At 31.7% G+C, this 43414-nt stretch carries 41 protein-coding genes, 2 tRNA genes and 2 pseudogenes; 29 read left to right on the top strand and 16 right to left on the bottom strand.

What is annotated here, in order from left to right; all coding sequences use genetic code 11:
* Positions 1–383 precede the first annotated feature (383 nt).
* From yjbH to CD032_RS02165, 3 genes are all read right to left on the bottom strand, one after another.
* A complete protein-coding gene (gene yjbH, locus CD032_RS02175) occupies positions 384–1172 on the bottom strand; it encodes a protease adaptor protein YjbH (RefSeq protein WP_019469066.1) in 789 nt (262 codons plus the stop codon).
* 16 nt (positions 1173–1188) lie between these two features.
* Complete coding sequence (locus tag CD032_RS02170) at positions 1189–1560, bottom strand: globin domain-containing protein (protein WP_040030141.1); 372 nt, start codon at positions 1558–1560, stop codon at positions 1189–1191.
* An 87-nt stretch (positions 1561–1647) separates the two neighbouring features.
* A complete protein-coding gene (locus CD032_RS02165; RefSeq protein ID WP_019469068.1) occupies positions 1648–2232 on the bottom strand; it encodes a CYTH domain-containing protein in 585 nt (194 codons plus the stop codon).
* Positions 2233–2421: 189 nt separating this feature from the next.
* Between CD032_RS02165 and CD032_RS02160 the strand changes: the two genes are divergently transcribed.
* The 7 genes from CD032_RS02160 (at position 2422) to fabI (ending at position 9424) form a co-directional block, all read left to right on the top strand.
* Positions 2422–2769 (top strand): UPF0738 family protein, encoded by a 348-nt coding sequence (locus CD032_RS02160; RefSeq protein ID WP_019469069.1) that lies wholly within the window; start codon positions 2422–2424, stop codon positions 2767–2769.
* Between the two features lie 16 nt (positions 2770–2785).
* Positions 2786–3421, top strand: coding sequence for a GTP diphosphokinase (gene yjbM, locus CD032_RS02155; protein ID WP_019469070.1), 636 nt, complete (start codon positions 2786–2788; stop codon positions 3419–3421).
* Between the two features lie 11 nt (positions 3422–3432).
* On the top strand, positions 3433–4242 hold the full coding sequence (locus tag CD032_RS02150; RefSeq protein ID WP_019469071.1) for an NAD kinase: 810 nt from the start codon (positions 3433–3435) through the stop codon (positions 4240–4242).
* Positions 4242–5096 carry an RluA family pseudouridine synthase gene (locus tag CD032_RS02145; RefSeq protein ID WP_019469072.1) on the top strand — a complete coding sequence of 285 codons (855 nt, stop codon included), beginning with the start codon at positions 4242–4244 and terminating at the stop codon, positions 5094–5096. Before CD032_RS02150 ends, CD032_RS02145 begins: the two co-directional genes overlap by 1 nt.
* Positions 5097–5179: 83 nt before the next feature.
* Positions 5180–6508, top strand: a complete 1329-nt coding sequence (mgtE, locus tag CD032_RS02140; protein ID WP_404757684.1) for a magnesium transporter — start codon at positions 5180–5182, stop codon at positions 6506–6508.
* An 8-nt stretch (positions 6509–6516) separates the two neighbouring features.
* Entirely contained in the window at positions 6517–8355 is a 1839-nt protein-coding gene (locus tag CD032_RS02135; RefSeq protein ID WP_019469074.1) for a monovalent cation:proton antiporter family protein, read from the top strand.
* Positions 8356–8653: 298 nt separating this feature from the next.
* On the top strand, positions 8654–9424 hold the full coding sequence (gene fabI, locus CD032_RS02130) for an enoyl-ACP reductase FabI (protein WP_019469075.1): 771 nt from the start codon (positions 8654–8656) through the stop codon (positions 9422–9424).
* 96 nt (positions 9425–9520) lie between these two features.
* Here fabI and cozEa read toward each other — a convergent pair whose 3' ends face one another.
* The gene (gene cozEa, locus CD032_RS02125) at positions 9521–10606 is read right to left on the bottom strand and encodes a lipoteichoic acid biosynthesis protein CozEa (protein WP_019469076.1); all 1086 of its coding nucleotides are present in this window, start codon (positions 10604–10606) and stop codon (positions 9521–9523) included.
* 338 nt (positions 10607–10944) lie between these two features.
* Here cozEa and CD032_RS02120 point away from each other — a divergent pair, with 338 nt between their 5' ends.
* The 3 genes from CD032_RS02120 to CD032_RS02110 all read left to right on the top strand — a co-directional run bounded on the left by CD032_RS02120 (position 10945) and on the right by CD032_RS02110 (position 13956).
* Positions 10945–12516 (top strand): alanine/glycine:cation symporter family protein, encoded by a 1572-nt coding sequence (locus CD032_RS02120; protein WP_064263874.1) that lies wholly within the window; start codon positions 10945–10947, stop codon positions 12514–12516.
* A gap of 98 nt (positions 12517–12614) precedes the next feature.
* Entirely contained in the window at positions 12615–13361 is a 747-nt protein-coding gene (locus tag CD032_RS02115; protein ID WP_019469078.1) for an esterase family protein, read from the top strand.
* A gap of 85 nt (positions 13362–13446) precedes the next feature.
* Positions 13447–13956, top strand: a complete 510-nt coding sequence (locus CD032_RS02110) for a YjcG family protein (protein WP_019469079.1) — start codon at positions 13447–13449, stop codon at positions 13954–13956.
* A gap of 128 nt (positions 13957–14084) precedes the next feature.
* Here CD032_RS02110 and ltaA read toward each other — a convergent pair whose 3' ends face one another.
* Both ltaA and CD032_RS02100 read right to left on the bottom strand, forming a co-directional pair.
* Positions 14085–15287 (bottom strand): lipoteichoic acid biosynthesis MFS flippase LtaA, encoded by a 1203-nt coding sequence (ltaA, locus tag CD032_RS02105; RefSeq protein ID WP_172459309.1) that lies wholly within the window; start codon positions 15285–15287, stop codon positions 14085–14087.
* A complete protein-coding gene (locus CD032_RS02100; protein ID WP_103211138.1) occupies positions 15265–16440 on the bottom strand; it encodes a diglucosyl diacylglycerol synthase in 1176 nt (391 codons plus the stop codon). Before CD032_RS02100 ends, ltaA begins: the two co-directional genes overlap by 23 nt.
* A gap of 430 nt (positions 16441–16870) precedes the next feature.
* Here CD032_RS02100 and CD032_RS02095 point away from each other — a divergent pair, with 430 nt between their 5' ends.
* The 7 genes from CD032_RS02095 (at position 16871) to CD032_RS02065 (ending at position 26325) form a co-directional block, all read left to right on the top strand.
* Positions 16871–18355, top strand: a complete 1485-nt coding sequence (locus CD032_RS02095) for a UDP-N-acetylmuramoyl-L-alanyl-D-glutamate--L-lysine ligase (RefSeq protein ID WP_026034787.1) — start codon at positions 16871–16873, stop codon at positions 18353–18355.
* Entirely contained in the window at positions 18345–18584 is a 240-nt protein-coding gene (locus CD032_RS02090; RefSeq protein ID WP_019469083.1) for a YueH family protein, read from the top strand. Before CD032_RS02095 ends, CD032_RS02090 begins: the two co-directional genes overlap by 11 nt.
* A 12-nt stretch (positions 18585–18596) precedes the next feature.
* Complete coding sequence (locus CD032_RS02085) at positions 18597–20159, top strand: peptide chain release factor 3 (protein ID WP_019469084.1); 1563 nt, start codon at positions 18597–18599, stop codon at positions 20157–20159.
* Positions 20160–20525: 366 nt separating this feature from the next.
* The gene (locus CD032_RS02080) at positions 20526–21323 is read left to right on the top strand and encodes a TerC family protein (protein ID WP_019469085.1); all 798 of its coding nucleotides are present in this window, start codon (positions 20526–20528) and stop codon (positions 21321–21323) included.
* 189 nt (positions 21324–21512) lie between these two features.
* The gene (locus CD032_RS02075; RefSeq protein WP_019469086.1) at positions 21513–23255 is read left to right on the top strand and encodes a S1C family serine protease; all 1743 of its coding nucleotides are present in this window, start codon (positions 21513–21515) and stop codon (positions 23253–23255) included.
* An 18-nt stretch (positions 23256–23273) separates the two neighbouring features.
* Positions 23274–24632: a TrkH family potassium uptake protein gene (locus tag CD032_RS02070; protein WP_019469087.1), complete on the top strand. Its 1359-nt coding sequence runs from the start codon at positions 23274–23276 to the stop codon at positions 24630–24632.
* Between the two features lie 184 nt (positions 24633–24816).
* Positions 24817–26325 (top strand): bifunctional metallophosphatase/5'-nucleotidase, encoded by a 1509-nt coding sequence (locus CD032_RS02065; RefSeq protein ID WP_019469088.1) that lies wholly within the window; start codon positions 24817–24819, stop codon positions 26323–26325.
* 207 nt (positions 26326–26532) lie between these two features.
* Here the strand turns inward: CD032_RS02065 and CD032_RS02060 are convergent, their stop codons facing one another.
* Both CD032_RS02060 and CD032_RS02055 read right to left on the bottom strand, forming a co-directional pair.
* A complete protein-coding gene (locus CD032_RS02060; RefSeq protein ID WP_019469089.1) occupies positions 26533–27135 on the bottom strand; it encodes a CPBP family glutamic-type intramembrane protease in 603 nt (200 codons plus the stop codon).
* A 5-nt stretch (positions 27136–27140) separates the two neighbouring features.
* Complete coding sequence (locus CD032_RS02055; protein WP_002508073.1) at positions 27141–27326, bottom strand: YkvS family protein; 186 nt, start codon at positions 27324–27326, stop codon at positions 27141–27143.
* A gap of 197 nt (positions 27327–27523) precedes the next feature.
* Between CD032_RS02055 and lplA the strand changes: the two genes are divergently transcribed.
* Positions 27524–28513 (top strand): lipoate--protein ligase, encoded by a 990-nt coding sequence (gene lplA / locus CD032_RS02050; protein WP_019469090.1) that lies wholly within the window; start codon positions 27524–27526, stop codon positions 28511–28513.
* Between the two features lie 78 nt (positions 28514–28591).
* Here lplA and CD032_RS02045 read toward each other — a convergent pair whose 3' ends face one another.
* Positions 28592–28810, bottom strand: a complete 219-nt coding sequence (locus tag CD032_RS02045; protein ID WP_019469091.1) for an IDEAL domain-containing protein — start codon at positions 28808–28810, stop codon at positions 28592–28594.
* 251 nt (positions 28811–29061) lie between these two features.
* Here CD032_RS02045 and CD032_RS02040 point away from each other — a divergent pair, with 251 nt between their 5' ends.
* The 3 genes from CD032_RS02040 to CD032_RS02030 all read left to right on the top strand — a co-directional run bounded on the left by CD032_RS02040 (position 29062) and on the right by CD032_RS02030 (position 29944).
* The gene (locus tag CD032_RS02040; RefSeq protein ID WP_103211137.1) at positions 29062–29625 is read left to right on the top strand and encodes a competence protein ComK; all 564 of its coding nucleotides are present in this window, start codon (positions 29062–29064) and stop codon (positions 29623–29625) included.
* Between the two features lie 153 nt (positions 29626–29778).
* Positions 29779–29853 (top strand) — tRNA-Asn (locus CD032_RS02035).
* Positions 29854–29855: 2 nt separating this feature from the next.
* Positions 29856–29944, top strand: a tRNA-Ser gene (locus tag CD032_RS02030).
* An 82-nt stretch (positions 29945–30026) separates the two neighbouring features.
* Here CD032_RS02030 and CD032_RS02025 read toward each other — a convergent pair.
* Both CD032_RS02025 and CD032_RS02020 read right to left on the bottom strand, forming a co-directional pair.
* Positions 30027–30303: pseudogene (locus CD032_RS02025) on the bottom strand (tyrosine-type recombinase/integrase); the annotation flags it as partial.
* An 835-nt stretch (positions 30304–31138) separates the two neighbouring features.
* A complete protein-coding gene (locus CD032_RS02020; protein WP_064264429.1) occupies positions 31139–31495 on the bottom strand; it encodes a magnetosome magnetite crystal formation protein family in 357 nt (118 codons plus the stop codon).
* 81 nt (positions 31496–31576) lie between these two features.
* Between CD032_RS02020 and CD032_RS13230 the strand changes: the two are divergent.
* A pseudogene (locus CD032_RS13230) lies at positions 31577–31765 on the top strand (nucleoside triphosphate pyrophosphohydrolase family protein); the annotation flags it as partial.
* A gap of 329 nt (positions 31766–32094) precedes the next feature.
* Here the strand turns inward: CD032_RS13230 and CD032_RS13225 are convergent.
* Both CD032_RS13225 and CD032_RS02015 read right to left on the bottom strand, forming a co-directional pair.
* Entirely contained in the window at positions 32095–32184 is a 90-nt protein-coding gene (locus tag CD032_RS13225; protein WP_019469096.1) for an SAR1012 family small protein, read from the bottom strand.
* Between the two features lie 106 nt (positions 32185–32290).
* Entirely contained in the window at positions 32291–32503 is a 213-nt protein-coding gene (locus CD032_RS02015) for a TM2 domain-containing protein (RefSeq protein ID WP_019469097.1), read from the bottom strand.
* Positions 32504–32679: 176 nt separating this feature from the next.
* Here CD032_RS02015 and CD032_RS02010 point away from each other — a divergent pair, with 176 nt between their 5' ends.
* A complete protein-coding gene (locus CD032_RS02010) occupies positions 32680–33231 on the top strand; it encodes a GNAT family N-acetyltransferase (RefSeq protein WP_040030134.1) in 552 nt (183 codons plus the stop codon).
* An 88-nt stretch (positions 33232–33319) separates the two neighbouring features.
* Here CD032_RS02010 and CD032_RS02005 read toward each other — a convergent pair whose 3' ends face one another.
* Entirely contained in the window at positions 33320–34258 is a 939-nt protein-coding gene (locus tag CD032_RS02005) for a 1,4-dihydroxy-2-naphthoate polyprenyltransferase (RefSeq protein ID WP_019469099.1), read from the bottom strand.
* Positions 34259–34448: 190 nt separating this feature from the next.
* Between CD032_RS02005 and CD032_RS02000 the strand changes: the two genes are divergently transcribed.
* The 5 genes from CD032_RS02000 (at position 34449) to CD032_RS01980 (ending at position 39954) form a co-directional block, all read left to right on the top strand.
* Positions 34449–35801, top strand: coding sequence for an isochorismate synthase (locus CD032_RS02000; RefSeq protein ID WP_103211136.1), 1353 nt, complete (start codon positions 34449–34451; stop codon positions 35799–35801).
* A complete protein-coding gene (gene menD, locus CD032_RS01995) occupies positions 35794–37476 on the top strand; it encodes a 2-succinyl-5-enolpyruvyl-6-hydroxy-3-cyclohexene-1-carboxylic-acid synthase (protein ID WP_040030132.1) in 1683 nt (560 codons plus the stop codon). The genes CD032_RS02000 and menD overlap by 8 nt, the downstream gene beginning before the upstream one ends.
* Positions 37463–38272: a 2-succinyl-6-hydroxy-2,4-cyclohexadiene-1-carboxylate synthase gene (gene menH, locus CD032_RS01990; RefSeq protein ID WP_019469102.1), complete on the top strand. Its 810-nt coding sequence runs from the start codon at positions 37463–37465 to the stop codon at positions 38270–38272. Before menD ends, menH begins: the two co-directional genes overlap by 14 nt.
* Positions 38265–39083 carry a 1,4-dihydroxy-2-naphthoyl-CoA synthase gene (gene menB, locus CD032_RS01985; protein ID WP_019469103.1) on the top strand — a complete coding sequence of 273 codons (819 nt, stop codon included), beginning with the start codon at positions 38265–38267 and terminating at the stop codon, positions 39081–39083. The genes menH and menB overlap by 8 nt, the downstream gene beginning before the upstream one ends.
* 433 nt (positions 39084–39516) lie before the next feature.
* The gene (locus CD032_RS01980; protein WP_019469104.1) at positions 39517–39954 is read left to right on the top strand and encodes a MarR family winged helix-turn-helix transcriptional regulator; all 438 of its coding nucleotides are present in this window, start codon (positions 39517–39519) and stop codon (positions 39952–39954) included.
* Between the two features lie 399 nt (positions 39955–40353).
* On the opposite strand, the gene CD032_RS01975 is transcribed toward CD032_RS01980, so the two are convergent.
* Both CD032_RS01975 and CD032_RS01970 read right to left on the bottom strand, forming a co-directional pair.
* A complete protein-coding gene (locus CD032_RS01975; RefSeq protein WP_103211135.1) occupies positions 40354–41514 on the bottom strand; it encodes an aminotransferase class I/II-fold pyridoxal phosphate-dependent enzyme in 1161 nt (386 codons plus the stop codon).
* A 120-nt stretch (positions 41515–41634) separates the two neighbouring features.
* Positions 41635–42639, bottom strand: a complete 1005-nt coding sequence (locus CD032_RS01970; protein ID WP_103211134.1) for an acyltransferase family protein — start codon at positions 42637–42639, stop codon at positions 41635–41637.
* Between the two features lie 204 nt (positions 42640–42843).
* Here CD032_RS01970 and CD032_RS01965 point away from each other — a divergent pair, with 204 nt between their 5' ends.
* The gene (locus CD032_RS01965; protein ID WP_019469107.1) at positions 42844–43266 is read left to right on the top strand and encodes a MarR family transcriptional regulator; all 423 of its coding nucleotides are present in this window, start codon (positions 42844–42846) and stop codon (positions 43264–43266) included.
* Positions 43267–43414 lie beyond the last annotated feature (148 nt).

Here is a 43414-nt window from a genome sequence, read left to right as displayed (position 1 = left end):
CCATAAACATTTTGTTTTTTTCACTGTCTACTTGACAGGGTGCAGTTCATTATGGATTATTCCTTTGTCCAATGTTTCTTGGGAGTGAAAAGTATCTTTTTTTACAATTTCTTCGATTATTTGTTTCATTGGTTTTAGATAAAATAGTCTCTGAGTTAGTAACGTTTTTAATGTGATATTGGCAGTGATTTGGGTCGATTCCTGGGGGAAGAGCACTAGCTGAAGATTACAGGCTACAGCAATGCCTGCGGAAAACGTGCACAAAAAAACTGCCAACAAAGTAGGAGACTTTGTCGACAGTCCTTTTTAACAATTAAAACACATGCTGCAGTATCTGTTTCAAATAAAATGAAACTTATATTGTTGTGAATACTAGCAACGTTTCAAACTTTTGACTTCCAAAATTTTCCTTCTGGTGAGCTAAGTTTTTCTATTTTTTGCTGTAATGCTAATTTTTTCAGTTCTTTATTCAATAATTTTTCAGGCCATTCATAAATAGTCAGCAACTCTTCTTTGGTTACTAATTGTTGTTGGTAAATGTAAGTTTCTAAACTTGGTGGAAGTTCTTTTTCAATTGGTGAACCAATAAGTTCATTTATGATATACGTATAGATATGATAAGGGTATAAGCCTTCAACCTTTAAACCTTCTTCATGTATATCTTCGTTAAAGAATACAAGGGAAGGAGCCTCTTCAATTTCCATTTCTCGAGCTATATGCAGGTCAACTTGTAAGCTTTCTTTTAACGAACTTTTATGTAAGTCTTCTTTAAAGACTTCATAATCAAGTCCAGCATTACTAATACAATTATTGACCATCTCTTCAGTTATAATATCTCGTTTTGGTATTATCTCATTTTGTACAAGATGTATAAAACGCTCAGCCCGTAATCGACCTTGGAGTTCAGCAGCTTTATAGGCAAGTGCGATATTATCTAAATTCGATGTACTTTGAGCTTGGCATTTTGTTAATACTCGTAAGGAAGGATTTAAAATATGTCTAATACTAATATATTGTTTATACTCAAGTCGTAATTTTGAAAGTATCGCAGACAATTTAAAGCACTCTTTACTGAATGGATCGAAAAAGGAATAAATTTCAATCTTACTCAAAGGTGAAAGATTTGCATCTTCACGACTATTAGCATTTATTAATTTTAATTCTTCAGCCATGTTTTTTCACCTACAATTAATTTTCGGAATTAACCATGTGATTCGCTGTTAAGCGTAATCGTTCATATAAATAATCCCCGACGCCCGCAGGAAAATCTGCTTGTTGAATAGCTTTATACATATTTTCAAGCCATGCGTCACGTTCGTGCGTTGTTATTACAAATTCTAAATGTCTTTTTTTTAACATAGGATGACCATGTTCTTCTGTATACAGTTGAGGACCGCCTAAAAATTGTGTTAAGAACTGTTTTTGTTTTCTGCTTGTTTCTTCAAAATCTCCAGGAAACAAATAATTGATTCTATCATCACGTTGTACCATATAATAAAAATGGTCAATCATTTTAAATAAGGCGTCTTGTCCGATAACCTCGTAAGGTGTTTGTGTCATAGTATCACCATATCCTATTAATATATTACTAATATAACATGAATTTTTACATTTGGAAGTAATTCGACTTCTTAATATTGTGCCCAATTAACTGTCGCTTAATTTGTGTTTGCGATTGAAAAATCTTTGAACTTTATTGTTTGGAATTTCGTGATTGATATTGAATTGATTAAGGATTGATTTGAATTGAATTAACCCTTCATTATACTCATTCACTTCATATTCAAGTTCGAAATCTTCAAAATCCAGATACTGATTTTTGTCCAAGACAAGTAAATTACCATGAATTTCTGTTTCTATACGTTCGGTAGTCAAAGCTCCTAATACGATTAAATCATCGACATCTACATCCATTTTTAAGAGTTGATTTAAAATATCTTGGGGTAGGTCCTGACTTTTGATAAGCATGTTTAATTTTGGCTCAACCTTTGTGTCGAAATTATATTCCATCAAGCCGATTTCAGCTGGTACTTTTAATGTCATTTCGTAAGTATCATCTTTAATACGAATTCTCAAAGCTGAATGATGTGATTTTAAATCGAAATTTGGTGTATCGATGTAATAATTTGTTTGACTAAATGGTTTTGTATCTAAAAAATAAGTGTCGTATATTGCTTGGTAATGGTCTTTAGACAATAGCTGTTTAAATTCAATTTCATTATTAGTTGCCACGGGTTACACTCCTTAAATACTTATGATAGTTCATTTTAAAGTACTTGCAAGTTAATTTAAATTAGATTGCATTATACGCTAAAAATTATTATATTTACGTTAAGCCATTGGATGACATGATAATAGACATGTAACGTGTTATGTACGTCATAATTATGTTAAAATGATGAAGAATAAGGAGGAACAAGCATGCGTATTTATGTGAATGAAATTAAAGTAACAGAAGATAGTTTAAATTGTTATACAGAACAATCTACAGAAGGTTTACAAGAAGCAGGACAAATGCTTGTTGATAGTGATAATTATAGTTTTGCATATATATTAGATGACGGCCAGTCGTATTCATATTTGATTTTTGTTCAAGAAACCTGGTCTATGTTACATGAGAATAAAAATAAGAAGATTATCATTAACGATCAATTAGAACTAAAACAATTCGACAGAGAGTTTAATTATATATTAGAAAATATTCAAGGTAATTCAAACTATGGTAAGGAGTTTGTTTCTGTTGTGGAAGATACTTTCGAATTAGAGTGAAGCGGAGTGAAGCACAATGAATCAATGGGATCAGTTTTTATCTCCATATAGACAAGCAGTTGATGAATTAAAAGTTAAATTAAAAGGGCTTAGAAAACAATATGACGTAGAAGATAATGCTTCACCAATTGAATTTGTGACGGGTCGTGTTAAACCTATGACTAGCATTATTGATAAAGCGAATAAAAGACAAATTTCATTTGATCGATTACATGAAGAAATGTACGATATCGCGGGTTTGAGATTAATGTGTCAATTCGTAGATGATATCGATATTGTGGTGAATCTCTTGAGACAACGTCAAGATTTTAAAGTAGTAGAAGAACGCGATTATATCAGCAATACAAAGCAAAGTGGATATCGTTCATATCATGTTATTATTGAATATCCAATCGAAACACTTGAAGGTGAAAAATCAATTTTAGCTGAAATCCAAATCAGGACATTAGCGATGAATTTTTGGGCAACAATCGAACACACATTGCGTTATAAATATGACGGAGATTACCCACCCGAAATCCAGCACCGACTAGAACGTGCGGCTGAAGCAGCGTTTTTACTTGATGAAGAAATGTCAGAAATTAAAGAAGAAATACAAGAAGCCCAAAAATATTATTCCAAAAAACGTGCTAAAAAGCATGATAATGACTAGGAGGTGTAATCATGCGCTATACAATTTTATCTAAAGGTGATTCAAAGTCTAACGCTTTAAAGCATAAGATGATTAATCACATGAAAGATTTTGAAATGGTTGAAGATACGGAAAATCCTGAAATAGTCATATCAGTTGGTGGAGATGGTACATTATTACAGGCTTTCCATCAGTATAGCCATATGTTATCACGGTGTGCATTTGTAGGGATACATACAGGACATTTAGGTTTTTATGCAGATTGGTTGCCCCATGAAGTGGAAAAATTAATTATTGAAATTAATAATTCAGAATTCCAAGTTATAGAATATCCACTATTAGAAATCATTGTACGTTATAACGATAATGGATATGAGACGAGATACCTGGCATTAAATGAAGCGACAATGAAAACTGAAAATGGCTCTACACTTGTTGTAGATGTGAATATAAGAGGAAACCAATTCGAACGTTTTAGAGGAGATGGCCTGTGTGTTTCAACACCATCAGGTTCCACTGCTTATAATAAGGCGTTAGGTGGCGCATTGATACATCCTTCTTTGGAAGCAATGCAAATTGCAGAAATCGCTTCTATTAATAATAGAGTGTTCAGAACGGTTGGTTCTCCATTGGTATTGCCTAAACACCACACATGTCTGATTACACCAGTGAATCATGATAAGATTTTAACAACCATAGACCATGTTAGTATAAAACATAAGAATGTTAATGCAATCCAATTTAGAGTGGCAAATGAAAAAATTAGATTTGCTAGATTTAGACCTTTTCCATTTTGGAAAAGGGTACATGATTCCTTTATTTCAAGTGGAGACGACGAATAATGCAATTTAATTATACAATTAGAAACCCTCAAATGCTAAGAACCTTTTTACAGGAACAAGGGTATTCTAAAAATACAATTAGCGCCATTAAGCATAATGGCGCTTTAATTGTTAATGGACAAACAGAAACTGTGCGCAAACAATTACAGAAAGACGATAAAGTGGAGGTACATTTAGCTCAAGAAACAGCAAGCCACAATTTGATCCCATTTGAGAAAACTTTAAATATTTTATATGAAGATGAATATTTATTAATTGTTTCCAAAGAAGCTTATCAAAATTGTGCACCATCAAGGGAACACAAACATTTTAGTTTAGCTGAACAAATTCTTGGTTATTTTAAACAATCACGACAAAACATAGTTCCACATATTGTCACTAGGATTGATCGAAATACTTCAGGTATTGTTGTGGTTGCAAAACATGGTTTTCTACATCATCTTATGGCAAACATACACATTGATAAAACGTATTTATGCGTATGCTTTGGTGAAATGAAAGCACATGGAATTATAGATGCACCTATTGCCAGAGATCCTGCTAGTATTATTACAAGACAAGTCAATCCACATGGCAAACAAGCAATAACTAAATATAGGCGTTTAGACTATATCAGTAATTACAGTTTATGTGAAATTACTTTATTAACTGGTCGAACACATCAAATCCGTGTTCATTTTCAGCATATAGGACATCCTATTGTAGGTGATGATTTATATGGAGGCGGACACTCGTGCTATAAACATCAGTTATTACGATGTTTTAAAATATCTTTTATGCATCCAATCTATGATAAAAAAATTGAAATACAGGATAGATATGATGCAATAGAAAATATATTTAATATGATATAATTTGAGTAACTATGGAGGTGGGACTTTTGGCAAATGAAAAAGATCAAATCGTTTTAGAAGATGAGCAAGTATATGACCAAGAAATGTTAGATAAACTACTTCATGAAAATCATATAGATGAATTTAGAGAAGAATTCTTAGCGATGCACACATATGAACAAAGTGAATACTTTGAAGACAGCGATGAAGATATTAGACAAAAAATGTTTGAAGTATTGTCCCCTGAAGAAGTAGCGGATTTCTTCGAACAATTAGAAATTGATGAAGAAGAGTATGAAGCGCTATTCGATACTATGGATGCTACATATGCTAGCAAAGTATTAGAAAATATGTCATATGATAATGCAGTTGACATTATGAATCAATTATCTAAGCAGAAAATTGTTAGCTTGCTAACACTAATGAACCGTGAAGATGCAAAAGAAATTAAAGCATTACTACATTACGAAGAAGATACCGCCGGTGGTATCATGACAACGGAATATATTTCTTTAAAATCAACAATGCCTGTAAAAGAAGCATTAATGCAAGTTAAAGAACAAGCGCCAGATGCTGAGACAATTTATGTCATATTTGCTGTAAATGAGCATAAACAATTAGCTGGGGTTTTATCACTAAGAGATTTAATCGTAGCAGAAAATGATGCTTATATAGAAGACATAATGAGTGAACGTGTGATTAGTGCTAACGCTGCTGATGACCAAGAAGACGTAGCGCAAAAAATGCGTGATTATGATTTTATCGCTATGCCAGTTGTCGATTATCAAGACCATTTATTAGGTATTATAACAATCGATGATATTTTAGATGTTATGGATGAAGAAGCGAGCGAGGACTACTCTCGTTTAGCCGGGGTATCTGATGTTGATGCAACAAATGATTCGGTCATTAAAACTGCTAAGAAACGTTTGCCATGGCTAATCATTTTAACGTTTTTAGGAATGATTACAGCGACGATACTTGGCTCATTTGAGGATACATTAGCACAGGTATCGTTGTTGGCAGCGTTTATTCCAATTATCAGTGGTATGTCTGGTAACTCTGGCACACAATCACTTGCCGTATCAGTACGAAATATTTCAACTGGTGAAATTGATGAACAAAGTAATTTTAAAGTCGCATTAAGAGAAGCGGGCAGCGGCTTTTTAAGTGGTTTGATTTGTGCTATATTGTTATTTATTATTATACTGGTTCTTTACGGACAGCCAATTTTAGCTACGATCGTAGCGAGCAGTTTAACGATTGCTATGACAGTAGGTACGTTAGTGGGATCAATGATTCCATTAGTTATGAATAAATTAAATATTGACCCTGCAGTTGCAAGTGGTCCATTTATAACTACGATCAATGATATTGTGAGTATGTTGATTTACTTTGGATTAGCAACTTCATTCATGTCTTACTTATTATAGGGGGTTACATGGAATTTTTATCACTTGTTGTCGTTGTAATGGCAGCATTCCTTACACCGATACTAATCAATAGATTACGAATTACATTCTTACCTGTTGTTGTAGCAGAAATACTAATGGGTATTCTCATAGGACACTCTTTTTTAAACATAGTAGAGCGTGATGCTATGTTAAATATTTTGTCTACATTAGGCTTTATCTTCTTAATGTTTTTAAGTGGTTTAGAAATTGATTTTAAAGCATTTAAAAAAGATAAAGGATCGTCTGAAGATAAGGATAAAAGTAAAGAACCAGGTCACCTGCAATTAGCACTTACTGTATTTTTATTTATTATGATAATTTCAATTGTATTTGCTTATGCATTTAAGTGGTTTGGCTTAATTGATGATGTCTTATTAATGATTATTATCATTTCTACTATTTCATTAGGTGTTGTTGTTCCAACACTAAAAGAAATGAATATTATGCGTACTACAATCGGACAATTCATATTATTAGTAGCTGTATTAGCTGACCTAGTAACAATGATATTGTTAACTGCATATGGAACACTACATGCTTCAGGTGGTGCATCACTTTGGTTAATAGGTAGTTTAGTAGTATTTGCGCTTGTTTTTTATTTACTAGGAGGCATATTTAAGAAAGCACAATTTTTACAGAAATTGATGGATGGTACCACACAGATAGGTATACGTGCTGTATTTGCACTCATCATTATGCTGGTTGCCTTAGCAGAAGGCGTTGGTGCAGAAAATATTCTAGGCGCTTTCCTAGCAGGTGTGATTGTTTCTTTATTAGGCCCAGATGAGGATATGGTGGAGAAATTAGATTCTTTTGGTTATGGTTTCTTTATACCGATATTCTTTATCATGGTTGGTGTAGATTTAAATATACCAATGTTAATAAAAGAACCATCGTTATTACTTATTATTCCATTTTTAATACTCGCATTTGTAGTATCCAAGTTAATACCAGTGTTTTACGTACGTCGATGGTTTGATATGAAAACGACGATATCTTCAGCATTCCTGTTGACCTCTACTTTATCATTGGTCATTGCTTCTGCAAAAATTGCTGAAAAACTTGGAACAATATCATCGGAAATATCAGGTATTTTAATTTTAAGTGCAGTCATAACATGTGTCTTTGTACCTATCATATTTAAAAAGATGTTCCCAATGCCAGATGAGGCTACAAGACAAATTGAAGTGAGTTTAATAGGAAAAAATCAATTAACCATTCCAATTGCTCAGAATTTAACATCACAACTTTATCAAGTTTCACTTTATTATAGAAATGATTTAAGTGATAAACGTAAATTATCAGATGCGATTTCAATGATTGAAATTGCAGATTACGAAGAACCGTTATTAGATCGACTAGGTTTATTTGAAAGAGATATCGTTGTTTGTTCTACAAATGATGACGATATTAATAGAAAAGTGGCGTTAATGGCTAAAAGGCATGGTGTTAATCGAGTTATTTGTAGATTAGAGGCGAGTACTGGTGATGAAGGTCTACAAAGTGAAGGTATTGAAGTATTTAGTGGTTTTATGAGTAATAAGATACTCTTGAAAGGTTTAATAGAAACGCCAAATATGCTAAATCTTTTAAGTAATGTGGAAACATCGTTGTATGAAATTGCAATGTTAAATCATAAATATGATCAAATTCAATTACGTAATTTCCCGTTTGATGGTGATATTATATTTGTGAGAATCATTCGAAATAATGAATCAATCGTACCTCATGGTGATACTCAATTACGCTATAAAGACCGTGTCATTGTAACGGGTTCTAAAGAATATGTTGATGAATTAAAACGTGAATTAGAGTTTTATTATTAACTTTAATGTCTGGGATATGATTTATATCTCAGACTGTTGTAGAAATAGGCAGTAAATGAGTTTATGAAAGCTGTTTTGAGTTGTTAATATTTATTGAGTGAAGTATTGGTAAACATTTTAACTTGAAAACATATAAAAAATGATAAATTCGCGTATAGAATATAATATGAATTGTTTAAACAATGAAACCAATGTTAAAATAAAGTTTGTTAGAATTGGCATAGAGCAAAGTGATAGGAATACGATTATAACATCTCGAACCAGTTTAAAATGAAAATTTAAAAAAGGAGTTATTTTCATGTTAAATTTAGAAAATAAAACATTCGTCATAATGGGTATTGCTAATAAACGTAGTATCGGTTTTGGTGTGGCAAAAGTATTAGACAAATTAGGTGCAAATTTAGTTTTTACATATCGTAAAGAGCGTAGTAAAAAAGAAATGGAAAAACTTGTAGAACAATTAGATCAACAAACAATTAGAATGTATCAAATAGATGTACAAAAAGACGAAGATGTTATCAATGGTTTCGCAAAAATTGGAGAAGAAGTAGGTAACATTGACGGTGTTTATCATTCGATTGCTTTTGCTAATATGGAAGATTTAAGAGGGCGTTTTTCAGATACATCTCGTGATGGTTTCCTACTGGCGCAAGATATTAGTTCATATTCATTGACAATTGTTGCTAGAGAAGCAAAAAAAATTATGCCTGAAGGTGGTAGTATCGTTGCTACAACTTATTTAGGTGGCGAATATGCTGTACAAAACTACAATGTAATGGGCGTAGCTAAAGCTAGTTTAGAAGCAAATGTACGTTATTTAGCATTAGATTTAGGTGAAGATAATATCCGTGTCAATGCGATTTCAGCTGGTCCAATTCGTACACTGAGCGCTAAAGGTGTTGGTGGTTTTAACACAATCATGAAAGAAATTGAAGAACGTGCACCATTAAAACGTAATGTTGACCAAGAAGAAGTAGGTAAAACTGCAGCATACTTATTGAGTGATTTATCAAGTGGTGTTACAGGTGAAAACATCCATGTAGACAGTGGTTATCATATCGTTAAATAATTTATGATTTAAAACATAATTGAAGATTTATATATTAAAAAAGACTATTCGTTTCTGTCATTGAAACGAATAGTCTTTTTGTTTTATAACGTTATTTTATTCTTTGACATCACTATTTGCTTTAGCGATGATAGCTTGTCTATATCGAAAGACATTTCTGACAACTGTTTTAATTACAGCATATAACGGAACAGCTACTAAAATTAAACCGAAACCACCAAGGTTACCTGCGGCTAATATCACCACAATAATTGTTAAAGGATGAATATTAAGTGATTTACCCATTACGTTAGGTGTGATTACATTACCTTCTAATTGTTGTGCAATGAGCGTGATAATACATACCCATATAAATGTTGAAGGACTTTGTATAATTGCAATGACTGCAGCAGGTGCAAACGCCATCCAAGGACCTAAGAACGGTATCATATTTGCAACACAAGCAAACATAACGAGCAATAGTGTGTAGTTAAGACCTACAATTGAATAACCAATGTATAAGATTATTCCAAGAATAATACTTACTGTTACTTGGCCTTGAATATAAGATTTAACAGTATCATTTAAATCTTTTAATAATTCTACAGTGAAAACTTTTCTATCTCCTTTAAACAATCTTGCAATAAAAGGGATGAAACGCTCATGATCTTTTAACATATAGATTAAAAAGAATGGAACCATTATCAATAAGAAAAGGGTTGAAATAAATGATGTTAAGTATCCTAATGAGTTAGACAGAATATCAGCAGTACTATCGCTAATAGATTGTACCATTTTATTAATTCTATCAGTTACATCATTTGGCAATCTTTCCATTTGATCTAGTGCAAAATTGATGATGTTCTGCACTTCATGTTGTAATGCAGGTATTTGGTGTATTAAGTTTTCAATTTGTTCTGCAATTAATGGAGCTAACACACCAATAACAATACTAATAATAATAATTAAGCCTATAAAGATTATAGTAATGCTCCCCCAACGTGGCACATGATTCTTTTCAAGTATTTTTTGAAAAGGCAAACAAATATAAAATAAAAAGCCACTTAATAATAATGGCAACAATACTGATTGAAGGATAATAATAAATGGTGTGAAAATACTATGTACTTCCATAATCAGTTTGATTAGTAAAAACAGGATTAATAAAGCGATACCTGTTCTAAACCATACTTTGTTAAGCATAGAACGGTTCCTCCTATAAAACTTTATTTTAATTTATAATTCAGTATATCTTAAAAAAAGATAGAACAAAAGATAAATTTGTGAAACTTTGTACTTAATGCGCATGTGAAGATTGATTGCAATTTCAAAGTAATAACAAAGTGAAATCAGTAATACGTAGTGCATTATAAGATAATATAAATATTAAATACATTAATGCTATTTATATAAAAAATTCATAACGAAATATATAATTTGTGAAAATAATAACTTATATAATACGTTGCGCGGAACATAACATATGTGTATAATATTAAAAAATATCATTTTCTTTAATGGTATAACAAGGGGGATACGTTATGATAGAAGGTTTTTTAAATTGGCTCTATGACATAGTATGGAGCAAACCATTAGTTTATGGTTTGTTAATCACTGGTATATTATTTTCACTGTTTATGAAATTTTTCCAAGTGAGACACTTTAAAGAAATGATTCGACTTATGTTTCAAGGGGAAAAGTCGCCAACGGGTATTTCAAGTTTTCAAGCAATTGCATTATCGTTAGCAGGTCGTGTAGGTACTGGTAATATTGTAGGGGTATCAACAGCGATATTTATTGGTGGCCCGGGAGCCGTTTTTTGGATGTGGGCAACAGCATTTTTAGGAGCGAGTAGTGCGTTTATAGAATCGACACTAGGTCAGATATATAAACGTGAAGAAAAGGGACAATATAGAGGTGGACCAGCATTTTATATTGAATATGGCATAAAGGGGAGACTGGGTAAAATATATGGCTTGATCTTTGCGATCGTCACTGTGATTTCAGTCGGATTGTTATTACCAGGTGTTCAATCAAATGCTATATCTAGTTCTATGAAAAATGCATTTCAATTAAATCCATGGATTGTAGCCATATTTTTAGCAATTATTATCGGCTTAATCATTTTTGGTGGAATAAAATGGATTGCTAATGCAGCGACTGCAGTTGTACCATTTATGGCAGTATTTTATATTTTAATGGCGGTCATTATTATTATACTCAATATTGAAGCAGTTCCTTCATTATTTGCATTAATTTTCAAATCCGCATTTGGTATGGAAGCTGCTTTTGGTGGGATTGTAGGTGCAATGATTGAAATAGGTGTCAAAAGAGGTCTTTATTCAAATGAGGCCGGACAAGGTACAGGACCTCATGCAGCTGCGGCAGCAGAGGTTTCACACCCAGCAAAACAAGGTTTAGTGCAAGCGTTTTCTGTATACGTTGATACTTTATTTGTTTGTACTGCAACAGCATTAATCATCTTGCTTTCTGGTACATATAATGTAACGGATGGCGGCAACACACCAAGTGATAAAGCAAGTTTAATTAAAAATAATGGCATCTTTGTTGAAATGTCAAATGGAGATAAAGATTATTCTGGAACCGCAATGTACGCACAAGCAGGTATTGACAAAGCATTACAAGGTGGAAGTTATCATTTTGACCCATCGTTCTCTGGATTTGGATCTTATTTTATAGCAATTGCTTTGTTTTTCTTTGCCTTTACTACTATATTGGCTTATTACTATATTGCAGAAACCAATATTGCATACTTAACAAGAAACGCAAATTATAAGACTTCCTTTATATTTATCAATATAACGCGAATTGTATTAATTTTGGCAACCGTTTATGGCGCAGTGAAAACGGCAGATATAGCATGGCTAATGGGAGATTTAGGTGTAGGTATGATGGCCTGGCTTAATATCATAGCAATTTGGCTATTACACAAACCAGCTATAAGCGCATTGAAAGATTATGAATTGCAGAAAAAACGTTTAGGATCGGGTAAAAAAGCTATTTATAAACCAGATCCTGATAAAGTACCTAATGCTGTATTTTGGCTGAAAGATTATCCTGAACGTCTAAAAAAAGAAGATATTAACGACTAAAAATCATATGTCACTTAGACAAATAAAAAGCGAGTTATTTTAAAATATTGCGTCTCTTGATACAATGTCATTAAGACTACGAGGGGGCGCATTATTTTATGGACAATTTTCAAGCAGGGCGAATTAATAAAATTAATTTTTCTAGTGACATATTAGATAGAGACATTACACTTTCTATTTATTTACCTAAAGATTTTACAGAACTATTTAAATACAAAGTTGTCTTTTGTTTTGATGGTTTAGACTTTTTTAGCTTTGGTAGAATACATCGAACTTATGAAAAATTATGGGAAGCAAATGAAGTAGAAAGAGCAATATTTGTAGGTTTTCATTATGAAGATGTTGAAAAAAGGAGAGCAGAATTTCATCCCCAAGGAGCAAAAACGGCTTTAACGGTAAAATGTATGGCGAATGAAATTTTACCGTTTATAGATGCTCAATTTCCAACATATAAAGTAGGAAATGGCAGAATTATTTTAGGTGACAGTTTAGCTGGAAGTGCAGCTTTGATTACTGCCTTATCTTATCCGAGAATTTTTAGTCAAGTGGGACTATTGAGTCCTCAACATGATGAAGTGATACAAACTTTAATCGAACGATGTCAATTTCAAGAACAATTGACAATATGGCATACTGTTGGATTAGAAGAAATAAACTTTGCTTTACCAACGACAGGTAAGCAAGCGGATTTTTTAACACCTAATCGCCAACTTAAATCGATTATCGAACATAGTGATATTAGTTATCATTATGCAGAGTTTGATGGTGGTCATAGATGGAAATCTTGGAAGCATTTATTAGAAGATTTATTAAAATATTTTTTATCAGATAATATTTCTTTTTAATTATCTGTAGGAAATTTAGTTAAAAGTAACGAATTTTTGTGAAATTTGATATAATGTAGTTATGTTAAACAAAGGAGGAATTTAAATGATTTTAGGATTAGCATTAATTCCGTCAAAAGCGTTTCAAGATGAAGTAAATGCATATCGTAAACGTTATGATGCTCATTATGCAACGATAATGCCACACATTACGATTAAAGAGCATTTTAAAATAAACGAAGGTGATCTTGACGCTGTCAAAGAGACAATCAAATCAAGAATCGAGGGGATACCACCGATTGAAGTACACGCGACAAAGGCTTCAAACTTTGCGCCAATTACAAATGTAATTTATTTTAAAGTTGCCAAAACAGACAATTTAGAAAAATTATTTAATCAATTCAATAGTGGTGATTTTTATGGTCGTCCTGAACATCCATTTGTACCACATTTTACAATTGCACAAGGTTTGACTAGTCAAGAGTTCGAAGACATTTTTGGTCAATTGAACTTAGCGGGTATTGACTATAAAGAGGCAATTGAGCAACTTTCTTTAGTTTATTACGATGAAAGTGCGGAAAAATGGAAAGTCTTAGAGAATTTTAATTTTGCATAATATTTTTATATAAAGTTATCATTTCAATCAATGATAATATTGAAACTTAAAAAAAGTCGCTATCATTTTAGAATTTATCTAAAAACTTGATAGCGACTCTTTTGTTTATTGAACACTATTAAATACAGTTAAGTATGTGTGTGTTGTTGTTTATTTTTAACAAAATAAATACCATAAAATATTGCTAAAAATAAAAATACTAATGCTGAGAAATAAAAAGTATTATTAACAGATTTAGAGAATTCTGTGATTAAACCACCTACAAGTGGACCAATCATAGAGCCGAAACCTTGTACACTATTGAACACGCCCCATGTTTCTTCTTGCTCATCCATGTGTATATGACTTGCCATAAAAGTATTCCATGCAGGTAATAAGATGCCGTACATTAGACCGATAAATAATGCTAAGCCCCAAACTAATTTAATATCCGTAATAATAGATAACGTAAATATCATTAAAGTGTATAAAACAAATCCACTAAAAATGATACCGTACATAAATAATGTACCATTGTTGTCTATAATTTTAGATAAAAACAACATAGAAATGGCACAACCTATGCCACCAACGATAATTGCGATTGTGTATTCAACTGTTGAAACGCCCACGACTTTTGTTACATATGTAGGTAATATCGGTACTAAAGCAGTGATAGAAGCGCCTTGTAATAAAATACCTGGAAATAGAATTAAATGGCGTTTAGTCACATTTACAATTTGCCCTAACTGTTGTTTTACAGGTTTTGTATTATAATTAGTTAGTCTTATTTTAACGAAATAGTATAGAATCCATGCAATTAGTACGACTAATGACATCATAAAAGCAAAACGAGTTGGATGGAATTTAAAAATTAAGTTCATTCCAACCATTCCAACTAATAAACCTAATAACCATGAGAAATAAACATACCCCATTTGTTTACCACGGTTATTTTCATCAACACTTGCAAGCATAATAACCCAAATAGGACTTACTGCGATACCTAGTAATATTGCACTTGTGATTAGCACTACAGGTGATGTAGGAAACCAAATGACTAAAAACAAACTGCCAAACGCTAATAAAAATCCAAGTGTCAAAACAAGCTTTGTACCTAAGCGTTTAAGTAAAAAACCTATGACAAAATTAGTTGTTGCATCAGCAATAAAGTGAATAGAAATAGCGATAGATGTAACACCTACCGCAATAGAAGTTGCTGTTGGAAGTAATGCTAAATAACTCAACACATACATACCTCTAGCAAACTCCATTAAAAATAAAATAATCAACATAATAATAAAATTTGTACTTGAATTGTAATTAGTATTATTTAACGAAGAGCTTTGCATATAAAGGAACCTTTCCATAAACTTCTTCATAACGTGTTGAATGGTCTAGAAGATCTAACAAATCTTTGCATAGCTTATATGTTGAATATGGAATGCACGATTCACTCATTGCTTTAGACATTTCTACTAGTGAAGTTGGATGATTTGTTAATGATGCTACTTGTTGAATAGCTTCATCAGGTGAATAAGCGATAGTGCCGTAACCTTTTTCTTCAAAATAAAGCGCGTTTTCTAATTCCTGACCAGGTGCAGGATCTAAGAAAATCATTGGAATTTGTCGGGTTAGTGCTTCAGAAATTGTGATGCCACCTGGTTTTGTAATCATCAACTGACTTGATGCCATCCATTCATTCATCTGTTTTGTATAACCTAAGATAAGTACGTTATCATAATTTTTAAATTGGCTAGATAATGTGCGTTTCAACTCTTTATTTTTACCACAAACCATGACTACTTGTGATTGTGGACTTTTAGTCAAAATATCACTAATCATTTGACCGAATCCCTTTGAAACACCAAAAGCGCCTGCGGACATAAGTATTGTAGGTTTATCTGGATTCAAATTATTTTGACGTAACCATGAAGATTGGTCAATATCTTGTTCGAATTTATCAGATATTGGAATGCCAGTAACTTTTAATTGATGTCTTGGGATCCCTATTTCAGCAAATTCATCTTTTAATTCCTCAGTTGCCAAGTAATACCTTTGAGAATGTGGTGTAACCCAATTCTTTTGTAATCTATAATCTGTCATAACTGTGGCGATTGGGATATTCATATCAAATTGTTCAGTTAAAACAGACATTACTGGCGTAGGGAAGGTCAACAATATTAAATCTGGTTTTTCTTTTAGTAGTAAATTAATTAATTTATTTAATCCATAATATTTATAGAAACATTTGTCTATTTGGTCAGGTTTACTATAGTAAAAAGATTTGTACATATTTCTGAAATACTTAAAACTATTGATATACCACTTTTTACATATAGAAGTCAAAATTGGGTGAGCTTCTAAAAATAAATCATGTTCAATGACAGTTAAATTGTCTAGATTCATTTCATTGAATTGGTTTACTACGCTTTGAGTAACCTGTAAATGTCCATTACCAAAAGAACCAGTAATAATCAATATTTTTTTGTTACGAGTAACCATTTTGAGTCACCCTCCAATAGTATAAATTTAGCTCATGCTAAGTTTAACGCATTTTATTGTCATGCGAAAGAAAAAACATAATTATTAGAAATTATATCATTTTACAAACGCATAGAAAATGATTCATACTTATTATTTAAAATTATATAACGATAAATTTAGATTGTTCTATATGTATACCATACCACGCTTTCTTTTAAAATAAGCGGCCTTAAAAGAAACTAAACAAATAAAAAAGAAAATCTACACAATTAATTACATATGATTAACAATCCGAATCTAGTTTGTACTCATGATAATTATAAAATTTTTTAAATGAAAACGAAAAATATATAATAGTAGAAAAAGAAATAAATAGCAATATTAGTTTCTATAAAATCACTTGAAAATGTGTATAATAGAAGTATTGGAAATAAAGGAGCGGTTAATGTTGAATGCAAATGAGTTGTTTAAAAAAATAAGAGTTAAACAAGTGATAGGTACATTAGATATGAATGTTAATGATATAACAACAGACTCGCGTACTGCTAAAGAAGGAAGTATATTTGTTGCTTCTAAAGGTTATACAGTCGATAGTCATAAATTTTGTCAAGATGTTGTAAATCAAGGCTGCAAAATTATTGTAGTAAATCATGAACAATTGTTGAAAGGTGATGTAACCCAAGTTATCGTTCCTGACACGTTGCGCGTTGCCAGTTTACTCGTAAATGTATTATTTAATTATCCAAGTAAACAACTAACTACATATGGTGTTACTGGAACCAATGGTAAAACATCTATAGCGACAATGATACACCATATATATAGAAAATTAGATAAAGGCAGTGCTTATTTAGGTACTAATGGTTTCCAAATTAATGAGGAAAAATCTAAAGGTACAAACACAACCCCTGAAACAGTAGCACTAACTAAAAAAATTCATGAAGCTGTAGAAAAGCAAGCACAGGCCATGACTTTAGAAGTATCAAGTCATGGTTTATCATTGGGGCGTTTAAGTGGCGTTAATTTTGATGTAGCGGTATTTTCAAATTTAACGCAAGATCATTTAGACTTTCATGGCACAATGGAAGCTTATGGTCATGCTAAATCATTATTATTCAGCCAGTTAGGTGAAGATTTATCAAAAGAAAAATATGTTGTTTTAAATCAAGATGATAGATTTTCAGAATATTTAGCTTCAGTTACACCTTATGAAGTCTTTACCTATGGCATTAATGAACGTGCGCAATTTATGGCTGAAAATATTAATGAGTCATTACAAGGTGTAACATTTGATTTTAATACACCTGAAGGTACATTTTCTGTGAAGTCACCTTATGTAGGCATCTTCAACGTTTCTAACATTATGGCTGCAATGATAGCTGTTTGGGCAAAAGGTGCTACGTTAGAAGAAATTATTCAAGCTGTAGAAAACTTAGAACCTGTTGAAGGTCGACTTGAAGTTTTAGATCCACAATTGCCAATTAATTTAATTATTGATTATGCACATACAGCGGATGGCATGGATAAACTTATAGATGCTGTGAAACCTTTTGCAAAACAAAAATTAATTTTCTTGTGTGGTATGGCTGGAGAAAGAGATATGGGCAAAACACCTGAAATGGGGCGCGTCGCTTGTAGAGCGGATTACGTTATTTTTACACCAGACAACCCAGCAAATGATGATCCTAAAAAATTAACAAGCGAACTTGCTAAGGGCGCAACACATAATAATTATATAGAATTTGAAGACCGTGCAGAGGGAATTCGTCATGCTATTGAAATTGCTAATCCTGGCGACACAGTTGTCTTAGCTTCTAAGGGACGTGAACCTTACCAAATTATGCCTGGTCATGTAAAAGTACCACATCGAGATGATTTAATCGGTTTAGAAGCAGCTTATAAAAAGTTTGGCGGTGGCCCTATTGGAAATTAGACTTATCAGTCTGAATGATGTAACAGTCCGTAGTTATATTTATAAAAATGCTAACGATGAAGTCTTGCTTTTGGCAATACCAGACTTAAATTGGTCATTAGAAATTGATACTTCGTTAAATGATGATGATATCAAGGAGGAACTTGTGATACACTTGTTTACGTTACTTGATGAGTCAACAGCAGTACAAATTGCTGATGATATTGGTCAATCGATATTTGAGAATTAAAGGAGAGAACAAATGAGTATAAAGGAAGAAGTAGAATCCAGAAAAACTTTTGCGATTATTTCCCACCCAGATGCTGGTAAAACCACATTAACTGAAAAGTTACTATTATTTGGTGGTGCAATTAGAGAAGCGGGAACTGTAAAAGGTAAAAAAAGTGGTAAATTTGCGACAAGTGACTGGATGAAAGTTGAACAAGAACGTGGTATCTCAGTTACAAGTTCAGTGATGCAATTTGATTATGATCATTACAAAATTAACATTTTAGATACACCTGGACACGAAGATTTTTCTGAAGACACATATAGAACATTAATGGCCGTGGACAGTGCTGTAATGGTTATAGATTGTGCGAAAGGTATTGAACCGCAAACTTTAAAACTATTCAAAGTTTGTAAGATGAGAGGCATTCCTATTTTCACATTTATCAATAAATTAGATAGAGTAGGTAAAGAACCGTTTGAATTATTGGATGAAATCGAGTCTACTTTGGAAATCGAAACATATCCTATGAATTGGCCAGTGGGTATGGGACAAAATTTCTTTGGTATCATTGATCGAGATACACATACGATTGAGCCTTTTAGAGATGAACAAAATGTGCTTCATTTAAATGATGATTATGAATTGGAAGAAGATCATAAAATTAAAAATGATAGCGCCTTTACACAAGCAATCGAAGAATTAATGTTGGTAGAAGAAGCAGGAGAAACATTTGATAATGAAGCTTTGAGAAAAGGTGATTTAACACCAGTGTTCTTTGGGTCAGCGTTAGCAAACTTTGGTGTACAAAATTTCTTGAATGCTTATGTTGATCATGCACCTATGCCAAGTGCTCGACAAACGAAAGAAGATATTGAAGTTACACCATATGATACAGATTTTTCAGGCTTTATTTTCAAAATTCAAGCGAATATGGACCCTAAACACAGAGACAGAATTGCATTTATGAGGGTTGTTAGTGGCGCTTTCGAACGAGGTATGGATGTTACGTTACAAAGAACGAAAAAGAAACAAAAAATAACACGTTCAACTTCATTTATGGCTGATGACAAAGAAACTGTTAATCATGCGGTCGCCGGAGATATCATAGGCTTGTATGACACAGGAAATTACCAAATTGGAGATACATTAGTAGGTGGAAACCAAAAATTTAGTTTCCAAGAATTACCACAGTTTACACCAGAATTATTTATGAAAGTTTCTGCGAAAAACGTCATGAAACAAAAACATTTCCATAAGGGAATTGAACAGTTAGTTCAAGAAGGTGCAATTCAATACTATAAAGCATTGCATACTAATCAAATTCTTATTGGTGCAGTTGGTCAACTACAATTTGAAGTTTTTGAACATAGACTTAAAAACGAATATAATGTTGATGTCATCATGGAACCAGTTGGTCCAAAAATTGCAAGATGGATTGAAAATGAAGAAGATATTAAAGATAAAATGAGTTCTTCTCGTTCTATATTAGTTAAAGATGTTTATGATAATTACGTTTTCTTATTTGAAAATGAATTTGCAACGAGATGGTTTGAAGAAAAATTTCCAGAAATTAAATTATACAGTTTGTTATAACATGAATAATTGTGTATAATACTATATTATTAATAGAATACCTATGACTTTGTAGTCGGAGGGGAGTAACTCAACTGTTTTTAAAGAGATATATGAGATAGTCATATCATTATAAAATATCTGTTTTATATATCTTTTTAACATAGTCATTTTATCGTCATTACGAAACGTTAAATGTTTCCGGTAAAATGGGCAGGAAAAACACTGTCGAGTGAGACCTTTGCTTATAAATGTTACAAACATACAAATTATATAAGACTGAGAGTTTAATTTACTTTAGTGAGTGTATATGATTTAAAAATGTATGTAGCATTTACTTAGCTTAGGTCTCTATTTTTATGTAAAAAACTAAAGGAGTTGTCCTAAATGGATCCGAGTTTGATTTTACCTTATTTATGGGTTCTAGTAGTACTGGTATTTTTAGAAGGTTTATTAGCAGCAGATAATGCTGTTGTAATGGCAGTCATGGTTAAACATTTGCCTCCTGAACAACGTAAAAAAGCATTGTTCTATGGACTGTTAGGTGCATTTATTTTCCGTTTTATTTCTTTATTCTTAATAAGCATTATCGCACATTTTTGGTGGATTCAAGCGCTAGGCGCAATTTACCTACTATACATGTCGATTAAAAACCTCATATCATTCTTTAAAGAAAAAGATCATCAAAAAGAGGATGGTACTGATGATCATCATTATGATGAATCGGGTGAGGAAATACATGCTAGTCCAAAAGCATTTTGGGGCACAGTATTAAAAGTAGAATTTGCTGATATAGCATTTGCGATTGATTCCATGTTAGCTGCCCTTGCTATTGCAGTAACTTTACCGACTGTTGGTATACACTTTGGTGGTATGGACCTTGGTCAATTTGCAGTCATGTTCCTAGGTGGTATGCTAGGTGTGATCATCATGCGTTTTGCAGCCACTTGGTTTGTAAATCTATTGAACAAATATCCTGGTTTAGAAGGCGCTGCATTTGCGATTGTAGGTTGGGTAGGTATTAAATTAGTAATTATGGTGCTAGCACATCCTGATATTAAAATATTACCAGAACATTTCCCACACAGTGTATTATGGCAATCAATTTTCTGGACGGTTATGATTGCACTTGTAATTATCGGTTGGTTAACATCTGTTAAAAATAATAAAAAAGAACATCAATAATATATGTAAGCCTGAGTCATAAAACTTATGACTCAGGCTTTTTTGTTCTATATGTGATAAAGTTAGAATTTTTTACTAAAAGAGACTATAATCTGTAGTATGCTAACTTTATATGACAAAATAAAGCAGAAAAATTATATATGTTATGTCATAATAGAATTGTAATCAAAAGTAATAGGGGGGCTTACTGTGACGCAAAATAAAAAACATGTCATCCCAAAAGTAAAGTATGGACGTAAACGACGTGAATACTTTCATAACGAGGAACGGGAACAACGTGTGCAACAAGAACGTAAAGCTAGAAAACAGCGTGAAGAAAAAGCTGAAATACTTGCTAAAAATAATGAAGAACGTGTGAAAGAAAATTTAAGAAAAGCACGTATTGAAAAGCTAACACAAGAAGAAATTCAGCAACAACAAGCAATTGCGGCAGCACGGAATGCCAAACATACGCAAGAAGACACACAGCACAATGACACAACTTCAGCAAATAATATCAATCATTCATATAATGAAAACGACGATATGGTGTCGGAAGAAAATAAAATAGATTCAAAATCAGTACACACTGAGAGCGAGACTCAAAATGACAGTACATCGTCAAATGAACAACATGTCCCACCAAAAAAAGAACAAGAACAGAACTTTTATTCAGAAAATGCGCAACAATCTAGAGTCGATTATTATTTGAATAATGATGAACAAACTTCACAACAAAAAAGTTCTAGGGAATATTCGAATTCTAACACTGAAAATAAGCATCAAAATACGACTAACACGCTAGATAAAGTTAAAGTTTTCTTTATTGAACATTGGGCCAAAATTCTAATTGTTGTGGCAGTTATTGTTTTACTGACACTCATACAGGCTATATTCAAAAATGTTGATGAAAATGGTACTTTAAATGATCATGTCTTTCATGATAATCAAAATAAAGATAAGACTTATACAGCAACAATGAAAAGCGCGAACAGTGCAATTCATTCCGTAGTAACTGTTGAAAATGATACGAGTGATGATAGAACTTCTGCTGAAAAAGAGACACAAGAAGCAGGTAAAGAAAATGAATTAGGTTCAGGTGTCGTCTACAAAAAAGTGGGCGACTCTATTTTTATTATGACCAACGCACATGTGGTTGGAGATAAAAAAGAACAAAAGATTACATATGGTAATGATGACTATTCTATTGGAAAAGTTATTGGCACGGACAAATATTCAGATATCGCCGTTGTTAAAGCTAAAGTAAAATCAGATAGTAAAGTGAAACCGATTAAAATAGGTGATTCCAGCACTTTAGTACTAGGTGAACCGATCATAGTAGTAGGGAACCCCTTAGGTGTAGACTTTAAAGGAAGTATATCTGATGGTATTATTTCAGGTTTGAATAGACATATACCAGTAGATATCAATAAAGATGATCAATATGATGTATTAATGAGTGCTTTTCAAATAGACGCTCCTGTAAATCCAGGTAACTCAGGTGGCGCAGTTATCGATAGGAAAAGTAAGTTAGTAGGCATAGCATCATTAAAAATAGATATGGAAAATGTTGAGGGGATTGCCTTTGCTATACCAATCAATGACGCTGAAGATATTGCCAAGCAGTTAGAAGCTAAAGGTGAAGTCAAATATCCTAACACTGGCGTAAAAATTGCTAATATTGGAGATATTGATGAAGCTACAAAGCAATCTATTAATTTACCAGAAGACGTTAAAAAAGGTGTATTTATAGGTGACGTTAAAAAAGATTCATTAGGTGAAAAATCCGGGTTGCAAAAAAATGATGTCATAGTAGAATTAGATGGTAAAGAATTAGAAGATAATCTTAGATACAGACAAATTATCTTTAATCATAAAGATGATTTAAAAACATTACCAGCTAAAATCTATAGAGATGGTAAAGAAAAGGATATTAAGATTAAACTGAAGTAACGTTGAGGTGAAGAAACGTTGTCCATTTTCAACCAATTGTTAAAAAAATCAAGTCCTCAACAAGGGATTGTAATGTATTATATCGTGGCAATTATTGTAGCATTTTTAATGTTGAACTTGCCCTTTGTTCATAAGTCTAATGTGTCTGTAGATCCAATTGATTCATTGTTTGTTGCTGTGTCTGGTGTCAGTGTAACAGGATTAACACCAGTTAATATTATTGATACTTACACAACCTTTGGTCAAGTTATAATTATGCTGATACTTAATTTGGGCGGGATTGGTGTTATGGCCATCGGAACTATGCTATGGGTTGTCTTAGGTAAGCACATCGGTATGCGCGAACGTCAATTGATCATGTTAGATAATAATAAACATACGATGAGTGGCACTGTGAAATTGATTTTAGATATTGTTCGAACAATCATCATTATAGAACTTGTTGGTGCATCGCTATTAGCATTTTATTTTTATAGAGATAACCCGGATATACAATATGCAATCATGCAAGGATTATTTGTATCGGTATCGGCAACGACAAATGGTGGACTTGATATAACAGGACAGTCACTTATACCTTATGCTAATGACTATTTTGTACAAACAATCGTTATGTTTTTAATTATGTTAGGTTCAATTGGTTTTCCTGTATTAATAGAAGTGAAAGCATATATAAAAAATCGAATTCCTAATTTTAGATTTTCATTATTTGCAAAAATTACAACGGTAACATATTTTGGTTTGTTTATTTTTGGTGTGATAATTATTCTATTATTTGAACATAACCAAGCTTTTCAAAATATGAGTTGGCATAAATCGTTATTTTATGCATTGTTTCAATCAGCAACCACTAGGAGTTCAGGACTTCAAACTATTGATGTAAGCGGATTTGGTGAAGGTACGAATATTGTTATGGGTATATTGATGTTTATAGGCTCATCTCCAAGTTCAGTAGGTGGTGGTATTAGAACAACGACATTTGCTATTTTAATATTATTCCTTTTAAACTTTAGTAACCAACCTGAGAAAACATCTATCAAAGCATTTAATCGTGAGATTCACATTACTGATGTTCAACGTTCATTTGCTGTATTTATCATGGCCAGTATATTAACTTTCACGAGCATGATTTTTATACTAGTTGTTGAAAATGGGAAGGTATCCTTTTTACAAGCATTTTTCGAAGTCATGTCAGCATTTGGTACATGTGGATTATCGTTGGGGATTACAGGTGATGTGAATGATATGAGTAAAGGCGTCTTGATGTTATTGATGCTCATTGGTCGTGTCGGCTTAATCAGTTTTATTATTATGATTGGTGGACGTAGAGAACCAGATAAATTCCATTATCCTAAGGAACGCGTTCAAATTGGTTGATTGTTAAATGTAAGTCTGAACTTAATAATTTGTGAAATCATGGCGCCAGTATATCTAACAAAGGATGTGCTGGTGCTTTTAATTTTGAAATAAAGGAAGCATATATAGTGAATCATATATGTTCATAATTATTTCAAGCTAATTTAGAAACGTGTTAGACTATGATTAATGAGGGGAGAGGCGTATGAAAAAAAGTGAAAAAATCGCAATAGACATTATTACTACTTCTGATATGCATAGTTATTTTCAAAGTGGTGAAAATAATTCAAATATTTATAGAGCAGGCGCTTATGTTAAAAGTATTAGAGAAACAAACGATCACGTCATTCTATTAGATAGTGGTGGTAGTTTAGCAGGTTCGTTAGCAGCATTTTATTATGCAGTGGTAGCACCTTATAAGCGTCATCCAATGATAAAATTAATGAATGCCATGCAATACGATGCAAGTGGTATTAGTCCTAATGAATTTAAATTTGGACTGTCATTCTTTTCGAGGGCTGTATCATTGTCGAGGTTTCCTTGGTTATCCGCAAATATTGAATATAAGCGTACGAAAGAACCATATTTTTCTACACCTTATACAATTAAAGAAATTGAAGGTGTGAAAATCGCAATTGTGGGTTTAACTTCAGATGGTTTAATGGAGCGAGAACATTTTGAAATGGAAAATGATGTACGGATTGAAAAGACATTGCGCTCTTCTAAACGCTGGATTCGATTTATTCACGAAAGTGAAATGCCTGACTTTTTAATTGTTATATACCATGGTGGGCTTAATCAACTAAATAAAACATCAAATGAACGTGAACAAAATGTTAATGAAGCGGAAAAAATAATGCAAACTTTAGGCGTTATTGATTTATTAATCACTGGTCATCAACATCAAACATTCATTGGTAGAGATGATCAAACGCTTTATGTGCAAGCTGGACAAAATGCTGAACAACTTATCCATGTGAAAATAAACTTTAAAAAGCGCACAAATTCTTATGAATTAGAAAATGTCAATTCTAAAATCGTAGATCTAAATCATTATCCAGAAGACCAAGCATTATTAGATTTGACTTTTTATGATAGAAAAACAGTTTGTAATTGGAGTGAAGAAAGCATTAACGAAAATGCTATATCAGCTGAGGTAAACGGTTTGAGTGATGTTATTACAAAACCACATCCATTTACACAGTTATTGCATGATAGTATTCGGTTAGCCTATGATTATGATATATCGTGTGTGCACTTACCAACGAGTGGTGAAGAAGGACTCAGAGGCATCATTACAAATGAAGATTTATTCAATGCTTATCCTCATCCAGACGTTCCTGTTGATTTAACAATGAAAGGTCAACAAATTCACGATATTTTAGAATATTGCTATTCGCATATAGAATTTAGTGATGGTGCATTGAGTTTAACAATTGTAGATGAAACCTTATGTACGTTTTGGCAAGGTGTTCATTACACCATAGATATGAATGCTGAACCTTATCACCGTGTAACATTAGAAAATATTAAGTTGGATCATATGTATCGTGTAAGCATGACTGATTACTGCTATAGAAACTACAAGCAATATTTAGAAAATGCTGTCATACATGAAACCGGAGAAATTACAATGGTAGAATTAATTTCTAGAAATTTAAAAGATAATGATTACCATATTGAACAAAAACAAACATTTAACGTTATTATTTGATATGACACATAAAGTTTGAATGTCATCAATAACTATAAAAATGTCATGAAACCAAACAAAACGCCAATTTCTATATTATTTCAATAGAAGTTGGCGTTTATTTTCGTGCAGAGATCTTAAATGGTTAATCTCTTTTAAAATTTGGAAAAAGGGTTAATATCTCACCCTTTTTTCATATCATTCATAAGCCTGAGTTTCCGTTTCAATTTAACCGTGGAAAATTAATAGAATAACAACTGCAACAATTTGTGCTATTACAGTCGTAGCAATTCTGCGCGTATAATAATAGCTTAATGAAAGCACAATTTGAACGATAAACACAAAGAAAACAATCCACAATTTATCTAGATAGAAAAATAAAGAAGCCGAACAAATTGCTGTTATTAATACACTTAACCACATGGGGATGTTTAATTTGAGTAATTCTTTTTGTAATACTGTTCTCATATAGAGTTCATGACATGGTATTACAAATAATAATGTAACTAACATTTGCCATTTAAAATATACGCCTGTTCGCGTTAACTCTTTCATCAGTGCTGTATACTGAATATCTGATGAGATAACCGCTAAAATAAGCTGTACAATAATGAGCACGATACCAGTAATAATTCCTATCCCTAGAGATGTTAATAATCTTTTTGACTCAATATCTCTTTGGTAAAAGATATAACTGATACCTGCGATGAGCATGATACCAGTATAAAGGTACCAGTATTCTTGCTTTTCACCCCACATTATATATAAAATAATGTGAAATACGATAAAACTTACAATAAACCAGATTAAAGCGTTTGAAATTCTATTCATATAAACTATCCTTCTTGTTCGACGATTGTATATCGTTTGTGATTGATGACAGTTTTTTCAGGCAGGTCTAGATCATTGAAGTTTTCCATAATTGTTAAATCTACAATTACAGAGTTATCATTAATTTTTTCTACGCGGCCTTTTAAACCGTCATAAAATTCCACTATATTTCCGACTTCTGCAACAGTCATATTGAATCCTCCCTAGAAATGCTAACTAGATAGTATTATACAAAAAAACGACAGACAAATAAACAAATAACCTTTAAATATACAGTTATCATTCTTTTTTTAGAAAAATTAGTATAAATCAGTTAAATGATTGGCTTTTTTAACAAAAATATTGCATAAATAAGGTAAGGGCAATAAGAGGAAAAGGAGTGCAGTAAATGAAATTTATTAGTAATAATGATATTACCGATCCAACTTTAAATTTGGCAATGGAAGAATATGTTTTAAAGCACATGCCGAATGACGATAGTTATTTTCTATTTTATGTCAATCGTCCTTCAATTATTATTGGTAAAAACCAGAATACGATTGAAGAAGTTAATCAACCTTATATTGATGAACATGGTATAGATGTAGTCAGACGTATTTCCGGTGGCGGTGCCGTGTATCATGATACAGGTAACCTTAATTTTAGTTTTATAACAGATGATGATGGCAATAGTTTTCATAATTTTAAAAAGTTCACTGAACCTATTGTAGAAGCATTGAAATCGCTTGGCTTAGATGCTGAAATGAGTGGTCGAAACGATATTCAAGTCGGTAAAGCAAAAATATCAGGCAATGCGATGGTCAAAGTAAAAGACAGAATGTTTAGCCATGGCACTTTAATGTTAAACAGTGAATTAAATGAAGTTCAAAATGCTTTGCGTGTGAACCCTGCAAAAATCAAATCAAAAGGCATTAAATCTGTGAGAAGTAGGGTGGCCAACATCTCAGAATTTTTAACTGAACCATTAGATATTGATACTTTTAAAGAAATTATTTTAAAAACAATATTTGGTGAGGCGACACAAGTTGAAGAATATAAACTTTCAGACGAGGATTGGGCCAACATAGAGCAATTGAGTAATGAAAAATATCGAACTTGGGAATGGAATTACGGTAGAAATCCTAAATATAATTTTGAACGAGAAGAAAAATTTGAAAAAGGTTTTGTTCAAATTAAATTGGATGTTAAAAAGGGAAGAATTGAACATGCTAAAATTTTCGGTGACTTCTTTGGGGTAGGAGATGTTACTGAATTAGAACATGCATTGGAAGGTACATTGCATGACTTTGATAGTATAGAAGAAGCTTTAGCAGATTATGATATTTACCATTATTTTGGAGATATTGATAGATATGAGTTAATCAGATTAATGTCTTAAATAAACAATATAAAAGGTCTATTCGCTAACTATAATTAATTAGTGAATAGACCTTATTTTAAATGAATTATGACTAAATTAACCAACGAGATATGCCTCCAAATTTTTGTATTCTTCTGTATAACGTTTGAAATCATTCTCGTTTTTATTTTTAAGCGCATGATCGATGAGATTTTCTAGTTGTTGTTTACGTACATTCCTTAATGATTCATCAATAATTAATTCAATACCTAAGTCATTAATTGTAGATACAAAAGACTCTAAAGTATTGTACTTTACATGTGTATTATGTTTCATTGTCAACACAACCCCTCTATCTATATTTAAAATATATTATACAAGGTTTTGATTTTTAAATCAACGAATATTCTGACTTTTCCGAAAAAATAAGTGTAAAACGAAACTTTCAATAATTAAAAAACAGAAAAAGATTCGTAACTAAAATTTAATTGTAGAATATATAGAAATTATTTTATAATATAAGTTGATTTTAAAATGGTGGTGGTATATTATTTGAGTATCACCAAAACTGTAAGGAGGTTACAACTATGATACAACCGTATATTATTAAAAAAGGTGATATGACATTACAGCCGTGCCATTTGCCTGTTGGCCAATATGAAGGAACACGAGTACTAAGATATAAAGAAGACGAAAGTACGATAAAAGAACGCACCCACAAAATCATTGATCGTTCTTGTAGATTTTATGGTAGTAGCTATGTTTTTAAAAAAGAGGACACTATTCGTATTACAGGCATTAGTAGCAAGCCCCCAATTTTATTTACTCCATTATTTCCCACTTATTTTTTCCCAACACATTCTGATAAAAAAACACAAAACACGTGGATTAATATCCATTATGTTCAAAGTATCAAATCACTAAAAGATAAAAAGTGTAGAGTGAACTTTGTTGATAATCAATCTATCGTTGTGAACATCTCAGCTCATAGTATGCAACATCAATATTTAAATGGTATTTATTACTATTATATGATGGATAGAGCAGCAAGAGTTGCCACTTTTGATCCAGAGTCTCCCATAGATTATAGAAAACCGCAATTAAATATATATGAAGCACTCGCTAAGTATTCTTTATTTGAAAGTAAATAGTAAAGTTTATTAAAAATATTAATGTAAAAGTAGAATATGCGGAATATTATATTAATTTAGTGTAAATGTTCTGCATATTTTTTTGTGATATGACTTGAAAATTTGCTATTAATTGATATAATAATATTTGTGCTTGATTAGAGATACTATTTATCCACAGTAGCTCAGTGGTAGAGCTATCGGCTGTTAACCGATCGGTCGTAGGTTCGAGTCCTACCTGTGGAGCCATTGGAAACGTACTCAAGTTGGCTGAAGAGGCGCCCCTGCTAAGGGTGTAGGTCGCGAGAGCGGCGCGAGGGTTCGAATCCCTCCGTTTCCGTATACAAACCTTGATGTGACAGGGTTTCAAGAGAGTAAGTGTCAAATATGTGTCAAGAGAATAATTCTCTGACACGTTGACCTTACTCTTTTTTATGTTCTTCAAGTAAGTGAGAATACGTGTCTAATGTTTGTGAAATCGTAGCATGTTCTAAACGTTTACTAATATATTCGATTGGTATACCTTTAGAAAGCAAATAAGAAGTGTGAGTGTGTCTTAAAGAATAAGGTGTGAACATTATCATCATCTAATCCTACTTTGCCTTTTGCATGCTTAAACGCTTTATTCACTGCTGTATGACTTACAGAGAACAATTTACCATCAAATCTTAAAGGTAACTTAGATAATTTAGATTTAATTATCTCCGTTTCCGTAAAAACATAAGTGTGCATCCAAGTGAATACTTTGGATAAAAAAGAACGTTGATATGTCAACGTTCTTTTTATTTTGTTAAAAATAAATAAAAGCCAATTTTATATTTTTTAGCCAACCGATGGACAATTTGACCACTTTAAAATTAATGTTGTCTGTTTGGTTATCCAATTAGAAATTTAGGGTTTTATCTAGCTTATTATCTTCATTTGATTTTAATTCTTCATATAAATGATTAAATACTCTCAAAGTAATTTCAATGTTTGTATAACCTAATCTTTTGTTAACATTTTGTATTGAAAATTCTTTACTAATTAACACGGCACAAAAGAATTTAAAAATCTACTAAGCGATAGGGGAGACGAATAAACATAAAATATTGCCAATTATGGCTATAAAAAGTTAATTACTTAGTACTTTAACTATTAATACGATGAATGCTATTGGAATTGCTATGGCAAATAGAATTGCAAGGATAGTAAGAATTACAAATAAAGTTGTAAACATATAGAAAACTCCTTCATAAAGTTGATAAGTTAAGTACAACATATTGAAGAGAGCATTTAAACAAACCTTACAAGACTGTCATTTCTTCTTGTGTGTAAAATATTCAATTATTCCTATAACAATGAATACAGGTAGAAAGATTAATAATGTATAAGTGATAAGGCTCATATTAGCACTCCTAATGAATTGGATGTTAATATATTTGAAGATTTTGAGTAGTGTAAGTTAAATGAAATGACAAAATTGTCACATAAGTTGGAGAGCAATTAAATATAGAAGATAGATAAAAAACCACCCAGTTAAGGATGGGGAATGTTACTTATTCGTAAGTAATTTGATACCACGAATGATGTTAAAAAGGAAGAAAATACCTGCAATTAGTAATAAAAATATTCCTATTCCGAATGAAACATTAGATATTACTTCTTGATTGTCAAAAGGTTTATCGAAGACTTCTCGAGAAAAGATGAAACCTACATTTGCTAAGAAAAAGAAAATATTAACCCAAATGTGATTAAATAATGCTTTTCTACCATGTGTAGAAGTTGGCTTTTCAGCTAATATCCAAACTAATATTGGAAATATAATTGGTGCGAAAAGCATACTAAAATAACTTAGTGCAGATAAAATATTTTGACTTTTGTTAGGTTGTTCAAATTTAATCGCCTCCAACACAATTAAAACATTTTAAAAAATAAATTTGAAGCAATATATAAAACCTAACGATATTGTTAGATATGGGATAACATTTAAATTGCTAACACATTAGATCAATTAGTAATACAAGTAGAACAATGGAGTGTAGATAAAAACCTACAAAATGGTAATTCAGATAGGCGAACATTAAATTACTATGAAGAGGCTGGTAATATCGGTGCAACATTATCACATAACAAAATGGAAGATTTAAAAGATGGTAAAGGTAATACAGTATCCTCGTTAAGTTGACGTAAGTAATGCGTTGATTTAAGGGGGGGTTATGTCCGGATAATTTTCGATAAATATGTAATGGGAATTATGCGACAACATAAGCAAATTTTAGAAATAGTAATTGCTTTTCAGTAAAAAATAAAAGTAAGTTTTACTTAATATTTTAGATATGAATAGGGAGTAAGCAGAAAGTTAATTCATTAATATATTGTATTGTTTTCCGTTCTTGCAAGATAGCTGATAATACACTTTTACCTGAACTTCAGCTCATGCATAAGCCCCACTAACTCATTTAATTGAGATAGTGGGGTTTTATTTTTCTTATATTTTATGTGCAAATTTTATTTTGTTTTTTTACTAATTAAATTTCTAATGCCTCTTACAATATAACCGACAATCAGTGTTCTAAAAACACGTTTTATAATATTCATAAACTTTTACCTCCTAATCGAAACTCATACATGCTTCATACATACCTTTACCCATTTATTATCAGAGTAATGAAAATATATGAAATTTTTATGCGGTAGCTTAAAACTATTTTCCGAAAGTGATGAGTCTGTTTTCATCTGCTTTGTTAAAGAAAATTGTTACGATACCACTAATGATAGCAATAATATAAGGAATACCAGTCCAGAAAAATATTAAGTGAATAATACCTTGTAGTAATTGATTTGAGTAAAATTTATGGATGCCACACCATCCTAAAAGAAATGCAAGCACGACGTAAATGACTTTGTTTACTTTCATGTGTATAATGTCCTTTCGTAATCTAGATTATTATTTTAATTATCTCTTAAATAGTGGATTTGAACAAACAAAACAATGTGACAAAATTTGAGTTATAAAGTTGTTATTACATCGAAATTTTAATTTGATTCATATATAATAGAATTAATAATTGCTATAAATAAAGGAGAAATTAAATGATTAGAAAAGCTAAACCTAGTGACAAAAAAGATATTGCAGAATTATGTTATATCATTTGGAGTCAATTAGATATCGATATGGTAAAAGAAGTGGAAAAGTTTCGTTTGCTAAAAATAATGGAACAAAGCATGGTAGATGTAAAATATAGAGGACATATAAGTAATGTATGGGTGTATGAAATTGATGGCAATGTAGCAGGATGTTTAATTGCATATCCAGGCAATAAGGAATTAGAACTGGAACAAGCTTGGCTAGACATGGATTTAGAAGCCGATATAAAATCCTATGGCACACCAATGCCTATGAAAGAGGCTAATGATGATGAATGGTATATTGAAACTGTAGCAACATTTCCGCATTACCGTGGAAATGGTGTAGCAACGAAATTGATCAAACATGTCATTGCGAACTACCCAGATGAAAAATGGAGTTTAAATTGTGATATAGATAATCTTACAGCATTACGCGTCTATGAAAAATTAGGTTTTGAAATTGCGAGTGAATTTGATCTATATGGTCATAAGCATTATCACTTAGTACATATTTAGTGTATATTTGTTAAAAATAAAAATCGTCCATCAAATGAATGAAGAACGATTTTATATATATAAGAATAAATCTTAAAATCAGTTGTTATTAAATACCACCTAATAGGGCACTTATATAGATACCTAATGCATAAAGGAAACCAAAAAATGTATTAGTTTTTCCTGTAGCAGCCATTGCAGGCATCATTGTTTCAGGTGTGTCGTTCTTTTTAAATCTTCTAACTGCTTTGATTGGCATTGGGAATGACAATAAGGCTAGCAAGAAGAAAATTGAACCACCAGGTTTAAAGAAAGTAATGTAGATAACGAGTAAATAAGCAACGATATACATCAGTGCTAAAAAGCGTACAGCATTATTTTTCCCTAATAAAATGGGTAATGTTTTTCGACCACTTGCCTTATCTTTGACCCAATCCCTGATATTATTGCCCATGTTGATAAGACCGATTGTGATTACGATTGGAATGCTAATCCATACCGCTAAACTTTGTACGTTACCAGTTTGGATAAAGAAGGCAATTAAAATAATTATCATACCCATAAATATTCCTGAGAATAGTTCACCAAAAGGTGTCCATGAAATCGGGAATGGTCCACCTGTATATAGGTAACCTACTGCCATGCATACTAAGCCAATAGGTAGTAACCAGAATGAACTTTGGGAAGCGATAAATATACCTAAAATTGCTGCGATAATATAAAATGTTATGGCTAAGTTCATGACTAATTTTGGACTCATGCCATTTCGCACAATTGCGCCACCGATACCTACTGAAGTATGGTCATCTAAGCCTTTTTTAAAATCATAGTATTCATTAAACATGTTTGTAGCCGCTTGGATAAGTAAACATGCCATTAGCATAGCAATGAATAAGCTAAGCTTTAGATGATCTTCACTACCTAGAAGGAATATTTTTGCAGTTGCAGTGCCTACTAAAACTGGAACTACTGCAGCAGTCAAAGTGTGCGGCCGCATTAGATGCCAGTATTTTCTGACTGTTGAATATTGTTGGTATTGAGATGCCATAATAATTTACCTCGAATTCTTTTAATATAATTAATTTTTATCAAATTAATTTTAATAGAAGAAGTTGTAAAGGTCAACTTACGTAAAAAATGTCTACATGAAATAAGCTGAAAAACGTACACAGATTGTGAAAAGTGGTACAATATTATAATGAGTGTAAACAGATAATGAAATGAAAGAAGTGAAATAGATGACTTTAGATGACAAGGAAAGTGAAATTGTCGAAGCGGTATACGAAAGTAACCAAACTTGGGTTTCTGTAGAAGCAAAATTAGATTATGAACTAGAACCTACATTATTATTTCATTTAACCGAAGATTGTGCAGGAGACCGTTTTTATTTCAAGAAAAATGACAACGAAACTTCATTCTTTGGCTATCATGCTATTACGAGATTTAAAAACGATTTTGAAAATAAACAATCCATTTTTCGTGAGTGGGAAAAGTATAAAAATGATATTGAGTTAATACATCCAAATTCTGAAAAACATCATTTGAAAATCTGTGGCGGTTTCCAATTTTCAACACACAAATCAGGTGATGAATGGCGCGAGTTTGGCATTAATCATTTTGTCTTGCCTGAAGTACTCGTCACGATGGAAGCGGGACAATCTTTTATAACGTATACTGTAGAAGCTGATAAGTTTGAGATGGACGCTTTCTTAGCAATTATTGATAAACTTACGCAAATGGACGTTCAACCTAATGATGAAATAGGGGAAATTAAAAGAATTGATGATATCTATAAAGACGAATGGCGTGACCTAGTTAAAGATACAATTGATATTTTAGACGAAAATAAAAAAATTGTACTTGCAAGAAAAAGACTTATTATGTTTGATAAAAACATTAACATTCCATATATATTAAATAGGGCAATGCAGGGTGAACATAATAGCTATTTATTTGTGCTTGAATCAAAGGACAGCGTGTTTTTCTCTCAGACCCCTGAGCAATTAATGGAAGTAAAAGATGATGTGCTATCAACTAAAGCAGTTGCAGGTACGATAAAAAGAACACATCGAGATGACATAGATAAGGCAAACATTGATGCATTTCTAAATGATAAAAAGAATTTAAATGAGCATCATTTTGTTGTGAAAAGCATATTAAATGATATTAAGCCTTATGTAGAGCAAATAGCGTTTAATAAAAAACCACAAATTTTAACGAACGATCATTTATATCATTTATATACAAAAATTGAGGGACGTTTAATCCAGAATTCATATATTGGATTATTGGATAATCTTCATCCTACACCAGCATTAGGTGGTTATCCTAAAGAAGAAGCTATTTCTTATATAGAAAACAATGAATTTGGTACTCGAGGCTTATATGGCGCTCCGGTAGGTTATATTGATATGTATGATAACTGTGAGTTCATCGTAGCGATTCGATCTATGTTAATTAAAAAAAATCAAGCTACTTTGTTTGCTGGGTGCGGTATTGTACAAAATTCTGACGCTGATAGTGAAGTAGAAGAAACTGCTGTTAAATTCAATCCGATGATGAAAGCTTTAGGAGTAGAGAAATATGAATAATTACACAGATGCTTTAACAAAACAAGTTTTTACATTAGTTTCAGAACTATATGCATATGGCATAAGAGAAGTGGTAATAAGTCCTGGTTCACGTTCAACGCCTTTAGCTATTGCTATAGAGGCACATCCTAAGCTAAAATCTTGGATTCATCCAGATGAACGTAGTGCTGCTTTTTTTGCAATGGGGTTAATGAAAGGCAGTGAAAGACCAGTTGCAATTTTATGTACATCAGGTACTGCGGCTGCCAATTATACACCTGCGATTGCAGAAAGTAATTTAAGTCATTTACCATTAGTCGTTTTGACGAGTGATAGACCACATGAATTAAGGGAAATAGGTGCACCTCAAGCGATAAATCAAACAAATATGTTTGAGAATTATGTTCAATATCAATTTGATTTTCCAATAGCGGATGCTGATGAAGAGCAAGATTATTTGTTAGACACGATAAGTTTTCAAATGCAAAAAGCAAGTCAATATTTTTATGGGCCACATCGTGGACCCATACATTTGAATTTGCCATTTAGAGAGCCATTAACACCGAACCTAGAAAAAGTAGAATGGCTAAGTTCAGATAGCAAGATATTGCCACATTATCAAAAGACAGCAAGTTTGAATGAAATTAAAGCGATTATGCAAAAACGCAAGGGACTTATTGTTGTAGGTGATATGCAGCATCAAGATGTCGATCAAATACTTACTTTTGCTACGATTCATGACATGCCTATATTAGCAGACCCTTTGAGCCAATTACGTAAAGAACATCATCCTAATGTAGTGACAACTTATGATTTATTGTATAGATCAGGATTATCTATAAATGCTGATTTTATTATTCGCGTAGGTAAACCAGTGATTTCTAAAAAAGTAAATCAATGGTTAAAAGCCACAGAAGCGTTTCAAATATTAGTGCAAAATAATGATCAACCAGATGCATTTCCAAAGGTACCACATGTATCTTACGAAATGTCGGCCAATGATTTCTTTAGACAACTTTCTGAAATTCCTACTGTAGAACGCAAAAATTGGTTACAAAAATGGCAATCATTAGAGAAACAAGCACATATTAAAATCAAAGACCATTTGAGAACTGCTACAGATGAATCTGCTTTTGTAGCGAATGTATTAGATAAATTAACGAAAGAAGATGCGCTGTTTGTTAGCAATAGTATGCCAATCCGTGATGTCGATAATTTATTTGTAGATTGTGAAGCAGAGGTTTATGCTAATAGAGGAGCTAATGGCATAGATGGTGTTATTTCTACTGCGATAGGGATGGCGGCACATAAACGCGTAACATTATTAATAGGTGATTTAGCATTCTATCATGATATGAATGGTTTGCTCATGTCAAAACTAAATAATATCAACCTAAATATTATACTCATAAATAATGATGGTGGCGGAATTTTCTCTTTTCTACCACAAAAATCGGCAGCTGATATATATTTTGAAAGACTTTTTGGTACACCGACAGGATTAAACTTTGAACATGCTGCATTACTTTATGATTTTTCTTACAGACGTTTTGAAACAATTGAGACTTTTAAATATGCTGAACTATCAAAACTTGGTGCACATATATATGAAATCATTACAAACCGTGATGAGAATTTAAACCAACACCAAAATCTCTATTCGAAATTGAGTGATATTATCGATGTTACATTATAAATTTCATCAAGCTACAAATAATTCAAAAGATTTGCTCGTATTATTGCATGGATTTATAAGTGATCAATCGACATTCGATGAACATATCAAAACGTTCACAGATGAAATAAATGTACTAACTATTGACTTACCAGGCCATGGCCTTGATCAATCAAGTGAAAATCATACTTGGGATTTTGAATTTATTTGCCAATCATTAGATGATGCATTAACTTCATTTAAGTCATCATATCGTATTTTTTTACATGGTTATTCTATGGGTGGTAGAATTGCGTTATATTACGCACTCCATGGAACCCATCACTTAGATGGTTTAATATTGGAAAGTAGTTCACCAGGTATTGCAGATGAAGATGATCGCATAGAAAGAATACAAATTGATCAGGCGCGTGCAAAAGTTTTAGAAATAGCTGGATTAGAAATTTTTGTAAATGATTGGGAAAAATTACCTTTATTTCAAAGTCAGTATAGTTTAAGTACAGAAATAAAACAAAAAATTCGTCGAATGCGATTGCAACAAAACCCTATGCGATTAGCAAAAGCTTTAAGAGACTATGGCACTGGCCATATGCCTAATTTATGGCCAAAAATAGCAAACATTACAGTTCCAACGTGTATAATTGTAGGAAGTTTAGATGAAAAATTTATAAAAACTGCTTATAATATGTGCGATTTAATACCGGAGACGAGGTTATATGAAGTTAATGGTAGTGGTCATACTGTACATGTGGAAGAAATGACAGAATTTGATAAAATAGTGTTAGGTTTTATTTTTAAGGAGGAGCAAAATGACTAGACAATGGGAAACAATTAAAGAATATAAAGAAATTAAGTATGAATTTTATAACGGCATAGCAAAAGTAACCATCAATAGACCTGAAGTTCGTAATGCATTTACACCAAACACAGTACAAGAAATGATAGATGCTTTTACAAGAGCTAGAGATGACCAACGTATTTCAGTTATTGTCTTAACAGGTGAAGGTGAAAAGGCATTCTGTTCAGGTGGAGACCAAAAAGTACGTGGCCATGGTGGTTATGTTGGTGATGACCAAATTCCTCGTCTTAATGTTTTGGATTTACAAAGACTTATACGTATTATTCCAAAACCAGTAATTGCGATGGTTAGAGGATATGCCATCGGTGGCGGAAACGTCTTGAATGTTGTTTGTGACTTAACAATCGCTGCAGATAATGCAATATTTGGTCAAACAGGACCAAAAGTAGGATCATTTGATGCTGGTTATGGTTCAGGATATTTAGCTCGCATTGTAGGACATAAAAAAGCACGTGAAATTTGGTATTTATGCCGTCAATATAATGCTAAAGAAGCTTTAGATATGGGCTTAGTAAATACCGTTGTACCTTTAGCAGATATAGAAGATGAAACAGTAAAATGGTGTGAAGAAATCATGCAACATTCTCCTACAGCATTAAGATTTTTAAAAGCGGCTATGAACGCTGATACTGACGGATTAGCAGGATTACAACAAATGGCTGGCGATGCTACGCTATTGTATTATACAACTGACGAAGCTAAAGAAGGTAGAGATGCGTTTAAAGAAAAACGTAATCCTGATTTTGACCAATTCCCTAAATTCCCATAAGTAAAATTGCTTAATAGCAATACAACAATAAATATAATGTGCTGTGACTATAAGTTATAAAGCTAAACTAAACAAAAACGCTAATTTCTATTAAATAATATAGAAATTAGCGTTTTTTTATTAATATTCGCTTTTTATGATTTTACATATAGTGACAGGTATTAAGAATAAAAAGCTTGTAAGCTTATAAATCCAATATTTATAGAATATTCATTTCACTAAGGAAAAAATTAAAATATAATATGAGAGTTCAGATTTTTAATTAATTATTAAAAATCAATTAAAAAACATGTAAAATGAGTGAAATTCGTTTTCAGAATATTCTATTGACTAATATTATTGATGTTAAAAGTTTTAAACATTTTATTATTATATTTGACCCAAAATAAAATTTCTATTAATATAATAAAAAAGGACAGAGGAGAGTAATTGAATGGCACTATATAAAAATAAAGACCTTATGAAGGATATGTGTTTTCTGTATTATGTTTCTAGTAAAGAGATAGTAAATAAGTTTAATAAACACCTAAAGCAGTATGATATTAGCTTTCCTAATTATGTAGTGATGTTACATATAGAAAATTCAAATCCTGTATTTATAAAAACATTATGCAATCAGTTATATTTAGATTCTGGTACAATAAGCCCAATTATTAAAAGGCTCGAAAAAAAAGGATTAATTGAACGCATGAGAACAGAAGAAGACGAACGCAGAGTCAAAGTACAATTGACAAAAAAGGGAAATGGATTAAAAGAAAAATTTGAGCAAATTTCAGAAGAAGTTTTAAAACAGTTTAATATGAGTTCTGAAGATATAGATATATATTATAAGTTGATGAAAAAGTTCGCTGAAAAAAACATCTATCAATAAAATGTATATATCTGAAAAATAAATCATAGTATAAAAGAAGCCCATAAATGAATATTCTCTGAATTTCATTTACGAGCCTCTTTTATATCGTATTTCCTAAAATGTATATGCTTTTCGGGAAATTCACCTCTATTTAAATTATGTAGATATTTACCAGAAAAGTCCCTTTCAGATGCCTCATTACAACGAATCACTTTATATACATGAATTTGATTTATCACTGCAATGGTTGATTGTATGTTACAGTTTATCAATTTTTATGCTCTAGACTGATGTTGGATGTTAATGCGCATAAAAAATAATGTATATATTCAATTAGGTTTTTGGCTCAAATATTGAATACATATATAGGCATAGTTACCATTGATAAAAATATTTTAACTACAAATTAACATATTTTTATTCATAGTATTCTTTTATATGAAGCTCTAATCTTCTCATAGCCTCTTTTAAAGCATCGAGTTCATAGGCGTAGGAAATACGTACATGACCTTTACCGATATCTGTAAAAGCAGAACCTGGTACCATTGCAACATGTGCTTTTTCAAGTACATCTACGCAAAAATCAAAATCATTTTCAGTGAAATTTTCAATACTTGGAAAAATATAAAAAGCACCTTCTGGTTTAGCGTCGAGTTTAAAACCTAAAGTTTGAAGTTTTGTGATTAAAAAGTCTCGTCTTTCAATATATGCTTTATTCATATAGTGAGGCGCGTCTAATCCTTCGTTTAATGCTGCTATACAAGCAATTTGAGCAGGTACATTAGCACATATACAATTATAAGCATGCATATATGTTAACTTTTCAATTAAATATTCAGGACCTATTAAAAAACCAATACGAATACCGGTAGCAGAGTGTGATTTGCTTAATCCACTTACAAGCAACAATTGATTACGTATTGATTCAAATTCAGCGAAAGAAGTGTGTTTATTACTAAAAGTATTTTCTGCATAAATTTCATCACTAATGATAAAGATTTCTTCATTTTTTAACGCTTCTGTAAGTGCATGAACTTCATCATAAGTTAAAATGACACCGGTAGGGTTAGTCGGATAATTTAAAAGAATTGCTTTTGTTTTTGGTGATATATTTTGTTTGATTGCTTCAGGCGTTATTTTGAAATCTGATTTTGTAGTGTCGATATATACTGGGATTCCACCTAGTGTTTTAATTAATGGGATATAACCTGCATAAATAGGACCAGGAATCAATATTTCATCACCTGGGTTAATTATGCTTCTTAAGGCTGTGTCTAGTGCTTCACTAGCACCATTTGTAATAATGATTTCATCAGAACTATAATGAAAATCATAGCGCTGTTTAAAATAATGACTGACTGCATTACGTGTTTCAAGTAACCCTTTGTTATGGGAATATTTTGTTTGGTTTTCTTTTATTGCATTAATATATGCGTTTTTTACGACATCAGGCATAGGAAAATCTGGTTGTCCGATTGTTAAATTGATACAATCATCAATATCTTTAATTTTATTTGAAAATTGCCTAATACTTGGTGCCGTTAAATATTTAGAATTGTCGTTTAAAGATAACTTCATTGTTTTTCACCTCAAAATAAAAATACCGATCTGTAGATAAATAAGTATGATTAGCTTTTAATATCAAATTAATACTATCATAACATATTTGAATCAACTACAAATCGGTTGAATATTGTATTAATCTTTAAAGTTGGCAGGGGATTGTAAGTTTATGACTGGGTTGGTCCACTTAGATATAAATCTTGTTGATAATAGATATACAATAATACTTGTGAGTAAGATTAGATATATATATGTCATTATAGAAATCTGATCTTTAAATGGATAAATATCAAAACCACGAATAATCCCAATTACAATGCCGTGTAGTAAGTATACATACATAGTGCGACGTCCGATATATGTGAAAAATCTTTCTTTTTCAGGTACTAAATTAAGGAAAGAAAACATTGTAATTAAAATAATAAAGTATAATAGCAATCGTTTAATTGGACTATATAAATCTTGTTTACCTTCCAGTGACATATACGGTGAATCTCCTAAAAGCCAATCAGCGTTTATAGGATGTAAAGTATAAATGATATAAAAAAGGAGTAGAATGCTGACAGCGATTGGCATGAATTTTTTACTTCTTAATAAGCGTGTATGCTCACTAGTAAATAAATAACCTAAATAAAAAATAGGAAAGAACATGATTGTTCTTGAAAAACTTAAATAATTGTCGATATCATCTGAATAACCTGCAAATAAAGAAATAATGATGGATATTGGTAATACAAAATATGGTTTAAAATCTTTGACTATAACTAATATGACATGGAAGAAGAATAATGTAAGTAAAAACCATAATGCAAATACAGGGTCAAATGGATCAAATTTAACACTGTCTTCTTTTCCTGTGAAATAGTAGTAAAAGGTGAAAAAGCCAAAGAAAATAAAATAAGGTATCAATAACTTTTTTGAAACTTTTTCTAGATAACCAGCCTTGCCTGCTTTTTTAGCAAAATAACCTGAGATGAATAAAAAGCATGGCATATGGAAACTATATATAGTTAAATAAAGTGACGAAAGATATTGACTTTCTTCAGTATATGGTTGTAATAAATGACCAAATACAACAAGAAATATTAATATCATTCTCGCATTGTCAAAGAAATAATCTCTTTCTTTTATCTGTGTCATGTAGTTGCTCCTTTTTTAATGCTGGTAAAAATTTATAATCACTGTTACTAATTTATTATAAAACATATGACAAATGCAACAAAACCGACTGTTTTGTAGATTATTATTGTATATTATGAGGAATAACATTATAATATTAGAAAATAAAATAATAAATTTAAATGCTATTGAACATTTTAATTAAAGTAGTGGAGATGAAACAACATGTATAAACAACTAGAACAATTAATTACACTTACAAGTAATGATTTAAATTTAGTCAGTAGAAGGTTCGGTCAACGGACAGATTTAACTTCCGAACAGTTAGAAATGTTAAGAATTTTGTATCATTATAATGTGCTATCACAGTATGATTTAACAATGAAAATTAATAAAGAGCAGTCTATAGTGTCTAGGTGGATCAAAAAATTATGCCATATGGGCTATATTACTAGTAAACAGTCAAATAAAGATTTAAGGTGTAAGGATTTAATGATTACAGAAAAAACAAAAGCCCTTGTCCAGCAAATTAACGAGGTTAGGGTAGCTTTGATAGAAGCAAGATGTCAAAGTTTAACATCAAATGATATTGAAAATTTAAATTACTTATTAAACAAATTAAACAATCATCATAATTATATAAAATAGACGATAAACAATCGCTAAAATTTCTCGTAGAATTTTATAAAAATTAAAGTGACTGTAACAAAAATTTCATGATTAACACATAGAACTAATCCTTATGAATGAACTGCACCCTGTCAAGTAGACAGTGAAAAAAACAAAATGTTTATGG

This window comes from Staphylococcus cohnii subsp. cohnii (assembly GCF_002902365.1).
GTDB classification, from domain to species: Bacteria; Bacillota; Bacilli; order Staphylococcales; family Staphylococcaceae; genus Staphylococcus; species Staphylococcus cohnii.
The sequence above is the reverse complement of the archived record's forward strand: the minus strand, read 5'-3'. Positions and strand labels throughout refer to the sequence as shown.

Coding starts and splice junctions, on each gene's coding strand:
- CD032_RS02060 (WP_019469089.1), bottom strand. CDS start 27,135: ATGAATAGAATTTCAAACGCTTTAATCTGGTTTATTGTAAGTTTTATC.
- cozEa (WP_019469076.1), bottom strand. CDS start 10,606: ATGCTTAACAAAGTATGGTTTAGAACAGGTATCGCTTTATTAATCCTG.
- CD032_RS02065 (WP_019469088.1), top strand. CDS start 24,817: ATGAAAAAAAGTGAAAAAATCGCAATAGACATTATTACTACTTCTGAT.
- CD032_RS02005 (WP_019469099.1), bottom strand. CDS start 34,258: ATGGCATCTCAATACCAACAATATTCAACAGTCAGAAAATACTGGCAT.
- CD032_RS01975 (WP_103211135.1), bottom strand. CDS start 41,514: ATGAAGTTATCTTTAAACGACAATTCTAAATATTTAACGGCACCAAGT.
- yjbH (WP_019469066.1), bottom strand. CDS start 1,172: ATGGCTGAAGAATTAAAATTAATAAATGCTAATAGTCGTGAAGATGCA.
- ltaA (WP_172459309.1), bottom strand. CDS start 15,287: ATGCAAAGCTCTTCGTTAAATAATACTAATTACAATTCAAGTACAAAT.
- CD032_RS02115 (WP_019469078.1), top strand. CDS start 12,615: ATGGACAATTTTCAAGCAGGGCGAATTAATAAAATTAATTTTTCTAGT.
- CD032_RS01970 (WP_103211134.1), bottom strand. CDS start 42,639: ATGACACAGATAAAAGAAAGAGATTATTTCTTTGACAATGCGAGAATG.
- CD032_RS02160 (WP_019469069.1), top strand. CDS start 2,422: ATGCGTATTTATGTGAATGAAATTAAAGTAACAGAAGATAGTTTAAAT.
- CD032_RS02000 (WP_103211136.1), top strand. CDS start 34,449: ATGACTTTAGATGACAAGGAAAGTGAAATTGTCGAAGCGGTATACGAA.
- CD032_RS02055 (WP_002508073.1), bottom strand. CDS start 27,326: ATGACTGTTGCAGAAGTCGGAAATATAGTGGAATTTTATGACGGTTTA.
- fabI (WP_019469075.1), top strand. CDS start 8,654: ATGTTAAATTTAGAAAATAAAACATTCGTCATAATGGGTATTGCTAAT.
- CD032_RS13225 (WP_019469096.1), bottom strand. CDS start 32,184: ATGAATATTATAAAACGTGTTTTTAGAACACTGATTGTCGGTTATATT.
- yjbM (WP_019469070.1), top strand. CDS start 2,786: ATGAATCAATGGGATCAGTTTTTATCTCCATATAGACAAGCAGTTGAT.
- CD032_RS01965 (WP_019469107.1), top strand. CDS start 42,844: ATGTATAAACAACTAGAACAATTAATTACACTTACAAGTAATGATTTA.
- CD032_RS02085 (WP_019469084.1), top strand. CDS start 18,597: ATGAGTATAAAGGAAGAAGTAGAATCCAGAAAAACTTTTGCGATTATT.
- CD032_RS01980 (WP_019469104.1), top strand. CDS start 39,517: ATGGCACTATATAAAAATAAAGACCTTATGAAGGATATGTGTTTTCTG.
- CD032_RS02015 (WP_019469097.1), bottom strand. CDS start 32,503: ATGAAAGTAAACAAAGTCATTTACGTCGTGCTTGCATTTCTTTTAGGA.
- CD032_RS02150 (WP_019469071.1), top strand. CDS start 3,433: ATGCGCTATACAATTTTATCTAAAGGTGATTCAAAGTCTAACGCTTTA.
- CD032_RS02100 (WP_103211138.1), bottom strand. CDS start 16,440: ATGGTTACTCGTAACAAAAAAATATTGATTATTACTGGTTCTTTTGGT.
- CD032_RS02045 (WP_019469091.1), bottom strand. CDS start 28,810: ATGAAACATAATACACATGTAAAGTACAATACTTTAGAGTCTTTTGTA.
- CD032_RS02010 (WP_040030134.1), top strand. CDS start 32,680: ATGATTAGAAAAGCTAAACCTAGTGACAAAAAAGATATTGCAGAATTA.
- CD032_RS02080 (WP_019469085.1), top strand. CDS start 20,526: ATGGATCCGAGTTTGATTTTACCTTATTTATGGGTTCTAGTAGTACTG.
- CD032_RS02120 (WP_064263874.1), top strand. CDS start 10,945: ATGATAGAAGGTTTTTTAAATTGGCTCTATGACATAGTATGGAGCAAA.
- CD032_RS02145 (WP_019469072.1), top strand. CDS start 4,242: ATGCAATTTAATTATACAATTAGAAACCCTCAAATGCTAAGAACCTTT.
- menD (WP_040030132.1), top strand. CDS start 35,794: ATGAATAATTACACAGATGCTTTAACAAAACAAGTTTTTACATTAGTT.
- menH (WP_019469102.1), top strand. CDS start 37,463: ATGTTACATTATAAATTTCATCAAGCTACAAATAATTCAAAAGATTTG.
- CD032_RS02170 (WP_040030141.1), bottom strand. CDS start 1,560: ATGACACAAACACCTTACGAGGTTATCGGACAAGACGCCTTATTTAAA.
- CD032_RS02110 (WP_019469079.1), top strand. CDS start 13,447: ATGATTTTAGGATTAGCATTAATTCCGTCAAAAGCGTTTCAAGATGAA.
- mgtE (WP_404757684.1), top strand. CDS start 5,180: ATGTTAGATAAACTACTTCATGAAAATCATATAGATGAATTTAGAGAA.
- lplA (WP_019469090.1), top strand. CDS start 27,524: ATGAAATTTATTAGTAATAATGATATTACCGATCCAACTTTAAATTTG.
- CD032_RS02040 (WP_103211137.1), top strand. CDS start 29,062: ATGATACAACCGTATATTATTAAAAAAGGTGATATGACATTACAGCCG.
- CD032_RS02135 (WP_019469074.1), top strand. CDS start 6,517: ATGGAATTTTTATCACTTGTTGTCGTTGTAATGGCAGCATTCCTTACA.
- menB (WP_019469103.1), top strand. CDS start 38,265: ATGACTAGACAATGGGAAACAATTAAAGAATATAAAGAAATTAAGTAT.